The sequence below is a fragment of the Cohnella thailandensis genome (assembly GCF_014212135.1).
GTDB lineage: Bacteria > Bacillota > Bacilli > Paenibacillales > Paenibacillaceae > Cohnella > Cohnella thailandensis.
The window spans coordinates 1-55,775 of record NZ_JACJVQ010000030.1 but is presented as its reverse complement, the minus strand read 5'-3'; the positions used below and the strand labels follow the sequence as shown (position 1 = coordinate 55,775).

The following is a 55,775-nucleotide window of genomic DNA, read 5'->3' as shown; positions in this document are numbered from 1 at the left end:
GTGTCCAAGCCCGCCAGCCGCGCGTAAGAATATTTCACGTCGGCGGACGTCAGCGGCTGGCCGTTATGGAACTTGACGCCGCCGCGAATCTTGAACGTATAGCTCAGCCCGTCGTCCGAAACCGTATAAGATTCGGCGATCGCCGGAAGCAGCTCGCCCTTCTCGTTGGGCTTCAAGAGGCCTTCGAATACGTTGAACAGAACCTCGTACGTTCCCGCGGCGACCGCCTGGTGAGGATCGAGGAAGTCCAGATCCTGAAGGATCAGGACGGTGACGTTGCCCCCTTGCTTCTTGCCGCCGGACGGCTCGCCGGAAGCGGATGGACTCGCGGAAGCGGCCTCCGACGCAGGCGCGCCGGCGCTAGGGGAGCTTGCCGCTTCTCCTCCGTTCCCGTTTCCGTTGCCTCCGCCGCACGCGGATAGTACCGCCATCAATAGCGCTGCGGCTAACGCCGACCACCGCTTCGTCTTCGTTTGTTTTCTCATTGTACGATTCTCCCTTTCGCCCTATAAGATGGATATCCGGCCGATGCCGGCAAGATTCGCCCGGGCAGTTCGCCGACGGACGCAATGACGTTCGCGCCTTCGATTTCTTCGATTCCTTGCGTGCCGTACCGGTTGATCAGGCAACTGGCCATTCCCGCTCTCCGGCTGCCGACGACGTCGTCGTAATAGTTGTCTCCGACGTAGAGGCATTCCTCCGCCCGGACGCCCGCCCGCTCCAGCGCGATCCGGAAAATCTCCGGGTCGGGCTTGGAAACGCCGACCTCCGACGAGACGACGATCGGATCCAGCAGGTTCAGCAAGCCCGCGCTCTCCAGCACGGCTCTCGCGGAAGAGTCCCAATTGCTGATGAGCCCGACTCCGAAGGAGCGGTTCCTCAGCTCGCGCAGGATGCGCGCCGCTTCCGGGAACGCCTTCCACGTTCGCTCGGGCTTGCCTTGGCTTTCCCGCAGGAACCGGCATTGCTTATCCAGATCGAAGCTGAGGCCGAGCGAATGGTTTAACCAGCCTATGTACCAGGGATAGAACGTCTGAACCTCCCTGCCCAGAACTCCCGGATATTCCCGCATGAACAGCTTGTCGGCCAGATGGTAAGCCAGACGGATCCGCTCGATGCCAAGGTCGATGCCTTCTTCGGCGAGAAATCGCCGGTAGGCGGCTTCCCGCTCCTGATAAACGAGGGTATAGCCCAAATCGAACCAGATGAAGGAGACTTTCATCGCCCTGTCGCGCCCCCTTCTCCCGTGACCACCGGAAGCCGCAAGCGCGACGGACGGACGCGGTCGTGATAGACCGTCTGCGTCGCGGCGACGAAGTCCGCCTCCGTTGCCTTCCCCGGATCGATAAGCCGATTGGGGTTGCGGTCGTACGTCGGGAACAGAGAGCTTGCGAGGTCGAGCCGGATCGAGTGCCCCGCCCCGAACGCGATGGCGGTCGGACCGAGCGACAGCTCATAGCGGACGACTTGGCCGGCAGGCACGGGCACGCGCTTCGCCAAGCCGTCGCGGTAGCTTGCCCTTACGATTCCTTCCGCGACATTGTAGGCTCGGCCGTCGGGATAAACGTCCACCAGCTTGGCGACGAAGTCGGTGTCCTCCGCCGACGTTGCCGCGTACAGCTCCAGCGAGATCTCTCCGACGACCGCGAGTTCTTCCGCGAGCGGAGCCGTCGTGTACACGAGAACGTCGTTCCGCACCTCGACGGGCAGCTGATTGCGCGGACCCATCGGAGTCAGGTCGGGCACGGCTCCCGACCTCCCGCCCAGAGCGGGGACGGCAATTGAAGGATGATAGACGTACACGTCGGGACTCTCGTCCCCCGGTTTGTCCGGCGACAGCGTTCCGTCGCCGTTGATGGAGTTCGCCCTCGACTCGCTGCGAAGGTAATACGATCGTTCGGTCGTTCCCTTCGGCGGCCAATCCTCCGCGTCGTGCCAAGTGTTGCTTCCCATCCGGAAGTAACGGACCGGAGCGGGCGCGGGATAAGGCTCCCGGTTCTTCAGCCATTGATCGAACCAGCTCAGCTGAAGCTCGTCGATCCGGTTCGCCGCGTTCGGACCGAAGTCCAGCTCCCCGACATATCTCGACCAGGGCATGTGGTACCACGGCTCGACGACGAGACGCTGGCCTTCCCTCGCTTCGGCCGTCGCTCCCCGCTCGCGGACGCCGCGGAAGTTCTCGATCGTCCCGTCGACGAAGACGTCGTACCAGCCTCCGAGGTGAAGCGCCGGCACCTCGATCGCATCGTACCGGTCCCGAAGCGAATGCGCCTGCCAATAATCGGATCGGACCGGATGCTCCAACCATTCTTCGTAATAGGGCGCCAGCTCCCGGATCGGCCCCGGGGGCGATGCCAGCGGCAACTTCTTGTAAAACGATTGAATATTCGAATAATAATCCCCGAGCTCCGCGGCCCAATCGGTTCGCCCTCGCCGCAAGGCCGTGTCCTGCGCGGTAAACAGCACCCAGGACTGCAGAAGCGCGAGCGAGAACGCGCCGTTGCGGTACGACTTGCCTTGATACGAATCCGAACCGATCATGCCGGGCGAGATGCACGCGAGACTGGGCGGCCGAAGCGTTGCGGCCTGCCATTGTACCGCCCCGCAATACGAGAATCCGTACATGCCGACCCTTGGCACCGAATACGGCAGCTCCGCCGCCCACTCGATCGTGTCGTAGCCGTCCTCGGCCTCGTTCCCGTATGGAACGAACTCCCCTTCGGAGCTCCATCTCCCCCGGGTATCCTGAACGACGACGACGTAGCCGTGCCGGGCGTACCAGCTCGGATGCGCGTAATTCATCGTCTGCGCATCCTCTTTGTTGTACGGCGTTCGCAACAGCAGCACGGGGCGAGGCTTCCCGTCCGCCGGCCGGTACACGTCCGCATAAAGCAGAACGCCGTCCCGCATGCGCGCCGCCGCGTTTTTCTCCACGATGATTTCCGTCATGTTTCCGTTGCTCCCCCCGGTTTTCTTTTCCCTCTCCTATCCGTCGGCTCTTCCGATCGGCTGCCGGCTGCGGGACAGCGCCTGCTCCAGGTCTTCGATAAGATCCTGAGGATCTTCCAGACCGATGGAGAGACGGATCAAATCCGGCGTCAGTCCGCCCGCCGATTGCTGCTCCGGCGACAGCTGGGCATGAGTCGTGCTGGCCGGATGGATGACGAGCGATTTCGCGTCCGCTACGTTGGCGAGATGGGAGAACAGCTCGAGACCGTCGATGAACCGATTCGCGGCTTCGAAGCCTCCGCGCAGCCCGAAAGTGAAGATGGAACCCGGACCCTTGGGAAAATACTTCCGCGACAGCTCGTAATACGGATTGTCGGGAAGCCCGGGGTAATTGACCCACGCCACGTCCGGATGCTTCGATAAATAATCGACCACTTGAGCGGCGTTGGCTAGATGCTTCTCCAGCCGCAAGGACAGCGTCTCCAGCCCTTGCAGAAGAAGAAACGAGTTGAACGGGCTGATCGACGCGCCGATGTCCCGGAGGAACTGAACCCGGACTTTGGCGATGTAAGCCGCGTCTTTGAATTTCTCGACGTAGCGGATGCCGTTGTAGCTCGGGTCGGGTTCGGTGAAGCCGGGGAACTTGCCCCCCGTCCAGTCGAACCGACCGCCGTCGACGATAAGCCCTCCGATCGAGTTGCCGTGCCCTCCGATGTATTTGGTCGCGGAATGCACGACGATGTCGGCTCCGTGCTCGAAAGGGCGAATCAGGTAAGGCGTTCCGAACGTATTGTCCACGATAAGCGGAATGCCGTTCTCGTGGGCGATCTCGGCGATTCGCGAGATGTCCGGAATATTCAGCCCGGGATTGCCTATCGATTCGATAAACAGGGCTCGCGTTCGGCTCGTAATCGCCCGCCGGAACGCCTCCGGTTCGTCCGGATCGACGAACCTCGTGCGGATTCCCAGCTTGGGCAGGGTTACCGCGAACAGGTTATAGGTCCCTCCGTACAGCGTGCTGGCCGCGACGATCTCGTCTCCCGCTCCGGCAATATTGAAGACGGAATACGTGACGGCCGCCGATCCGGAAGCGACGGCGAGCGCGCCGGTCCCCCCCTCGAGCGCCGCGATCCGCTCCTCCAGCACGGCGTTCGTCGGATTCCCGATCCGGGTGTACGTATGGCCCTCTTCTTCGAAGTTAAGCAACGCTCGCGCGTGCTCCGTGCTCCGAAACGTGAAGGAGCTGCTCTGGTAAATCGGGACGGCCCTCGCTCCGGTGACCGGATCGGGTTGCTGGCCGGCGTGAACCTGCAACGTATCGAACTTCCAACTTTTCTCGCGCGGGTTGCCCATCTTCTCATTCCTTTCTTTTTTACCGCAACAAAAAAGGAGACAGCCGACGCGACGTTGCGCCGTAGATGTCTCCAGTCGATCTGGTCAACTCCACTATTTTGATCAGCTTAATAGGTATTAGCGGCTACCAACAAAGTTACCACCCTTCCGCGCCGAGTGTCAACCGCATGCCAAATAGAACTTTTCTATAAGAACGCTCCGATCCGGCCGGTTGCCCTTGCGCGCAAAAGGGTGCCTCGACAGTCAATGAATGACTTTCGAGGCACCCTTCGATCCGACGAAGTAACCTTATTTAATGAATGGCTTGGCTTTCTCGACAAGCTCTTCCTCCGTGTCGCCTTTCAAGTATCGTCCGTTTACGAAGACGAAGCCCGTCCGCTTGCACGGCCCGCAATAAGACTTGCATCCCACTTTAATCTCGGTTCCCGGCGCAGCCGCCTGCAGCTTGCTTGCGAGCGACTTGATCCGAATATGCCTGCACTTATCGCAAATGATAATGTCGTTCGTCGCCTTGCGGGGTCTGACTTGTTCCTCAGTGCTCGCCATGGTTGCCTTTGCTCGGATTCGTGATAACGAAGCCTTCCTGCGGGATGTACAGGTAGTCGATGATGATTCCGTCGAGGAAGTCTTCTCCTTCCTTCAGAAGGACATCGATGCCCTTGTCCGTGGAGACGACGACGTCGCCGTCCTTCTGCTTGTCCAGATCCATGCCGTAGTGGGCATGATCGCCGTGGGCGTGGGTCACGAATACGCGAAGCTTCAGCCCTTCGTTCTCCGGCTTCTCGATCTCCTTCAGCAGAATCTTCGCCGCGTTGCGCGTAATTTTGCACTTCATGTGAGGTCTCGCTCCTGTCTCTGCTCTATTTAGTAGACATCGCCGACGATCCGGCTTGTCTCTTGCTTGCTCTCGTTCTATTGTAATGACTTCCGTTCAGGAACTCAAGAATGGAATGCTCTCTTAATCGCCCGGAGGAATGAACGCCCGGCGTACCGTCGTCCGCGCCGCGATCGTCACGTTTTTATCCCGTATTTGTTCTCCATCCGACCCGCGTACCAGCCCGCGAGCGCGATCGTGACCGCGATATCGTCAATGGGCATAAAGGGCATCAGATCCGGCAGCACCCAATAGAGTACGACGGGCACGATGAACAACAGCTTGTCCCGAACGGGTACGCGAGGAGACCGGAGCACCCTCCACACCCGGCCGGGCAGACGGACGCCGAGTTTTATCCATGAAGCGCTATTGCGTCTTGCCATACTCGTTCCTCTCCCTTCCGCCAACGGATGACCCCAGTATAGCAGATGAAAGTACTCCTTCCCAAATAAGACGAAAAGCACGGGCGACGGGAACGATAATTTCGGTTGCGGTTAGCCGCATTCGCCATTATCGCTCCCGTCGCCAATCTACCCGGCTGCACACGGCCATCTTTCCGCTTTTTTCTCCTTATCCTATCCCGCCTGCCTCTATGTTTCCCCATTAGGAACGAATCAGCTTAAATCAAGTTGAAATTCAGCCGTACTCCTCGCTCATTCCCAGCTCCATCGCCGTCGTCAGGAGGCAGGCCGTCTCGGCGTACACGTCGTGGATGGTCTCCAGCGGCAGCGGATTGCGGCCCCAGCCAAGTTCGACCGTAAACCCGGGCCTGCGAAACCGCTGGATGAACCAGTCCTTGAAGCCGGCATCGCTGCCCTCGAGCCGAACGGGCCGGTAGCCCGACGCCTGTCCCAGCTTCTCGGACCAAGCTTTGGATTGCGGCGGCTCCAACCCCCGATAGTTCCAATAGATTTCTTCCCCTTGCGTATGAAAAGAAAGCACCGAATGAAAGTCGATCTCCTCCGTGAAGGAAGCAAGGGCGCGGGCCTCCGGCTCAGACAAGGGCGCCGTGCCGGAATAATCGCGGGGACCGGGGCCGTCCGCCGCCCGCCGCTTCTTCTCTTCCTCCCAATGGGCGGGGAATTGATCGTTCAAGTCCACGCCTCTAATATTGGCTTTCCAGCGGGCGAAACGATGGGAACCGCCGTTCCAGCGAAGCAGCTCCTTGTACATGGGATGTCCCGTTCGAAGCGCGTCCTGCGTCAGATCCACTCCGTCGGGATTGACCATCGGCACGATCCACAGGGTGCAGCCTTCGAAGCCATGGACCGCGTTCATCCCGCCGAAGGAGCCTCGCCATTTGCACGCCCTGGCGTACTCTTCGGCGAATCGCATCAAAGCCAGCGACGTGATCCACTCGTTCGCGTGCACGGCCCCGTTGGCCTGCAGCCGGAACGGCCCGTCTCCGATGCGGACGGCGTAAATCGGCTTGCCGAGAACGCTGTGGCCGATCGTCCGAACGACCAGGAACGGATACTCCCGGCGAAGCCTCTCCAGATCTCTGGCCAACTGGGTCGAGCCGTATTCCGCGTCGCAGCGGACGATCCGATCTCCCGCCGTCGGGAGCTCCAGCACGCACTCCCCGCCCGGTACCAATGCGAGATGAGCCGAATTGAGCTCGCGCAGCCTTCTCGCCGTGCACCCTGCCTTCTGCGCGATGCTCTCCCAAGTGTCTCCCTCCTGAACGACGTATCGGCGAGGAGGGCCGATCGGGATGTCCAGAAGCTCGCCCGGAAGAAGCGCCTCTCCTTCGATGGATTGCGGGTTCGCCGCGGCAAGCGCGGTCAAGCTTATGCCAAAGCGCGAAGCGATTCGGCGAGGCGTGTCCCCCTGCTGAACGACATAGGTGCGGGTATTCAAGAAGCCCACCGTCCCCTCTCCAAGATGTAATCGCCTATATGGTAATCACCCTATGTACGGGAGATAGCCAAAATGCCACCCCGCAGCCGATTGGCCGAGGGATGGCACCGTTAATTGAAGATAGATGGGAACGGAAAAAAACGCTCAGAAGCCGATCTGCGGAACCTGCCAGACGACAGGGGTCAAGCGGATTTGCTCCCCGAGCCATTGCTGGGCGATCTGCTGGAACTTCCTCGAATCCCCGCTGCAAAAAAATTGATGGATCGGAGTTTCGTCGTTGCCTGCAAGCCGGTTGTTCTCGTGCAGGATCGTGCTGATCTCCCTCGCCGTCTCCTCCGCCGAGCTGATCAGCGATACGCCCGGTCCCATGACCTCGGAGATCGTCTCCGACAGGAACGGGTAATGGGTGCAGCCGAGAATGAGGCAGTCGATCGGACTCGCCCGCAGGCCGAGCAGGGAGCTCCTTACCGTCTCGTGGGTCTCTGCGGAGCGAAAGTTACCGTCCTCCACCAGCGTAACGAACCGAGGGCAAGATTGGCTCCAGACTTCGATATGAGGCGACAGTCTGCGCAGCGCTTGCTCGTAAGCTCCGCTTTTGATCGTTCCCTCGGTGCCGATCACGCCGATCTTGCCCGTCTTCGTTCTTCCGATCGCCGCGCGGGCGCCGGGATTGATGACGCCGACGACCGGAATGCCGACCCGGCTCCGAATATCGTCCAAGGCAACCGCCGTTGCCGTGTTGCAGGCGATTACGATCATCTTCGGATGATACTGAATCTGATAATCGACGATTTCGCGCGTGAATCGGACGACCTCTTCCGCCGGCCTCGGCCCATACGGAGTGCGGGCGGTGTCGCCGAAGTAAAGAATTTTCTCTCGAGGCAACTGGCGCATGACTTCTCTGACGACAGTCAGTCCTCCCACGCCGGAGTCCAAGACTGCGATCGCTTGCTGCACGGGAACACCGCTTTCTCCAGATAGGTGATGTCGGAACATGATACAGTATGAGACCGTGCCGCAAAAGGTACCTGCATCGCAGCGCTTGCCCGGACAAGTTCGACTCTAGCCCGCAAGCCCATGAACACGCGCGGAAGCCGCCCTGCGGGAGCGGGCGGCTTCCAGTTCGGTTCTACCTTCTTGCTTACAGGGCGACGGTTTCTTCTTCCTCGTTCTGCGCTTCCTCCGGATCCGCCTTCTTCGCGAATTTGGAGCGAATGTCAACCGCCCAATCCGCCGATTTCTTGACGATCGACTGCGCGGAGGAACCGGCTTTCTTGCTCAGCTCCACCGTCTTCTCGCCGACCGTATGGGCCGTATCGGCAATATCCTTGCGAAGCTCCTTGCCTGCCTTAGGTGCGAACAGCAATGCGGTAACCGCGCCCGTTACGGCGCCCGCGAGCGCTCCCCACAGGAAGGACTTGACGACTTTCTTCTCTGCCATAGGTGATATCTCCTCTCCGGCTTCGGCCGATGCTCTCGGCCATCATCTTGCGCGAGGTCGGCACCGGTCATCGCCGCTGCTGATCCGCATTCTCTCCCGATTTACGACCGTGTCCGTTCGGCGCGCCGCCGAAATGTTGAGTCCAGGCGTTCCAGACGAAGACTCCGAGCTCCATCCAGTCGAGCGTCTCTCCCAGCCTCCGCGTCTGTCTCTCTTCCGTCGCGGCAAGCTGATCGGAGAGCTTCCGGGTCCAGCTTACCGCCGCTTCCGCGGCGGCTCCGGCTGCCGTACGGGCGGCTTCCCCGATCGCTCGCCCCCCTTGCGCGAGCGATTCCAGACCTTCGAGCCCCTCGCGGCATAAACGAGCGGCGTTCGCCGCTTCTTGGCCGAGCTGCCGCCATTCCGTCATGGCCGTCTCCGCCTCGCGCCCCAGCCGCGAGGCCTCTTCCTCCCAACGGCGCAGCGATCGCCGCAGCGCAACGCTAACGAACGCGATCGCAACCGCCGCCGTCAAACAAAGCACAGCCGCCGCATAGCCCAAGAACTCCCATCCCATGCAGCGCACCTCCCTTCTTTTATCCTGAACGCATTCGGGACATTCGCCCATGCGGTTAATCCAGTATAAGAAGAGTGGGCTTGACTTGACACCGCGGACAAACCGCCTTTTTTTGGCGGAAAATAAAAAAGAGACGTTCACCGGGCCGAATTCCCCATGAACGTCTCTCGCTTTAACCTTCCGAACGCCGAATCTTATACGTGCATCGGCTGCCGCCGTCCGCCAGACACTCCGTCCTCTCGACGTCCGCGCCCAGCAAATCTCCGAACAGCTGCTTCTCGCAATGGCAAGCCTCGCGGTAACGGTTCGCGACCTGCGCGATCGGACAATTGTATTCATGAAGCCGATAGCTTCCGTCCTCCGCCGTCTCCCATTCCGCCATGTAGCCGCCGGCGTTCTGAATGCCGGCCAGCTCCGCGACCTTTTCTCCCAGCTCCTTGCTCTCCATGAGTTCGCGGTATTTGACCTCCAGCTTGCGCTTTCTGCCTTGAAACAATTGGGCGATGACCGAATCTCCGGACGCCTGCTCCTCCAGTTCCCCGAGAAGCTCCAACGTCAGGTGGGGGTAATTCTTCGGAAACAGCTCGTCGGCCCGTTCCGTCAGCTTGTATCGGTAGGAAGGTCGTCCCATCGCTTGCCTGAGCAGCGTGGAAGTTACGAGCCCGTCCTTCTCCATCGTATGAATGTGGCGGCGAACCGCCATCTCGGTAATCCCGAGCGGCTTCGCCAGCTCCGCGATGCTGCTCCCGCCCTGCGTGCGGAGCAGGTGCATCAATTGTCGGCGCGTCGTCCCTTCTTCCGCTTGCGGCATGAGGCTTCCTCCTTTCACGGACATGAACGTTCCGCTTAGAACGCGTCAACCCCGATGTTCTCTTGGATGTTCTCTTTATTGTAACGGAAGATGAACGGGACGTAAATTTATTTATGATACCAGAAAGTATATAAAGTCCTCACCTATAACAAAAGCGCCGTCCGCGGAACGGGTCCGCAGAACGGCGCTTATCGGGCTTCGGCATTATTTCTCCCAAGGATCGAGCTCACGGCGCAGATATTCCCGAATGTCTTCCCCGAATCGGATCATCTGCCCGGCCAAGCTTCCGGCGAGCGGATGCAGCTCCCGGCGCGGCCACTCGTCGTACTCCTGAACGAGAGGCCGGCGAAGCTGAACGAGCTCGCGGAACGTCTTCTCCTGCTCGGCGGTGAGAACCCCTTCTCCTGCAATGACTTCGATAATGTCCTCGTAGCTGCTCGCATCCCTCATCATGAAGCCGTCGATCAGGAAATTCCCGACGTCCGTCACGATCTCCAAGGCGAGATGCAGCGCGCGCTCCTGCGCGAGACCCTCCAGCAGAGAGCCTGTCCAGGAGGCGGCCAGATGGTCCAATGCCTCGGCAAGCTCGGGGATGCAGCCGAGACGCCGCTCGATCCCTTCGCGATTTACGTAATACATAACTTAACCCCCGTCGTTACGACGCTTTCGCTTCGCTTTGCGTTTTAACCATGCTACCATGACGATCATGCTGATAATGACGAGGATGAGATAGGTCATCATCTCGTACAGATCGCCGGCGCCCGTGTCGGATGAATTCACGTCGAACCTCCCCTTCAGCTCTCGTAATCGACGCTAACGGAGGATTCCCGAACCTCGTTCATGTGTTCGATGACCTTTTTGTGCTCGGGATGAACTTGGTAGGCTTGAAGCCCGTCCATCGAATCGAACGTCGTCGTCAAGGCGATATCGTAGGATCTCTCGGAATGCAGCACGTCGATGCCCACTTCGATGGACTTGAGCTCGTCGATCTTGCCTTCCAGGTTGCGAAGCACCTGAGCCGTGCGCTCCACGCTTGCCGGACTGCGATCTTTGAGCTTGAACAGGACGATGTGAGTGATCATTCGTTATTCTCTCCTTCTTCATTGGACTGATGTGTACGGCGGACCGCGGCGAGCCGAATGAATCCTTCAAGCGGGAGCATACTACGGACATTGGGCCGAACCCACGCATGTCCCGTCAAAAAAGCATCGCCGCAGGAGGATTACGCATGAGCTATAAAGCAACCTTGGTGTGCTCGCTGTTCGCGGTAGCCTTGTGTTTATTCAACGCCACAGGCTACGATCCGCATAACCTCTTCTTATTCATGTTAAGCGTTCCGATCTGGTTCGTCGAGCTTTTTGGCGATATTCATCAGGTAAATGTTTTGTTCATGTACGTGCTTACCGTCGCCAGCTGGGCGATTATCGGCTATTGCTGCGACGTCGGGATCGCCCGCGTGCAGAGGAGACGCAGCGCCGCATAAGCCATGGGTTTGTTTACAACGGGAAAAAAGGAGCCGGGAGGCTCCTTTTTGTATCGTTTAATGCCGATTACTCGACGATGATCTTGGCCGTCATGGTCGAGTGGCCTTGTCCGCACATGATGGAACAATGCATTTCATAAGTACCGGGCTTATCGAACGTGTATTCAACCCTCGGGTTATCCTTGGTCAGGTTGATATTCAAATCGGCAATTTCGGCGCCGTGAGTGCCCAGGCTGTTCGAGAAGCTAAGAACGTAAGGCGTACCGGCCTTCACGTGATATTCGCCTTCGTTGAATTCGAAATTAGTCGCCGTAATCTTCAGCAATTCCGTTCCCTCAGCGAGGTGCTCTTCCTTCGGTTTCTCGGGCAGTCCGTCCGCGAGCAAATAAACGCCGAACAAGCAAGCGATGACAATCAATACTGGCATGATCCACTTGAACATTGATGCTCCCCCTGATTCATTCGAATGTCTAGCTCTTATTTTACCTAAAATACACAATTGAACTCAACTGTTCCTTATGGGAGAACGTCAACTTTTTTTCACATTTGACAATTTGATGAACAAGACGGCGAAGTCGGCCCTTATTTGGAGGGATCGTCGTCCTTCCTTTCAGCCCTGTTCCGCAGAATCCGAATGACTTCGCGGAGCCTGTCCGGCATCGGAAGCCCGAGACGCCCGTAATTCTCCATGACCGACAGCAGCTCGTTCACGATATAGAAATAAACGGCTCCCCCCATCGCCACGTCGGCCCCCAGCACCAGGTCGATCCGATGGGCCACGATGACGATCAGCAGCATGAGGCCTTTTTTGGCAAGTCCCCAGAAGCCGACTTCGCTGCTTAACCCTTTCCCGTCGCGCAGCGAAGCCGCAACGCCGCTAACGTAATCGACGGCCATAAGGACCAACAGGAAGCTGAGCGACTCCGTCCAGGTTCCGAAGCCGAATCCGATAATGGAGCCGAACGTTATGCTTAGAATGCCCAAATTAGGATGCATCCCCTCTCCTCCTCTTCGAAAATCATCATTTCCATACAATATATGAAAATGGGACAAGAACGCGCTTGATAGATGACGGCGAGCGTTGGCGGAACCTTTTTAAGCCGTTTTTCAGACTGCGTTCAAGCGGGCCTAAGGTTGCTCGTTTATTCTACTGGGCAAGGAGGAGATTCCATGGCGAATAAGAAAGGGATCAAATGGATCGTCGGCCTATCGGGAGCCGCGCTGTATTCCATTCTAATCGGGTATATATCCCACCAAGATGCGGGGACGGCCAGCGCATCGTCCGTTCCGACCGTAACGGATCCGGCCGGGCAATCCGACCAGGACAGCCTGATGCAGCAATGGGAGAGCGAGTCCGGCGGCAGGCACGGCCGCGGATCGTTCGGAGAGAGCACGGGAGGAACATACGAAGAAGGCGGCTCCATGGACAACTCGGCAGGCGGCGGCTTGCAATCGAGAGGTTCCTGACGCTGGCGAAGCTTTACCGGAAGCGAAAGGAGAGAAACCGACATGCATACTTTTACGGCGATGAGCACTGCCTTCCATACGATCGGCCTTTCGTCCGTCTCCGCGGGCAAAGCCGAATCCTGGTTCTCCTTTATCGAGAGGAACCTCAGCCGGTTCCTCCCGGAGAGCGAGCTGTCTTCGCTGAATCGAAGCGAAGGCCGTCCTTTCCTTGCTTCCGCCCTGCTCTACCAAGCGGTGAGCGTAGCGGACCGGTACTATCGCGAGACGGACGGCTTGTTCAATCCTTATCTGGGCAAAGCGCTTATCGCGCAAGGCTACTCCGAGAGCATCGAGAAGCTCCGTCTCGATTCGGATCGGCAAACGGCAGACGACTATTGCGTCGATATGCCGGAGGAGCCGGTCGCATTGGACCGGCGCATGATGGGCATTCGGCTGCATCCGGAGCTATCGCTCGACCTCGGCGGCATCGCGAAGGGCTGGAGCGCGGAGCAGCTGGCCGGCATGCTTCGGCGGGAAGGAGTCGGCACGGGAGCGATCGACGCCGGAGGAGACATGATCCTGTGGGGAAAGCCCGTCCAAGGCTGGGAGATCGGAATCGCCGATCCGCGCGACGGAGCGAAAAACGCGGCCTCCCTCGTTCTTAAGCGGCCTGCCGGCATTGCGACGAGCAGCACCCTGAAGCGGCGTTGGGGCACCAAAGAGGGCGTACGGCATCATCTGATCGACCCGCGCACGCAGCGCCCGGCTGATACCGATCTCGTGCAGGCAACCGTGCTGGCCCCTTCCTTGACGGAGGCGGAGGTTTATGCCAAATGCTTGCTGATTCTAGGCTCCGAAGCCGGCATTCCATGGCTGGAAGCCCGCAAACCCGGTTTAGGCTGCGTCGCCGTCAACGGCGAGGGGCATCTCTTCAAAGGCGGCTCGCTTAATGAGTATGCCGAGATCGGAGGCGGCTCCTATGCAGCAGCTATCTGAGTATTTCTCCGTCTGGGCGACGACGAGAGCCGCCGGAATCACGTCTTATCTTCTGCTCTTCGTCTCGACGGCGGCCGGTCTTCTGATGAGCGGCAAGCTAAGCGGCAAGAACCAAGCGGTCATCCTCGCCGTCCATCAATGGACAGGCTGGTTCGGCTTCCTCTTCGGAATGATGCACGGCATGGTGCTATTGTTCGACGAATACGTGGGATACTCGGCCGCGGAGCTGGCGATTCCGTTCGCTTCCGACGATCACCGCTGGCTGGCGGGACTCGGAACTTTATCGCTCTATATCTCCGCGATCCTGATCGCCAGCTCCGATCTGATGAAGCGGCTGGGGCGGAAGGTTTGGCGCGCGATCCATTTTCTGGCGTTCGCCGGTTATGGAATGGCCTTGCTGCACGGGACTCTAATCGGAACCGATTCGAAGGACCCCGCGATCTCCGGCATGTACGCCGTCACCGGGATGACGGTTGCCGTCTTGCTCGCCTACCGGATTTATGCATCCCGACTGAAATCCGGCCGCTCCGTAAAGGCAAAGGGTCAGCCCGACGGCCGAGAAGGCCGCATGCCGAAGGCTGCTCCGGCCGCGTCCGCCTCGCTGGAAGCCCCGATTGCTCCGGTTATCGAGTATCTTCCTCCCTCCGAGACGAATCGAATTCGTCTCCGGAAGTGAGTTTCGATTTGCGCGAACGGCTCGCGAGATGGGATACTAGGAGGTAAGAATGGCGATTGGAGCGTGCAAACAAATTGAAATTCCTTAGACCCCCTTTATCCGAATGTTTCGAGAGCCTTGTGTCTACCGCCAGAGGAGACGTCAAGGCTTCTCTTGTCGTGCGGAACGGAAATCTCGTGAACGTCGTCTCCGGCGAGCTGCTGCCGGACATGTCCATCGCCGTGCAAGGCTCGCGAATTGCCTATGTCGGCAAGGAAGTCTCCCATCTGATCGGTCCCAAGACGCGGATCGTCGATGCTAAGGGCAAGTATATGGCTCCTGGGCTGCTTGACGGGCATGCCCATATCGAGAGCACGCAGCTTACCGTCACGGAGTTCGCTCGAGCCGTGCTGCCGCTCGGCACGACCGGCGGCTTCTTCGATCCGCACGAGATGGCGAACGTGTTCGGCATCGAAGGGATCAAGCTGATGCGGGAGGAGGGCTTGGGCACTCCTCTTGCCGCCTATATGCAAGTGGCGTCCTGCGTGCCCGCCGCCGGCTCCGAATTCGAGACGACCGGCTCCTCCGTCGAGCCGGAGGACGTCGCGGAAGCGTTCCGCTGGGGCCCGGACATGATCGGCCTCGGCGAAGTGATGAACTTCCCCGGCGTCGTCTACGGGGACAAGAAAATGGCCGCGATCCTGAAGGAGACCCTGGCGGCCGGCCGTATCGCCGACGGCCACTTCACGTGGCCGTCGAATGACTGGCGCCTGCCGGTCTATGCGGCGAGCGGCATCACCGGCGACCACGAATGCGTCACTCCGGAGGACGTCATCGAGCGCATTCGCTTGGGCATGTACGCGAAGATGCGCCGCGGATCCGCATGGCACGACGTCGCGAACACGATTCGGGCGCATACCGAATCCGGCATCGACACCCGCCGCATGATGCTCGTCACCGACGACCGCAGCTCGGAGTCGATCCGGGACGAGGGCCACATGAACTTCGTCGTTCGGGACGCCATCCTTCAGGGCGTGAAGCCGATCACCGCTTTCCAGATGGCGACGATCAACACCGCGGAGCGCTTCGGCGTCTCCCGCGACGTCGGCTCGCTCACGCCGGGAAGCTTCGCCGACATTCTGCTGCTCGACGGGCGGTTGGCCGACGTGAACGTCGCAACGACGATAGCGGCCGGCGTCGTCGTCGCGGAGAACGGCAAGATGGTCGTGGAGCTTCCGGCCTACGAATATCCGGAGAAGGTGCGCAACTCGGTCCGGCTGAAGCCGGACATCGCCGCTTCCGCGTTCGAGATCGCCGCGCCGATCGAATCCGGCGAGGCGCTCGTCCGCGTCATTCAGGTCGTCGAGAATCACGTCGAGACGCCGGAACTGAAGCTTAAGGTTCCGGTCGAGAATTCCCGGATCGCGCTTGCCCCGAACAGCGGCCTCTGCAAAATCGCCGTGCTGGAGCGCCATAAAGAGACGGGCAACCGCTCGGTCGGACTCGTCGCGAATATCGGCTTCTCGAAGCCCGCCGCGATCGCCATGACCGTCGCGCACGACAGCCACAACGTGCTGATCATCGGCAATTCCGAAGAGCTGATGGCCGAAGCGGCGAACGAAGTCATCCGCATGCAGGGCGGCACCGCCGTCGTCACGGAGGAGGGGGCGACGTCCTTCCCGCTCCGGATCGCCGGACTCATGTCGGCCGAACCGTTCGAGGTCGCCGCCGAGCAGTCCGCGTCCATCAGCCGCGCGCTCGTCTCCGCCGGATGCACGCTCAACTATGCGTTTATGACTCTGTCCCTTCTCGCCCTCGTCGTCATCCCGACGCTCCGCATCTCCGACAAAGGCCTCGTTCGCATCTCGGAGGCCGGCATCGAGTTCGTTCCTTTGTTCTGCGAGGAATGAATCTTGCTGAAGAAGGCTAGTGGGCGGCTTCATGCCCGCGGTAAGGGGGACTTATCTAAGCAGGGCAAAACAGTGCCTTATCCCCTCCGCTCATTTGGTATAAAATGTAAAACCGTTCCTCTCTGACGAGGAACGGTTTTTTTAGAAGCTGAGAGAAATCTTGCAGGGCCATCTCGCTCGTTGTTGGGCTTCATCCGCAGATAAACGCCTACAGCCAGAAGTAGCGATTTATTCTCTAGTAAGCATCGATCTCAAATTTTACGCCGGCCAGCCCAACTACCGTATCGAGCCTGCTGTCGGCAGACATTCGATACCCGCCCTTCCCTCCGGGACATGAGCGGAAGGGATAAGGTACTGTCTGGGCCGAATTGGAGAATAGGCATGAAGTCCAATTATAGAGGCCGTGCATGAAACGCTCAAGGCCAAACGAGCTTGCCCACGTTCAGGCGTTCAAGTCCGGACGCGAACCCGTAACCAGATAAACGGTGCTCTCTCCGATGTTCGTCGCATGGTCGGCGATGCGCTCGTAGTAGCGGCCGACGAAGCTGAGAAGCGTCGCTTGCGGGATCGTCTTCGGGTTCTCGACCATTAGCGTCAGCAGCTCGCGGATGATCTGGCTGTACAGCGCGTCGACCAGGTCGTCGTCCTTGCTCATTTTGTAAGCCAAGTCCACGTTCTCGTCGGAATACGACTGAACGGACTCCGAGATCATCATGCGAACCGCGTCCGACATTCTCGGCAGATCGATCAGCGGCTTGATGAGCGTCTGGCCCTCGAGTCGAAGGACGACCTTGGCCACATCCACGGACAGATCGCCCATTCTCTCCAAATCCGAAGCGATCTTGAAGGCGGCGAGAATGCGCCGAAGGTCCTTCGCCACCGGCTGCTGGGTCGCGATCAGCTTGGAGCCGAGCTCCATCACCCGCTCCTCCAGCTGGTTCAATTCCAAATCTTCCTTCACGATTTTTCTCGCCTTGAGCGCGTTAAGGTTGACGAGCGCGTCCGTCGCGTCCACCAGCGCCTTCTCGACGCGTCCGCCCATCTCGCCGAGCAGCGCCTGCATCTCCTGCAGGCCGCGATCGAACTCTCTTCTTACCGTCATCACAAGTCCCCTCTCCGTTCGGCTTTCGCTTAACCGAACCTTCCGCTGATATAGTCTTCCGTCCGCTGGTCGGACGGATCGGAGAACAGCTTCTCGGTCTCCGAATACTCGACGACTTCCCCGTTCAGGAAGAACACGGTCTGATGAGAGACTCGGGCGGCTTGATGCATGTTGTGGGTCACCATGACGATCGTGTACTTATCCTTGAGCTCCTGCGCCAGCTCTTCGATCTTCAGCGTGGAGATCGGATCGAGAGCCGAGGTCGCTTCGTCCATAAGCAGCACGTCCGGCTCGACCGCCAGCGCGCGGGCGATGCACAGCCGCTGCTGCTGGCCGCCGGAGATGCTGAGCGCGGAGCGTTTCAGGTGATCCTTCACCTCGTCCCAGAGCGCCGCCGCCCGAAGGCTGGACTCGACGATCTCGTCCAGCTGCTTCTTGCCGCGGACGCCGTGAAGCCTCGGGCCGTACGCCACGTTATCGTAGATCGACTTCGGAAAAGGATTCGGCTGCTGGAACACCATGCCTACCTTCTTGCGCAGGGTCTCCACATGTACTTCGCCGGAGTAGATGTCCGTTCCTCCTACCGCGATCTTTCCTTCGATTCTCGTTCCCGGAATCATGTCGTTCATGCGGTTGAGCGTGCGCAGGAGCGTCGACTTGCCGCAGCCCGAAGGGCCGATAAACGCGGTAATCGCCCGCTGGGGAATTTCCATCGATACATTCTTAAGAGCTTGGAAGGTTCCGTAGAACAAATTCAGCTTATCTATCTCGATCAGAGCTTTCAAACAAGATTCCTCCCGTGGATACTAGCTTTTGGTCTTGCGGGAATTCAGCCACAGCGGCACGCGGAAAACGATATTGATCAGCAGCACGATGAAAATGAGCACCGAGGTCGCCTTCTGGGCGATCTCCTGCGCGTCCGGCACGATCGCCTCGGATTGCACGTACCAGAGATGGACCGCAAGCGTCTCGCCCGGCGAGAACAGATTGAAGTCCCACATCACTCCGGAGGTCGTCACGCCGGCGGTCAGGATGATGACCGCGCTCTCGCCGAACGCGCGTCCGGCGGTGAGACAGATGCCCGTGACGAGTCCGTTCAGGGCAACCGGAACGAGTACCTTGCGGATCGTCTGCAGATGCGTGGAGCCGAGGGCGAACGAAGCGTTCTTCATCTCGACCGGCACGGCGCGTATCGATTCTTCCGTGATGCGCGTAAGCATCGGAAGGTTCAGGAACGCCAAGCTGATCGCCCCGCCGAGAATCGTCAATCCGATCTGGAACATCTCGACGAAGAGGGCGATGCCGAACAGGCCGAAGATGATCGACGGAACCGAGGACAATCCTTCGACGCAGATCCGGACGAAGTCGATCAGCTTGTTGTTCGGCGCGAATTCCGCCAGATAGATTCCGGCGGCAAGGCCGATTGGAATCGAGATAATGAGGGAGATGGCAAGCAGATAGAACGAGTTGAACAAAGCGGGCCCGATGCCGCCTCCTTCTTCGATCTCGCTCGGAATGCTGTACAAGAAATCCCAGGTCAGCTTAGGAAGGCCGTTCTTAAGCAGCATAAACAAGAGACCGACGATAAAGAGGATGACGAGAATGCCGATCCCCCATACCAGGCCGGTGAAAATTCTGTCGTACAGTGCGGAGGAGCTGTTCCGCTTGCCGAAGGAATAAGGGGCTTCGGAACGGGTGGATTCGTTCATGATTCGCGGACTCCTCTCTTCTGAAGGAAACGAACGGCAACGATCATGATCAGCGAAATGACGAGCAGCAGGAAGCCCATCATATAGAGAGCGTAGTTCCAAGTGGATTCGAACTCGACGCTGGAGATCTGCATGACGATATTGCTGGTGAGGACGGCCGTCGGCGTGAACAGGCTGTCGGCGATTTGCGCCGTGTTGCCGATGACCATGACGACCGCCATCGTCTCGCCGATCGCGCGGGCCATGCCCAGAATGACCGCGTACACGATGCCGCGGCTCGAGGCGGGGAGAACGACGCGGAAGATCGTCTGGAAACGGTTCGAACCGAGCGCGTACGAGGCGTCGCGGTATTTCTTCGGAACGGCGGAGATCGCGTCGTCGCTGACGCGGCTGATGGTCGGAAGCACCATGATGGTCAGGACGATCGCGGCGGCAAGAAGCCCGTCGGCCAGATCCTTGCCGGTCATGTCGCGAAGCCAGGGAATCAGAACCGTGAGTCCGAGATACCCGTATACGACGGACGGAATGCCGACCAGCAGGTCAAGCACCGGACGAAGCAGGTTGCGCAGCCACTTCGGCGTCACTTCGGCCAGGAAGACGGCGATAAGCACCGAGAAGGGGACGGAGATCAGGAGCGTAAGGGCCGTAAGCGCAACGGTTCCGAATATAAACAGCAGCGCGCCGTATCGGCCGTTCTCCGGATCCCAATCGGCGGAGAAGAAGAACTCGGCAAAGCTGACCTCCTGGAAGGTCAGGACGCCGGTACGGAACATCAGGAATAAAATGCCGAACAGCACCAGACAGACAAAAGCGGCAGCCGCGATGCAGGCGATGCGGAAGGCGGAGTTCGCCCATCTCAATCTAGCTCTTCGGTCGAAGGACTTCCCCGAGCCGGTACGGATGCTGTTGCCCAGCTCCGCCGAAGCGGTCTGGACGGCTTGATTCATCTCGATCATGGAGAGATGATCTCCTCTCATAAGGAGAAGCCAGCTTTTCGCCGAGGCGCTCAAGCTGGCTGTCTCTTCGTTTATGGGATAATCAATTACTTAACGGATGCCAGAGGGATGAACTTCAGCTTCTTCAGCGAGCCGTTCTGGAACGTCTTGCTCTGAATGTACTCGATGAACGCCTTCGTCGCTCCGGTCGGCTTGCCCTTCGTCATGAAGTAGCCGATGCCCCATACCTTGTAAGTGCCGTTCAGAACGTTCTTCTCCGTCGGAGCGACGCCGTTGATGCTGAGAGCCTTCATCTTGCTCGTTACGTACGGAAGATCGATATAGCCGATGGAGTTCGGGGTCGTCTCGATCGTCGTCTTCATGTCGCCGCTGGAGCCGACTTCCTTGTAGTTGTCGCCCTTGCTCATGAATTCCGTGCCGCTTAGGGCCTTCATTTGGAAGTTGACGCGGGTGCCGGAACCGAACTTGCGGTTGACGACCACGATGTCTTCGTCATCGCCGCCGACATCCTTCCAGTTCGTGATCTTGCCGGAGAAGATGTCTTGCAGCTGCTTCGTCGTCAGGCTGCTTACCTTAACGTCCTTGTGAACGATAGCGGAGAACACGGTAACGGCAACCGGGTTGGCCACTTGGCCGTCGAACTTCTTGAAGCCCGGCACGTCTTGCGAAGCATCCCAGTCTACGGCGCCGATGTCGGCGATTCCTTTGCGGACCGCTTGCGGGCCCGTGATCGAGCCGGCCGCGGATGCGGAGATCTTGACCTTCGGGTTGAGCTTCTTGAATTCGCTGGCCGCTTGAAGCGTCAGAGGCAGCAGCGCGGAGGACCCGTTGATGACGATTTTGCCTTTCAGGGTGCTGGCCGCGGAAGCCGCGGAGGTCGCGCCCCCGATCAGGGATACCGCCAGCGCGACGGCGGTAAGGGATTTGATCCATTTTCTCATGGAAGAATGACTCCTCTCGATTCTATCGAATGAAAACGCGGCAAATGAAATCTCGGCGAATGGATGCCCTGCGAACGATTACTTGGTGACGGCCGTCCAGGAATTGCCGTTCTTGACGAGAATCGAGCCGTCGCGGACGACCGCGATGCCGGATTCCGATACGACGATGGAGGACACTTCCGCCGATACCGCGTACAGCTGGTTCGCGGCGCCCGAAGCCGTTACTTCGTAAATGCCGTTCTCGGTATCGCTGTTCGCCGCGAGCACGTAGAGCTTGCCGGCATATTGGACCGACTCCAGCACGTCATGCGCGCCGTACAGATTCTTGGTCGTGCCGTCCGCCGCCGCCGCGACGAGAACCGCGTTCGAGTTTTCGTTCGGTACGCTCACATATGCGGCGTTCTTGCCATCGGCGGAAGTGATGAAGATCTTGTCGTCCGTCCCCTTCGTCAGTTGGGTCGGCTTGCCGTCCTTCACCGTGGAATCGAAGGAGAAGATTTGGATTTGGTTCGCCGAAAAATCGATATCGACGTTGTCTTCGTCCACGTTCGTCGAGTCGGCCGTTACCTTGCCGAGCGTTGTTACCGCGTAAACGAACTGCGTTCCGTCCGCGGAGACGTTCAGGCTGGACTTGTAGTCGACCTTGTCTTCCAGGATCTTCGTGATTTCGCCGCTGGTAACGTCGATCTTGGCGATGACCGATCCCTTGTCGCCTTGCAGGAAGTATACCGTGCCGCTGTCCGGGGACCAGACCAGCTCGGGCTTGATGTTGTTGTCGTCGGAGAGCTTGGCGACGGCCTTGGTCGAGAGATTGATCAGATACAGCAGGCCCTCGTTATCGGAGAAAATCGCTTGCTGGCCGTTAGGCGCGACGACCAGATCCGACTTGTCGGTCGAAGTCATCAGAACCTCGCTCTTGCCGGTTGCGGTGTCGACCAGGTAGTCCGTGCGGCCTTCTTCTTGAATCGTGGAAACGAGCAGCGTGCTAGCGTTTACAAACCGAGGATTCTCCGCTCCTTCGAGCAATTGCACCGTCGACACGGAGATTTGGCCGGCGTTCAGGGCGACCGTGCCGCCAAGGCCGGCAATGAAAGGACGCAGCGCGATATAAGTCGAGCCGTTCACCAGCTGGATCGGCTGCTTCAGGCTCACGGCGGCGCCGTCCGCCGTCAGCTGCTTCGCGTTCAGCTTCACTTCGACCGTGTGGCCGTTCAGCGTTACCGTCAGCGCGCCGTTGTTTACCGCGATGTTAGCGCCGATCGCTTGGGCCAGATCGCGAACGGATACAAGCGTTTCGCCGTTCTTCGTTACGACTCGGAATGCCACTGCGTTGCCGTTCACCGTGAAGGTCGATTGCTGCGCTTGGACTGCCGCGACTGTCTTCGCGGCAGGCGCTGCGGACGCGGCGCTGACGATCGACGTCGCTACGACTGCGGCTGCTACGGATGCTGCTACTGCTTTTCTCATCACCATTGGCTCGGTCACCCTTCTTTGTCTCCCAAATTGGTCTATCGATTTGTTGCCCCAACCCTTGTCATGCGTTTACATTCGTCATTATAAGAAGGATTTGTAAAGTCAATTTCCGCCTATTATCATCCAATTGTTAAAATTTTCTTTTGTTTGCAATTGTTTATGAGAATGCAAAAAAAGATAGCAATAAAGGACCCTGGTCCTGAATCGCTATCCTCAGATATGCATGAATAGAATCTATTAATTTCCCGAGAAGCCGTTCAATTTGAGCCAGGAGGCGCAGGCCGCCGTCCACTCTCTCGTATGCTCCTGGTCATCGGCGAGTCCTAAGCCGTGGCGACCGTGCTGATAAACGTGAAGGTCGAACGGAACCTTGTGTCGGCTTAACGCGGCTGCGAAAGCCAGACTGTTCTCGACCGGAACCGCTCCGTCGTCCGCGGTGTGCCACAGGAACGTCGGAGGCGTCTCGGCGGTTACCCGCTCCTCGCTGCTGAGATAAACGACCCGTTCGGGGTCGGGATTCGTCCCCAGCAGGTTGGAGCGCGAGCCTTCATGCGTAAAAGGGGATTGCAGCGTGACGACCGGGTAACAGAGAATGGCGAGGTCCGGCCTGGCCGATACGGCGGCGTCCAGCTCGTCCTTCGCGACGTTCAGCTCTTCGTTGAAGAGCGTCGCGGCCGCGGAAGTCAGATGGCCTCCGGCGGAGAAGCCGAGAATGCCGATGCGGTTCGGATCGACGGAGAACCGTTCCGCGTTCGCCCTAACGGTTCGAATGGCGCGCTGCGCGTCAAGCAGGGCGCTCGGATATTGGTAAGGCGCCACACGATAGCGCAGCACGAAGGCGGAGATGCCGAGCGTATTCAACCATCTGGCGATAGGCTCCCCTTCGTGATCGGCCCGCATCCCGTAGCCTCCGCCCGGACAGACGATGACGGCCGCGCGCTCTTGGCCTTCCAGCAAATAGGGAAACAACGCGGGGCGATCCTCCGGAGCGGTTCCTTGCGCCAGCGGCGCTCCCTCCGGCCATAACAAAAGCTCTTCCAATGAAATCCCTTCCTCTCACCTGGTACGGTCGAATCTCAAGAAATCGTTATCCTTGCCATCATATCACGGACTCTACGAGACTGGTAGCGCATTCAAGCATCTCGTAACCGGGAATCTATCGATTCGCCAAAGCCGATTCCACCGCCGTTGCCAGTCGCCTTGCCGCTTCGCGAGGATACTCCGCCGACGAGATGGCGGAGATGACGGACACTCCGTCGGCTCCCGCCCGCACGACGCCGGCCGCGTTCTCCGCCGTAATGCCGCCGATGCCGACGATCGGCAGCCGGATGCCAAGCTCTCTCATCCGCCGGATCGCTTGAACCCCGGAAGCCGATTTCGCATCCTCTTTCGTGCGAGTCGCGAAGATCGGCCCGACTCCCAAGTAATCCGCGCCGGCTCGAATCGCGGCTTCCGCCTCCGCTTCATGATAGGCGGAGACGCCGAGCAGCTTGCTTCCGATCCTCGTCCGCACGGCGGAAGCGGCTTCGTCCTCCTGCCCGACATGGACGCCGTCGGCGTCCAGCTCCAGAGCGAGATCCACGTCGTCGTTCACGATGAACGGAATGCCTCGCTCCCTGCAGAGCAAGCGCAGCTTCCATGCCAGCTCCGTTCGCGCCTTTCCGCGGAGCCCCCCCGTCCCCTTCTCCCGGTATTGAAAGAGGGTCGCTCCCCCGCGGATCGCCTCCGCCAGAATCAGCTCGGGCGGGATGCCCGCGGGAACGTTGCTGCTTCCCATGATAAAGTAGACACGCAGCGCCTGACGGACGGCATCCTCCTTCCGCGTCGCGTTCATCTTGCCGCCCTCCTCCGGTCGCCGTATGCCCAATGGTTCGTCGGCCCGTGTCCTCGACCGATCTCCAGCGACTGTTCGATGGCGGCTTGGATAAACGCTTTGGCGACCTCGACGGCTCGCGGCACATCGCTCCCTTTCGCAAGCTCCGCCGTCAGGGCGGCCGCGAACGTGCAGCCGGTTCCGTGCGTATGCCGGGTAGACACCCTGACGCCTTCGAACTCGAGAAAGTCCTTTCCGTCGAACAGCAGATCGACGGAGCGCCCTTCCAGGGAATCGTCATGTCCTCCCTTAAGGACGACATAGCGCGCGCCGTGCTCCGCCAAGCGTCTTGCCGCTTCCCGCCGCGCAACCATCCCGCCGATCTTCGTGCCCGTCAGCGTCTCCGCCTCCGGTACGTTAGGCGTGACGACCAAGGCGAGCGGCAGAAGGTGCTTCTTCAAGGCTTGAACGGCCTGCTCCTGAAGCAGCGCGGCTCCCCCCTTGGCGATCATGACGGGATCCACGACGACCCGGGTCCACCGCAAGCGGCGAATCTCTTCCGCCACCCCTTCGATAATATCGGCTCCGAACAGCATTCCCGTCTTTAAAGCGTCCGCTCCCATATCGTCTCCGATGGCCGCGATCTGGGCCCGCACCGCTTCCGCCGGAAGCGGGTAGATGCCGCTAACGCCGAGCGTATTCTGCGCGGTCACGGCCGTGATCGCGGACATGCCGAACGCCCGAAGCTCCTGGAACGTCTTCAGATCGGCTTGAATGCCCGCGCCGCCTCCGCTATCGGAGCCTGCGATCGTCAATGCGGTCGGAGTTCTCATCCTTCGATCTCCTCCGCCTTGCCAAGCCGTTCGACGTCGCCGGCGGTGACGCTCCACAGCCGATCCAGGAACGCGATCTGGAAGCTGCCCGGGCCCTGCTCCCTTGTCCGGCTCGCCGCCAGCTCGGCCGCCACGCTATACGTCGCCAACGCCGCTACGGAAGCCTCGACCGGATCTTCGCAGACGGCCGCGAAGGCGCCGATGACCGACGTAAGCAGGCAGCCCGCTCCGGTCACCCGGGTCAGGAAAGCGTCGCCGCCATGCACGGCGACCGTCCTCGTTCCGTCCGAGACGATGTCGGTCGCTCCGGAGACGACGACTGCCGTTCCGAGCTTAAGGGCTGCCTCCTTCGCCAAGCCGACGACATCTCCGCCGGTCGCGCCCGCATCCACTCCGCGAATCGCCCAATCCCGTCCGATCAGGTTCGCCACCTCCGCGGCATTGCCGCGCACGATCGAAATCCTGATCGCGGAGAGAAGGCTTCTGGCCGTCTCCGTCCGGTATGCCGAAGCTCCCGCTCCGACAGGATCGAGCACGACGGGAACGCCGCGTTCGTTCGCCGCTCGCCCGGCGATCTTCATCGCTTCGACTTCGACCTCGTTCAACGTCCCGATGTTCAAGACAAGCGCGCCGGCGATCCCGGCGATGTCCGCGGCCTCCTGCTTGGCATACGCCATGACCGGAGAAGCTCCCAGAGCCAGCAGCCCGTTCGCGGTAAAGTTCGTGACGACGACGTTCGTGATGTTATGCACGAGCGGATTGCGGTCCCGCACCTCTTGAAGCTTGCTTGCCAATTGCCGAATGTTCATCGCTTTCGCCTTCCTTATCCCATAGTGAATTGAATATTCGAATCCAGGGACGGCAAGGATGAGAGCACGACTTCCCGAGCCAGATGGCAAAAAAGCGCCTTACCCCTCAAAAAGATCAGGGTAAGACGCTTAAAAGCGCGCGCAAAAAATACGCATTCTTCCTACGATGGCATTACCCAACAGGTTTAAACGGTCTACGACGGATCAGCCGTACTCTCAGCCTGCTTCTGCAAGCTCCCGCGAATATTCAATTGTTGTTAGTGTAATACAGCGCAAGCCGTTGCACAACCAAAATCTTGGCTTACACGTAGCCGATCGTCTTCACGCCGTTCAGGCTTGCAGCTTCGATCGCGAAGCCTTCCGGAAGCTTGCCTTTGAGAACGACCTCTCTCGTCTCGCCCGCGACAAGATCGAAGTAGTTGTCGGACAGCGTTCCGACAACGTTCAGCAGACCCGCATCCTTCGCGAACGCGTCGGTGGAGATCGAAATCAGCGTATCGCCGTTCTCGAGAGGCTTAGTCGTCACGGTAAGCGCAGCCGGCTTCAGCTTGAGCTGGTGAGGCTTGCCGAGCGTGTACGCTTGACGGGCCAGGCGTTCCCCGCCGCTCGACAGCAGGTTGACGAACACGATCGTCGTCGCCGCGTCGAAGCCGCCGACGTTCAGCTTATCCAGCTCGGTCGATCGATGCCCGTACGCCTTGACGCCGCGCTCTTCGGTCTTGACGACCTTGTCCGTCGCCAGATCGTAGAATTCGATCGTCACTTGGCCTTCGAAATCGCCGTTGTCGTGGATCAGGTGCAGCGTCGCTTCCGCTTGCCCCGGAGTGATTTTCGCCACGACGTTCGGGGCTTGGAACGTTCTCTTCATGTAGTAGTACGAAGGCTTCTTCACTTTGCCGTAGTCGACGAGCGCCCAGCTGATCGACGGCCACAGGTCGCTCCACTGCCAGATGAGCGCGCCGGACGTGTCCGGCATGCGGGATACCCAGTGCTCGACGCCGAAGCGAAGCGCGTTCGCCTGCAGAAGCTGGTTCACGTAGACGAACTGCTCCTTCGTCGCAGGCAGGCGATAATCGCCGACGGTGTAGTAGAACAGGCGTTGAATGCCGTTCGGGGCTTTCTGCATCGCGTCGAACTTCGGATCGCGCAGGTCGGCTTCCGCGTCGACGGCGTCCATTACCTTCATCGAAGGATAGGACTGCATGCCGAACTCGGACAGGAAGCGCCCGTTCACTTCGCGATACTCCTCGTATGGATGGGTTTGGCCCCAGACATACCAGGAGTGCAGGTCGCCATAGTCGCCTTCATAGCGCGAGTCGTCGAAAGTGAGCATGTACGGGCTCGTCGGCCAATAAGGGCGCAGCGTGTCCTTGCGGCATACTTCCTTCAGCACGTCGAAGTACAGCTTCTCGCCGAAGCCGTGCTTGCGCTTCTTGCGGCTCCGCTCGATGAAGAACATGTTCTCGTTATTGCCGCACCAGAGCACGATGCTTGGGTGAGACCCGAATTCGTCGAGGACGAAGTCCGCTTCCTTGCGCACGAGCTCCGAGAACGCGTCGTCGTCCGGGTAATCGCCGCACGCGAACATGAAATCCTGCCAGACCATGATGCCCAAACGGTCGCACTCGGCGAAGAAGTCGTGGTTCTCGTACGTGCCGCCGCCCCAGACGCGGATCATGTTCATGTTCGCCGCCGCGATATCTTCGATCTCCTGGCGGTATTCCTCGGCGGTGTCTAGGTTCGGCCACAGCTTCAGCGGAATCCAGTTCACGCCTTTGCACAGAATGGAGATGCCGTTCACTTCGATGAGGAACTTGCGCCCTTGCTCGTCGTAAGGCATCTTGATCTTCACTTCGCGAAGGCCGACGGAGCAATCCAGAGCGTACGAAGCATCCTTCGCCGCGACTTCGACGACCAGGCGGTACAGATGTGCCTCGCCGTGACCGAGAGGATACCAGCGCTTCGGGTTCGCGATCTCCAGGGAAGTCTCGTATACCCGCTCTCCCGGCGCCGCGCTGACGGTTTCTTTTTTGACCGCTACCGCTTGCTCTCCGTCGTAAATCGTATACGTCACTTCCGCTTCGAAGGCGGTGCCGCGAACGTTAACGATCTTGTGGTGCGCGTTTACGATCGCCTTGTCTTGGGAAATGCTCGTAAGGCGGTAACCGAGGTGCTCTCCGCGCAGTTGCTCGTAGCCTTCGACTTTAACGGCCTTGTGAATGCCGACCGTCGCGACGCGGGCGCCCCAGTCCCAGCCATAGCCGTATTGGGCCTTGCGTCCGAACAAACGGGGAGAAATGCCGTTCCACAGGAACAGATCCTCGCCGAACGCCTTCTCCTTCTCCTTCAGCGTCTCGGTAGGGGAAGAAATGCGGACGACCAGCTCGTTCCGAGCCTTCGCGATGCCCTTCACGTTGAAGCGATAGGACATGAACATATTCTCGGTGCTGCCGATTGCCTTGCCGTTCAGCTCGATCTCCGCGAACGTATCGACGCCTTCGAACACCATCTCGAGCGCCTCGGAGGCGAGCAGCTCTTCGCTAAGCTCGAACGAGCGGCGGTACGTCCAAGCGTCGTGCTCCACCCATTCGATTTTCGGTTCGAACAGGGTGTCGTATTCGTTAGGCAGAACGCCCTGCTCCATCAGATCCTTCTGGATGAAGCCCGGTACTTGCGCCGGATATCCTTCTCCCGTGCGTACGTTCGTCGCTTGCCATGTTCCGTTCAACAGAAATGTTTTCATCAAAAAGTGCACCCGCTTTTCTGCCGTGTTGTGGTTTAACTTAGCTAACATACAATCTAGGAACAATCATTTGTTTGTATAAAAATTAGTACGAAAGCTATAGTTAGGCTAACGATACGATACTACGAAACGGGCCAAATTGCAAAGGATTTCAAAGGCAAAACGCAAAAAGGGCGCCTGTCCGTCAGACGCCCTTCCTCTATCTCTTTTCTATTCTTTAATCGACTGTCCGCCATCGATAATAAGCTCTTCGCCGGTAATGAATCTGGATTCGTCGGAGGCCAGAAATAACGCGGCGAAAGCCACGTCTTCGGGATTCCCTAAGTACTGCAAAGGAATTTGCGAGATCAGCTGCTTCTTGACCTCTTCGTTCTCCGTATAATTAGAAATCATTGGAGTTTGAATAAAACCCGGATGGACGGAATTGACGCGGATATGGTCCGGACCGAGATCCCGGGCCGCCCCTTTGGTCAACGTTCGGGTAGCCCCCTTAGAGGCGCCGTAAGCCCCGATTCCCCCTAAGCCGTTAATGCCGGCCAAGGAGGAGATGTTCACGATCGAGCCTTGCCCCGTTTTTCTCATTTCCGGAACGACATGCTTGATTCCAAGAAGATTGCCGAGTGCGTTGACATTCATAACTTTGTTCCATTCTTCTACGTCGATATCCGCTAATGCCAGGATTTTGCCCGTTATGCCTGCGTTATTGATCAGAATATCGATCTTTCCGTATTTCTCGACCGCCTGGCGAACGACTTGAATCCAGTCGCTCTCCTCCGCGACATTATGCTTCACGGCGATCGCGACGTCGCCGAATTCGGTACGGATCTCATTCACCACGGATTGAAGCAATTCCTCTTGCATATCGGTGGCAACGACTTGAGCCCCTTCCTTGGCGAATAGCTTCGCTTCCACCGCGCCTTGACCGCTTGCCGCTCCCGTAATGATGGCAACCTTGCCGGCTAGTCGACTCATTTTTATTCTCCTGTTCGATTTTGATATAATGGCTTCGATAACCTTAGATTAACGCGCGGTCCAGCCGCCATCGGCTTTGATGACGTCCCCGTTGACGAAGCTGGAATCGTCGGACGCCAGGAACAGAGCGACTCGCGCGATTTCCATAGGATCCGCCAATTTCCCCGGGCCCGCGTCGGCCAGGGCTGCGGAGCCCAGCGGATGGGGAGCCGTAATGGTGGATTGAATGTTGGTATTGACGCCTCCCGGAGCGATCGCGTTGCAGCGAATGTTGCCGCCTTCCCGTCCATAAGTGGAAGCGATATTCTTCGTCAGCCCGACCAGCCCGTGCTTCGACGCGATATATGCGGCTCCTCCGCGGGTACCGAACAATCCGCCGACGGAAGCGTTGTTGACGATGACGCCGCCACTTGCTTGGTCCTTCATGATGTTGATCGCAGCGCGGCAAGCCAGGAACGGACCGGTGAGGTTGATCCCGATCAGGCGCTCCCACAGCTCGTCCGTTACGTCGCCGACCGAGTGAAATTATCCATGACCCCGGCGTTGTTCACGAGAACGTCCAGAGAGCCGTATGCCTCCCTGGCGGTTTGAATCATCTTTTCGACATCGTCTTTCTTGGAGACATTGACGACGACGCCCGTCGCCTCGCCGCCATTTGCTTTGATTTCGGCGACGACGGCATCGACTCCCGCCTGATTGATGTCGGCCGCGACGACTTTGGCGCCTTCTTGCGCGTACAGGGTCGCGATGGCTTTCCCCATGCCGGAACCGGCACCCGTGACGACGGCTGTTTTCCCTTGAAGTTTCATGAATAGGACTCCTTTAGCAATGAAATCTATCGCACACTTTTATTATAAATTCGCGGCCGAACGCTTCAATTTACAAGAAACCGGGCCCTGTAAAGATCTTTACACTTGGTTCAAAAATGTCCAATTTCTTTGCGAAATCATACATTACGGCGAGTTATGCGCGGGGAGCGACGGGGAATGAATAACGGCGTCATTCGCACCAAAAAAGCGCTAAGGAGCGCACTGATCGATCTATTGAAGGAGAAGGAATTCAGGGCAATCACCATTAGCGAAATCGCCTCCCGGGCCGAATATTCCCGGGCTACCTTCTATGCGCATTATCAATATAAAGAAGATTTATTGGATGAACTCGTTCAAGAAGTCATCGAAGGCTTCCTGTCGGCGTTTAAAGAACCTTACGAGAACAATAGGGAGAGCTACGATTTGGGGCAGCTGACTCCCTCGGCCATCAAGATTTTTCAATACATCGGGGAAAACGAGGACGCTTTCGGCTTGCTGCTGAAAGGCTCCAATCCGGGGTTTCAGGAAAAGCTGTTCGAGGCGATCCGTTCGATTTTTACGCAGGAGTACGAACTGCTTTTCCCTCGGATTCCGGCTCATATCGACCGCGAGATCTATATCAACCAGAACGTCTATACGATGCTCGGACTGATCTCATATTGGGTGAATTCGGATTATCGGTATTCGGCCAAGTATATGACCGACCAGATGCTTGCGATAGCGAAATTATCGAATCCGAGATAAAGCAAGAGACGGATGAAGCCGCGAAATTCGCAGCCTCTCCGTCTCTTTTCCTTTATTGCTGCGCCTTCCGGAAGCCCGCTTCCTCCGCCTCCCGCTCCGTGCAGAACATCTGCTCGGCTTTTGTTCTCTCGTACTGGGCTCCTCCGGGGACATGGTAGATCTTATCTCCCTTGGAGTTGATATTGCCTTTGATCTCCGGGTTCGCGCAGGATGCCGGCGCCGCGGATTCGGCATCCCCTTCCTCTTGCTCTTCATCCCTGCTCTCCGCCTTCGATTCGTCCATCGCGATCGTTGGGGCAATCGTCTCGAAGCGGTCTTCGTCCGTCCACATCGCATCGAATTGTTCTTCGAAGGAACGGGCGATATCGGCATTGCGGAAAATCACGAAGATCTCGTCGTTCGTCGTGCTTGCGGATTTCGAATAGTTGAAGGAACCCGTCGTGGCGGCCGCCCCGTCCACGATCGTCATTTTGAGATGCATGAGTCCGCTATGGCTGTTGATCTTCATCGGGATGCCCGCGCTTCCGAGCAGCTTGAGCGCTTCCTTCTGAGACTTGCCTCCCGATTGGATCTTATCCGTGATCAGCCGGACGCCGACGCCGCGCGCCTTCGCGTCCTTGATCGCTTGCACGATGTCCGGGTACGTCAGGCTGTAGATGGCGATATCGAGCGTCTCCTTCGCTTCGCCGATAAGAGAAACCAGCTGCTGCTCCGGGTGCTGGTCGGCTTGGGTGAACGCCCATTCCACCTGATTCCCGCTCAGCGCGGCGGCGTCCGCCTCCGGCTTGCCCGTCATCTCCCCGGCGGCGCAGCCGCTTAATAGCAACCCAACGGCCAGCGCCAAGCCTCCGATTTTCCACTTGCGCATTCTTTCGATTCTCCTTAGATGGTTTTCATGGATTAACCTAACTTATCCCATCTTCCTCGTCCTCGTCAATCGGTTTATCGACGCTTCGGAACAAGAGAAAAGACCGGATGGCGCCGCCATCCGGTCTCTCTCTTGTCTCGCTAACGCTCTCTCTTAGTCCAGAGCGAAATCGCTCAGTCCCGCCGGAAGCGGAGCCGGGCGCTCGCAGGAGCTCTTCATCGCGTAATGCGTTCCGCTCCCGGAGGCGGCGTGGAAGCCTTCCATGGCTTCCAGCACATGATAGGCGAGCGCTCCGTTCGCCCGGTGCGGCCGGCCGTCCCGGATCGCCTTGGCCATGTCCGCCGCTCCGATGCCGCGGGCGTTCTCCGCGCTCCCGTGCGTAAGCGGGATGTCGGTCCACTCCCGCTCGCCGGCCTTGCGCAGCCGGATCGTGCCGCCGAAGTTATTCGGGTCCGGCACGAGCAGAGAGCCTTCGCTGCCGTAAACTTCGATCCAGGGGAGCGTCGAGCCTCCCTTGACATCGAAGCTGGTCAGAATCGTGCCGATCGGTCCGGAAGCGAAATCAAGGATGCCCGCCACATGGGTCGGCACTTCGACTTCGACTTTCTCCCCGGCTTTCGGCTTGCTCGTAATCGTTCTCTCCGGGAAGGAGATTCTCGCGGATCCGGTCACCCGGGAAATCGGCCCCAGCATCGAGACGAGAGCGGTCAAATAATAAGGCCCCATATCGAACATCGGCCCGCCGCCCGTGCGGTAATAGAACGCAGGATCGGGATGCCAGCTCTCGTGGCCGCCGCTCATCATGAACGCCGTCGCCCCGATCGGGGTGCCGATCTTCCCTTCGTCGATCAGCTTGATGCAAGACTGGATGCCGCCTCCGAGGAACGTATCCGGAGCGCCTCCTACCCTTAGCCCCTTCCGCTCGGCGGTCTCGAGAATCCGTCGCGCTTCCTCGCTTGTAACGGACAGCGGCTTCTCCACGTAGACGTGCTTGCCCGCTTCCAACGCTTGAATGCAGACGGACGCGTGCGCCTGCGGAATGGTCAGGTTGATGACCAATTGGATGTCGTCCGACGCCAGAAGCTCCTCCACCGAGCAGCCCCGGATTCCGTATTCGGCCGCCCTTGCCTTGGCGCGTTCCACGTCCAGATCCGCGCAAGCGACGATCTCCATGGAGTCGAAGCGGCTCCCGTTCTTCAGATAAATTCCGCTTATGTTGCCCGTACCGATAATGCCGGCCTTAATTTTCCCCATGTGCCTCTCTCCTCGCCCGCGATTAAAGTTGGCTGTCCGCCATGCCCGTGTAAGCTCCCGAGCTCTGAGACCCGGAAGCCGCCGCCTTGCCGTCTGCGCACCAGAGGAACCCTCGGCGCATCAGCTCGGTCACGACCGGCATCTCGATAATGTTCGCCTGATGGCCGAGCGAATTGTAATAAACCCGTCCGACGCCCCACCGCTTCGTCCAGACGACCGGCATATCGACGGCCTTGTTCAGCGAATGGGGGCCAGGCGCCGTCGGGAACCGAGTCGTCGCGAGAACTTCGACGGCCGGATCGACATGAAGGTAGTACTGCTCGCTCTTCACCGCGAAATCATCGATGCCTTCGGTCAGGGGGCTGGAGCCCGCCTTGATGTTCACGGTGTATTCCACGCCGTCGTTGCCCGGATGAGCGACCCATTGTCCGCCGGTCATGAACTGCCAATCCACGTTCTCGCGGAACGAATCGCACATTCCCCCGTGGCAGCCGGCAAGACCGACGCCCGCTTGAACGGCGGCCGATACGTTGTTCACCCAAGCCTGCTCGATCTTCCCCATCGTCCAGACCGGCACGATCAGATCGAGTCCCATCAGCTTCTCCGCGTCCGCGAAGGCCTCCAGCGTATCCGATACCTCGACCTCGAAATTTTCCTTCTCCAGTGTCTTTCGAAATAACTCCGCTACTTCCTTCGGCTGATGGCCATCCCATCCGCCCCAGACGATAAGCGCTCGTCTCATGTCTCTAGCTCTCCTTCGCAGTTAAACTTGATTGCCGAATGACAAGCGAGGTCGGCAGAATTTCGATTCGGCCGGCCTCGGCCTCCGATCCCCCGGCCTTCGCCGCCGGCGACAGCTCCCGCATCAATCGTTCCGCCGCCAGCTTCCCCATCTCGTAAAAAGGCACGCGAACGGTCGATAAAGGCGGATCGACGAACGCCGCCGCGTCGGAATCGTCATACCCGATCACCGGCAGGCGACCGGGAACGGGAACCCCCGCTTCCTTGAGCCCTTGGATCAATCCGATCGCCATCCGATCGTTCGAGCAGGCGACGGCATCCAGCCGGTCCAAGACTCGAAGGATCGCTTCCGCCGCCTCGAAGCCGCTCTTCCGGCTGTAATTCCCTTCGAAGAGCAGGCGCTCGTCGAACGGGATGTCTCTCTCCCGGAGCGCCCGGCGGTAGCCTTCCAGCCGATCCCGGCTGTTCGAATAGTGGGGCGAGCCGTTCAGGAAGCCGATGCTCCGATGCCCGCGATCCAGAAGATGCTTCGCCGCCAGATAGCTTCCTTGCACGTGATCCGCGAGCACGGACGGGATTCCCGGATTCTCGTATTTCTGATCGATAACGTAGAAGGGCATATCCGAGTCCGCCATTGCGGAGATCGACCGCTCTTCCTCGGGCAAGGAGGTCGCTCCCAGCACCAGGCAGGCATCGATCCTCGACGTGCGAAAAAGCGACAGGTAATCGAATTCCGCTCCGGGCTCCCGGTACAGCAGCAAAAGTCCCATGCCCGCTTCCTGTACCGCCTCGCCGATGCCGCTAAGAATTTCCGAGAAATAGAAGGTCGAGAACAGCCTTACCTTCGGAACGTGCGGCAGAACGACTCCGATATTCCCGCTTCTCCCCTTCGCGAAGCTGGAGGCAATCGCATTCAGCTGGTAGCCAAGCCGGTCGGCCGCTTCCAGTACTTTGCGGCGCGTCTCTTCTTTAATAGGACCGACGTTGTTCAGCACCCGGGATACGGTCGCTTCGGAGACGCCGGCCAGATCGGCCACTTCTTTGCGCGATGCCATTGGGAAACCGTCTCACCTCGTCTTCATTCCAAGCTTATGGACAAGCTCTTAATCCGGATTTCAGTTAGTGTACGCGCGTACATTATCTCATTTCCTTTTCCTGCGGTCAATAGAATTTAACGGTCTATTGGAGATCGTTGTCCAAATAATCGAGCTGAGCGGGCGTCAAGCGCAGGGCGGCCGCTTGCATGCTCTCGCGAAGCTGCTCCAGCGTGTTGCAGCCGATTATCGGCACGGTGGGAAAAGGCTGGCTCGTCAAATAAGCAAGCGCCAATTGACCGATGGGCACGTTCAGTTCCCTGGCGAGCTTCCGCGCTCTGGCGAACCTCTCCACGTTGGTCTGCGACCGATACTGGGGAGCGATCCTGTCGTCGTCCCAAGCATGCGTCCCCTTGTCCCACTTGCTGAAGACGCCTTGCGCTTGGGACGAATACGGAACGGCCGTCAGCTCCGCGGCGCGGTGAAGCTCCATCGTCTCCCGGTCCATCGGAACGAGCGTCGGATCCTGAAGACCGGCGCGATCGGCGACGGGCAGGCTCCACATCATCTGATTGCCGACGAACCCTTGAAGCCCGTGTTGAGCGGCATATTGCTGCGCTTCGCGAATTCGGGCCGCCGTCCAGTTCGAACAGCCAAAATACCGGATCGAACCCTCGCGTACGAAGCCGTTCATTCTCTCGACGATCTCCCCGACGCCCCGGCTCTCGTCGTCGCGATGAAGCCAGTACATATCGATGACATCGACCTGCAGGCGGCGAAGGCTTCCCTCGAGGTCTTCCCGCAGATCGCCGTCGGACATTCTCGAGACCGTCATCGATTCGAACAGGGGGTGAGCTCCTTTGGTCGTGACGAGCAAGCGGTCCCGATTGCCCCTCTGCTTCATCCAATCGCCGATCGTCGTCTCGCTGATGCTCCTCTCCGCGTCGGGCAGCCAGTTCGCATACACCTGCGCGGTATCCACCATATTGCCGCCAAGCTCCTCGTATTCGTCCATCAGGCGAAACGACTCCTGCTTCGAGATCGTGCTGCCCAAGTTCGCTCCCCCGAGCCCGATCGGGCTGCTGCTCAGATCGGTGCCGGTCCAATGCACTCTTGTCATCGGTATCCTCCTTATCGCTTTGCGATAAAATCGTTATGATTGCATTATATCTCCATTCGGCTTGCTAACGCGAATAAACTCCGAAGCCAAAGGCTCCGGAGCTTACTTGCAGCGATTTATTATTCCGCAGGCGTTGCTTCGGCCGATGCGGAAGGCGATTCAGTCGCGACATCGTCGGTACTCGCGGCGTCCTCGGTGCTAGCGGCATCCTCGGTGCTAGCGGCATCCGCGTCGTTCGCGAATTCCACGGCATTCACCGGCGCGTCGGACGGATCGGCCTCCGGCAATTGCTTCACGAAGCTGTCCGACATCTGCAGCAGCTTCAGCGCGTTAAGGTACTCCCATTCGTCCGATCCGGTCGTCGACTCGCTGTTGTCTTCGATCGAGTAATGAATGCCGTCCTTGTATTCGATACCCGGAATAAACAGCTGCGTGTCGTTGATGAACGATCCTGTCGGCAGGAAGTGTCTCATCGGCAGCACGTTCGAAGTCTGATTCAGCAAATCCTGTCCGAAGTGGATTTGATTGTCCATCGAGACGCCGAGCAGGTTCGCCACCGTCGGCATGATGTCCACTTGAGCTCCCGTCGTCTTGATCTCGCTCGGATAGGTGACTCCCGGAGCGTGCATGATAAGAGGGATGTTCAGCACTTCGGTATAGTCGTAGTCCTTGCCGAGAATATTCTTGAGATAATCCTTCTCTTTATCGTCGATCAAGAACTTGCTGATTCCTTGATGGTCGCCGTACAGGAGAACGACGCTGTCATCCCACAGGCCGCTCGATTTCAGATCGTCGATGAACTGACCCAGAGCATAGTCGGCGTAGTTCTGGGATCGGATGTAGTCGCCGACCAGCGTGCCTTCCAATTCGTCCGGCAGATCCATCTTGTACATGCTCTCGGGCAGGTGGAACGGATGGTGGGCCGTCATGGACAGAATGTGCGAGTAGAACGGCTGCTCGCTCTTGTCCATCTCCTTCAGGACGTCGATCGTCTTGGAATACAGAACCTCGTCGTTGGCGCCGAAAGCCACGTGTTCGTCTTGATTGTCGCCGTAGAAGGTTTTGTCGTAGTACTTCTGGAAGCCGATCGCCTTATACAGCTCCGTGCGGTTCCAGAAGCTGACGTCGTTCGTATGGAACGTAGCCGTCGAATATCCGTTCGCTTCAAGCAGCTTCGGCAAGCTAGGCAGCGCCTTCTTGACGTAGTTCTGGATAGCGGGCTCGTTCTTCGGAACGTAAAGCGAAGTGTTGACCGTATATTCCGCGTCGGAGGTCGTTCCCGCTCCCGCGCTCGTGAAGAATTGCGTGAAGTGGAAATTATCCGCCGCCAGTTTATTCATGTTAGGCGTAATCTCTTGGCCGTCGATCTTAAGGCCGATCAGGAAGTTCTGGAACGATTCCATCTGGATGATGATCAGGTTCTTGCCCTTGTCGGCGCCGTAGAACTGCGGGTTGGCCGGCTTGGAGATGCCCTTGAGTCGGTCAATCGCTTCCTGGGTGATCTCTTCCTTCGGAATGATCTCCTCTTCCTTCGTCGTGTCGTTGACGATCGTGTACACTTCGTAATTAAGAATGCCCATCTCTTCGGCTTTCTTCGTCTCGTTCATGCTGGCATGGTTCGGCCAGATGTTGAAGATGCAGAGCGCGACGGACAGAATGAAGGCACCGAGCAGGACCCGGCGGTTCGTGCGCTGCATGCCCATCGCCTTCATCTTCGCGATGCTCTTCGGACGGAACATGAAGAAGGCGGCAAAGATGATAATATCGATGAAGATCAGCAGGTAATAAGGATCCATCAACGAATAAGTGCTTTCCCCGACCTTCGTTACTTTATCCGCTTGGCCAAGGGCGTGATAGGTGGCGATGACTCCGTAATACTTGTAATACATAAGCACCGCGAAGTAGAGCAGCGTAATCAGGAAGTTCGCGATCATGTAATACAGGACCTTTCTCTTCGTCGCGAACCACTCGATGAAGCAGAAGACGATCCAGAAGACCGGAATCTCCGTGAGCAGCGTCGTCCAAGAAGGACCGTTGTCGAACACGACGAACCACGCCAGCGCACCCTTAAGAAACAGAATGACGGTGAAAAATATAAACAGCTTGCTCTTTAATTCTTTAAATAACGCCATTTTCGCATCTCCTTTCTTGCGCGCGCATCAAAAACAGGCTGATTGGAATAATGGCAGCCTGAGTTTTTTACGACTTTTCTTAGTTGAATTTACATAGGCGAACATTTGATAGACACCATTATGCTACGGTTAAATTCATTTGTCAAAAAGAAACTTATGCCGCGCCTCGGAATTTATCGACTCTTTATAGAGTCTTTAGGGAAATAGCTCAAAAATACCAATTCCAACGGCCGAGAAGCTTCATCCACGTCGGGACCAGCAGCATCCGAACGAGAGTGGCGTCAAGCAGGACGGCCGCCGTCAAACCGACTCCCAGCTGCCTTACGCCGGCCACGTCGCCCCAGGCGAATGGCAAACAAACCGCCGTCATGATGGCAGCGGCGGAGGTGATCATCGGCCCGGTCGCGGCGAGTCCTTCAAGGACGGCCCGGTCGTTATCGCCGGTGCGTCGATAATTCTCCGCGATGCGCGTCAGCAGAAATACGCCGTAATCCATGCTGATCCCGAAGGCGAGGCCGAAGACGAACACCGGAACGACGACCGCGATTCCCTCTTGAGGCATGCCTAACAAGCCCCCTTGGAACGCCAAGGTAACGATCCCGAACGCGGCCGCGATGGCGAGAGCGTTCATGAGGACCGCTTTAAAAGGGATAACATAAGACCGAAACGCCAGCAGCAGCAGAAAATAATTCGTGAGAAGCAGCGTTGGGATCGCCTTTTTTATTCCCCGCGCTATCTCGCTTAGAATCTCTTGCCGCTCGACGGGTTTGCCCGCCAAATAGATATTCAATTCATAGGGGGCCTGCCGCAGTTCCCGCACCCAAGCGGCGGCTTCCCCGGATTCCGCCCGCGCCCCGATCCATACGTTCAGCCACGCCCGATTCCCCTCTCCGTTCAGGGAAGGAGCGCCGGCGAACAACACGCGGGGATCTTGTTCCACCGCGCGATACAGGCGTTTCCATTCCGAGAGCTCCTTCTCATCTAATGCAGCATGCCGGCTTTGTGCGACGATTTTGATGAAAGTGGCCCCGGGAGGGAGAAAAAAATCGTGGATTCGCCCAGCCGCGACCCTGGATTCGTTGTTCGCCGGCAGCGAGGTTTCATCCGGAATGACGACGTCCATCCGAAGGACGGGAACCACGCAGAGCAGGAGCAGAACCGTTCCGGACAGGGCCAGCCGGAGCGGCCTCTTGAGCGTCGCAGCTCCCCATGCGCGCCAGAAGCGGCGCAGCGGGCTTGTGCCGCCGCCTCTACCGATAACGGATGCATCCATCCGAACCAGCAGAGCCGGAACGAGGGTCAAAGAAGCCGCGGCGGCAACGATCAGCACGATCATGGCGCTCAGAGCGACGCTGTTGAACACGGGAAGCCGAATCCAAAGCGTGCTGCCGAGCCCGGCCAAGACGCAAAGCGTCGAGAGGACGATGGAGCGCCCCGCGGTCTTCATCGTCCTCTCGAGAGCTTCGCGAGCCGAATGGCGTCGGCATTCCTCCCGGTACCGGCTGACGAGCAGCAGAGCGAAGTCGATGCACAGGGCAAGTCCCACCATCGGAACGACGCTTTGAACGAAGACGGAAAGTTCGAAGCGCGTTCCGATTCCGCGAAGAACGGCCATCGCCAACACGACGGACGCCATGCCGGCCGCGATCGGGAGCAAGGCGGGAAGCACGCCTCGAAGTGAAAAGCACAAGATCGCGAAAGCGATCGGCAGCCCGATTCGCTCCGCTTGCCGAATATCCAGACGGCTGGACTCGTTCACGTCTAGTTGAACGGCCGCTTGCCCGGTAATCGCGATCCGATAGACTCCGGACTCGTTCAAGCCCGCTGCCCAGTCCCGCAGCTGAATCACCGCGGGACCCTGCTCGTCCTCCTCTTGCCGAAAAGAGAACAAAACCGCCCGGTAGCGGGAGCGCGCCTCCTCCGCCCAGGGCTCTAGCTTCTCTATTCGAACGAGGCCGGCCATCGCGGGGAGTTCGGCAAGGGCGGCCTCGACGCCGGCTTCGAACCGTTCTTCGTTGGCCGGGACGAGGCTCTCGAAGAGCGCCGCCAGCGGTTCGCCGGAGACGCCCTCGTCTTCTCTCCACAGCTTCTCCGCCTGCTCCTCCGAACCGCGGACCGTCAAGCCGGGTCCGGCCAGCACCTCATGCAGTCGCCCCGCATGCCCTCCGGCGAGCAGGAGCGCAAGCAGCCAGCCGAGAACGATGAGAGTCGAATAACGATAAATCCATTCGGACGGTCGCTTCATGTCGGCTTGGCGGGCAGAGCAAGGCGAGTGGCGCGGAACGCCGCATGGGCAAGCTTGGGAGACGCCGCTCCCAGTCTCAGGAGAAGCCGCGCCGCGGGAGGACGAAGGAACCCGGCCTGAAGCCGTCTTCCCCACCTTGCGGGTTTCTCCAGCTCCTCTTTTACCAGACGGACGTATTCGCTTTGCCAATCCTCCATGGAGATCTCGCCGCGAAGGTAAGCGTCCGCAAGCGGAGCGCAGCCTTCCGCCGATCGAAGAGACATCGCCATGCCGTCGCCGCAGAGAGGCGGAATGACAAGCGCGGCGTCGCCCAAGAGCGGATAATCTCGCCAGGCGGCGGCCTTGTCCGACGTCCGGATCGGGGCGGCCGAACGCTCCGTCTCCGCCAAAGGCAGCGCCCCCTCGAATCGGCGGGCGAACGCCGGATTGCCTTCCGCCGCCAGCTTAAGCCAGCCAAGCGGACCCTTCGGCGCCTTCTGCGCAACGGAGAACTCGACAAGGGCAGCCGCGTTCGTCAGGCCGTTTCCTATCGGGGCAAGACCGACGTAGCCGCCTTTGAAGAAGTAAAGCTCCACCGCTTGCCGGTTCTCCAGCCCTCTCGCATGAACCTTCCACCCTACGCCGCGAAAAGCCCGTTGCGCCCGGTCGGACGTTTTTCCCGCCAACGCCGGAGAGACGTTTCTTCCCCACGCCCCGAATACCGTCCTGGCTTCGAGTTCCGCTTCCTCGTTTGCTTGAGTTCTTACCCGAACGCGATAGCCGCCCGGCTGCGCGCGAACCGAGAGCGCCGTCGCGCCTCCAAGCCAGGTCGCTCCCGCCTTCGTCGCTTCCGTTCGGAGAGCCTCGTCGAGAAGCTGCCGGCTTACCCCGACGGAAGGCGCGGGCAGCTTCAACTCGAGAGCGGCTCCGCCCGACGAATGCAGGCTTACCTTGCGAATCGGCTCGGAAACCAAGCGATCGACCGTCTTCTCCAGACCCAAGCCGCGCAAGCTGTGCCGAGCCTCCGGCGACAGGAATTCGCCGCAGGCTTTGTGGGCGGAGCCTGTCCGCCGGTCCAGAAGAAGGACGTTCCAGCCTCGCTTCGCCAGCGAGTAAGCCAGGCTTGCCCCCGCGATGCCCGCCCCGAGCACGACGGCATCGTACATTCCCGATTTCATGGCTTTCGCCCCTTTATTCGCGAATCCAAACGGAATATCGATAGAGCGGTCGCCAGGAATACCGGAGCGTCCCGGTCCCCAAGCTTCGGCTCAGGCGCGTCCAATCGGAGGAACGGAACCCTTTCGCCACGGACAAAGGGCCGTCGTTCCGAATGTATCGATTGCGGGAGAGGAGCCGGGTCGCCGCGAAGACCGCGAGCCAAGGCACCACGCTGCGGTGGATATCGGAGATCACGACGCCGCAGCGGGAGATCCGGAGCAGCGCCCGGACAAGGCCCGTTAATTCCTCGTCCGAATAATGATGCGCCACCTGGCTCGCCGTGACGACGTCCGCCCGAATCCCCCGCAAGGCGAAAAGATCCGCCCTCAGAACCTCGATCCGCGGCTCGTCCCGGTACAGCCTCCTCGCTTCCGCGCAGGCTTCTTCCGTCCGGTCGACCAACCGAATCGACAGCTCGATCCCTCTCCGCTCCGCCCAACGCAGAAGCGCCCGGTTTATGTCTCCCGAGCCCGCGCCGACGTCCATCACCGTCCAAACTGACGGTTTTCCCGCTTCCTTCCATAGCTTGTCGACCCCGTAGAGGGCCGGCCCGGACGCCCCGAACAGCCGGTTCAACCGGCGAAGATGGCGGTGAGCTTCCCTCAGCTCCTCTCCGCCTTGGTTGAAGTCGTCCATGAGTTCCGGTCTGGCGGAACGGTTGCGGAGCCCGCTCATTCTTTCTCCCGCCCATCGGCACCGGCCAGGACCAGGCGCCCCGCATCCTCAATGCAGCGGCGGGCGCCGGGAAGATGGCGAATCCGCAGCATTTCCGCGCTTACCCCGGGTCCGAAGGCCAGAGCAACCCCATCCCGAGGCTCCCTCTCGCCTTGAGCCAGCAGCCGCTCTCTTAGATGTTGAAGCACGAACAGCAACGTCGCCGAAGACAGGTTGCCGTAATTCCGCAGCACCGCGCGGCTCGCCGAAGTATCGTCCGGCGTCAGCCCGAGAGAGCTCTCCAACGCATCCACGATTCCTCTCCCCCCGGGATGAATCGCCCACAGCTTAATCTCCTCGAGCGGACCGAGCCATTCGCTTACCTCACGGGGAACATGCTCGCCGATCAGCTTGGGAATCCGGGTGGACAAGCGGATATCGAAGCCGAACGAGCCGATTCTCCAGGAGATCTCCTCTTCGGAATCGGGAAGAAGGAACGTCCGCTCGTCCCCGAGCTCGTACCATCCGCCATCCCGCCTGGACACGACGCAAGCGGAAGCCCCATCCCCGAAGAAAGCCGACGCGTACAGAGCTTCTCGCGAGGCCGATGGCTGCAGGTGCAGCGTGCACAGTTCTACGCAAACGATCAGGACTACCCCCTCGCTATCCGCCTCGAGGAGGGAGCGCGACAATCGAAGGGCCGTAAGTCCTGCCGCGCAGCCAAGGAAAGTGAGCGGGTACCGATTTACTCGCGACTTAAGCTTCAATTCCTTGGCCAGATGAACGTCGAGCCCCGGCAGGAACATCCCCGTGCAGCTCACCGTAACCAGGTGCGTCACTTCCCCCGGACTCATGCCGGATTCGAGGAGAGCCCTCCCGGCGGCGTCGGCGGCCAGCCGTACCGATTCCTTCTCGTATATCCTCATTCTCTCGGATGTGGACGGCACGCTAATCCGATCGCCGCTCTCCACATAGCGGCACAGCTCTGCCTCTTCGAGTAGATTCGGCTCGCAGGTATATCGGGTGTCGACCCCGGATTGCTTAAATATCCGTCTCGCCCACCTGGCGGTATCCCCCATCCCCGCGAACGCGCGGGCCAAACGCTCCGACACTTCGGACTGCTCCAGACGGTGAGGCGGAATTGCGGTTCCGATTCCGTGAATGGCGGCTCGGCCGACGGCATGAGTCATACGGTTCACCTTCCTATGAACGGCTCTTTGTACTTGTCCGATTCTTCCCACCAATATATGAGCCCTGCGTCGCGATTATTCTTCCGGCCAGGAATTCGGGAACAACTTGTCGAATGGGTAAGGATGTAGACGCACATCAAAGGGAGGTTCCGAACCGTTGAAGTTTCTTCGAGCGTTTTTGCCCGCCTTGTCGGCTGTCTTGCTGCTCACGGCCTGCAACGACAAATCCGAAACCCAAAATGAAGCCGTATACCTAGGCAAAGGGGAGGAGTGGCTCGCCACTTACTCTCTATTTAAGGTGAATCATTCCTGGTTCGATTCCTTATATATTCAGAACATTGGCGAAGACAGGGGATCGAAGATCGGGCCGATCGAGTATCGGCTCATCGGCGGGGAAGGCTTCGAGATGGCGAGTCAGTATCCGCTGGAACTCCAAGGAGTGAGGAGTCTTCACGTTTCCTCCGAGATGAACGCCGATTTCTTCACCATCCATCCCAACGACGAAGGTGTCTTTGAACTCTCGATCACGAAAACCGACGGGCAGACCGAAACGTTAGCCTTAAGCGCGATCACGCCATGAACAAATCCCCAATACACCTCCCGGTATAACAAAAATAAAGACGGAGGCGGGTCCCTCTAAAGGATCCGCCTCCGTCTCTATAGGGTCTTGCCGTCAGGAACGTTGATCCGCCGGATAAACGAGTCCCATCTGCCGTCTCGCTTCGTCCATCACTTCCATGGAAGACAGCGAATTCGCGTGCGAGTTTATTTTCGACTCCAGCTCTCCCGCTTCGATGAGCCGGAGGAACTCCTGAAGCTCGTACATCATGTTATCCGCATGCTGGGGCACGGACACCTCTTCCGTTCTTCCGTCCCGGTACCGGATTTCCACCTTCTCCGGCGTGCTGATTTTATCGATCAGCAGGCTTCCTTCTTCCCCTTGGATCTCGCTTGGCACGTAGGAATTGGAGATCTTGGAATACTGGAGGACTCCTTCCATTCCCTCGTATTTAAGCAGCAAGCTTCCTTCGCCGTCGACGCCCGACTCGAGAAGAACGCCGTTCGCCTTCACCTCGGACGGCTTGCCGAAGAGGACAATCGCCGGATAAACGCAATAAATGCCCAGATCCATCAGAGCTCCGTTCGAGTACGCCGGGTTGAACGCGTTCAGCACCGTTCCGGCGCGATAAGCGTCGTAACGCGAGGAGTACTGGCCGTAGTTCGCGAAGTATCGTCTGACTTTGCCGATCTTAGGCAGATTGTCGATAATCGCTTGAAAGTTCGGAAGCAGCGTCGTCTTCATCGCTTCCATGAGAAGGACGCCGTTCCGCTTGGCGGATTCGGCCATTCTCCGAATCTCCGCCGCGTTCGAGGCAAGAGGCTTCTCGCACAGAACGTGAATCCCGCGATTCATGCAGAGAGTCGCGTGTTCCTCGTGATGGCTGTTCGGAGTCGCGATATAGACCGCGTCGATCGCCCCGCTCGCCGCCATCGCCTCCATATCCGTGAACGCATGGGAAGCCCCGTGCTTCGCCGCGAATTCCTTCGCCTTCTCTTCCGTGCGGGAATACACGGCCGTCAGCGCGAACCCTTCGACCTGCTTGGCCGCTTGCAGGAACGCATCCGTAATCCAATTGGTGCCGATAACGCCGAATCTGACCATATGATCGACCTCTTTAATCTGTTATTGGGATGATAGCTAAGTCTTTGCAGGGTGTCTTAGCATCTGCGTACTATCATAACACCAGGGAGAAGGGCGAGCCAAATTGTCTTGTTCAAGGGGTTTCACCTTGGCCTACCCTTCAAAATACTGCTTCCGGTAATTCCGAGGAGACATCCCGACTACCTTATGGAAGCAAGAGCTGAAATAAGGCGCCAGGTTGAATCCCACCTCTTCCGCAATGCGGGCTACGGTCATATCCGTTTGAAGCAGAAGCAGCTTGCTCTGTTCGATCCGGTAGCGGAGAAGGTATTCCGTCGGCGAGCAGCCGTATTCCTGCTGCATGCAGCGGGCGATATATACCGGATGGAAGCTGAGGCCGTCTCCCAGCTCCTTGGCCGAGATCTCTTGCCGATAATGCTTGCGCAGGTAAGCCGCCGCCTGCTCCGCGCACGCTCTTCCCGGCGAGGAACGATGCGGCGCCGTCGATTCGGCGAGCAGCCCGATCAGCTCCTGGAACAGAACCTGCTGCTCGAACCGCGCCGAGCTGAGATGCGTGATCGGGGCCAGATCGATCAGCCGATACTGAACCTCTTCCACTTTCCCGGGATGGGCCGCCTTGACGAACTGAGGCAGGACTAGCGGGAACGACGGCGCCGTGAACGCATCGAGGCCATCCGGCGCCGATTGAAATTCCGATCCCCCCGCCGATTCGGAAGCCTCCAACGGCCTCCAGCTTCCCGTCGTCTGAAAATGCAGCCAGAAGTAACCCGTTCTAACTTCGCAACCGGCGCTACCATAATGATAACGATCCGGTCGAAGAATAAAGCCGTGGCCGGCCTTTACCTCGTATGTCCGTTCCTCTTCTCCGATGTACAAGCAGCCCTCGACCACGAACAGCAAATCGAACACCCCGATGTTTTTGCGGCTGACATGCCTCTCCGCCGGTTCGGAAATCGTGTATCCGCTTGCAATGTAGTGAGGAAGCGGAGGAGCCGTTAATTGCAGCAGACTCAAGGCCACCCCTCCATCATTCAGGTTTGGATTTTATAACTTTCCGTTTGAAAAGTGACACACGCGATTCGTCTTTCCATCTATAATCGCATTGTTTCCACTTATTTTATCACATCGCCGGCTAACATCGTGGGGGTTTAAATCATGAAATCATTGGACCGCAAATTTTCCTTATGGACACTCGCTTGGCCCGTCTTTATCGAGGTGCTTCTCCAGACCATGCTCGGAACGGTGGACACCGTCATGGTCAGCCGGATCTCCGACGATGCCGTCGCCGTCGTCGGTTTCTCCAACCAATTGTTCAATGCCCTTACCACCCTCTTTACGACCATCGCGGCAGGAGCCGGAATTCTGATCGCTCAGAGGCTCGGCTCGCAGCGGCCGGAGGATGCCCGTACCCTCGCGGTCATGTCGGTCACGGTCAGCACGGCGATCGGCCTGCTTATCAGCTTCGTTCTGTTCTTCGAGTCGCGATCCATTGCCATGCTTCTCGGTTTATCCGAAGAGCTGTGGCCTCTGTCGGATACCTACATTTCTTACGTCGGAGGCGGGATGTTCCTGGCCGCCATGACGGCCGCGCTCGGCACCGCGATCCGCAACACCGGCAACACTCGCGGGCCTATGTATACCGGAATCTTCATCAACCTGGTGCATATCGTCCTGAATTACGGGCTGATTTTCGGCAAAATAGGGTTTCCCGAGTGGGGGCTGACCGGAGTAACGGTGTCCGATAACGCGTGCCGTCTGCTGTCCGTCTTTATTCTGCTTTATATGTTCCGCCACTCCTTCGAGCGGACGATTCGCCTGCCCGATTACCTTAGGTTCGATCTCAAGCTGTTTAAGGAGATTCTCCGAATCGGATGGCCGATGGGCGTCAACATGAGCTGCTGGGTATTCTCCCAGCTTGCGATCTATTCGTTCCTGGCGATGCTTGGCGCCAAGGAGCTCGCGGCCCGAACGTATATGAACACGTTGGAATCGTTCTGCTTCATGCTCGGGTACGCGTTCGCTCTGGCCGTTCAGATCCGGATCGCCTACCTGTACGGGGAGTCCCGAACGAAGGAGGCTTACGCGGCCGCGTACCGGGCGCTCGCATTCGGGCTTCTGCTCGTCTTGGCGAACGCGTTGCTTCTATATTTAATAGGAAGACAAATGCTCGGACTGTTCACGTCGGATCCGGAGATCGTCGCGATGGGAGTCTCCCTTCTCGGACTGAATCTGGTGCTGCAGCCTGGGAAAATGCTCAATATGGCGTTGGGGAACGCGCTGAACGCGGTAGGAGATACCCGGTTTACGATGTACATCTCTCTCGGCTCTCTCGGAATCATCGCCACCTTCTGCTCCTATTGGCTTGGCGTCGGGCTCGGCTGGGGGCTCATCGGAATCTACTGGTGCATGATCGCGGACGAATACGTCCGAGGCGCTTTGTCCTTATGGCGGTGGAGGGGCAAAAAATATTTAAACCGGGCCGAATCGAACCGCGTTCCGGCCGGCTCCGGACACTCCATGCCTTCCGTTTCCGTATAAATGGCGCTTGAGCGCGATCCCGTGTATAATAGACTGCGGCAAACATACGTTCTCTTCGGGAGAAAACGCAACGTTGTCAGTCAACGGGAGGTGTTCGATGAAAGGCTCTACTCATCTTGCCATCGGGACGGCGATCGGAGCGGTCGCATCCGCTTATTATCCGTTCCACCTTCAGAATGCCGTCTGTTATGTGGCGGTAGCGGCGGTATCCGCATTAAGCCCGGATCTCGACGGGACCAGTCTTCTCAGCAGCAAGCTCGGGAAGCTCTCGCACTGGGTTCGGGAGTCGGCGTTGTGGACCGGGGTGCTGTCGTCCCTCGTTCTTGCTTATTTCTTTTTCGCCGAACGCGTCTTCTACCCGAAGTACGCGATCCTGACCGGATCGCTTGTCCTGCTCGGTCTCATTATGAAGGAAGGGGCGCTGCGCAACGCGATGGTCAGCCTATGCGGGATCGGCCTTCTATATGCCGGATGGTCGAACGGATGGAACTGGCTCATGGGACTCGGCGTATTCGTCGCTTGGGCTCCGTGGCTGAATCATCGCGGCTTGACCCACACGGTATGGGCCGTCGCGGCTTGGGGTTGGATCGCCGCCGGACTGGAGAGCCATTTGGCTATCGAAGGGATCACTGTCGTCGCCATTGCCGGCTATTTGTCCCACTTAGCGGCGGATACGCTCACCCCCAGCGGCGTGAAGTGGCTTTACCCGATCTTACGCAAATCGTTCCGATTGCCGTTCCGTTTGTAAGATAAGCTGTCATTATGGGGCCTTCATACGGTAAAATAGAAGAAAAACCCCGAGGTGTCGCATGAAATCCAATCCTTTGCAGCTAGCCGTGTTAGGTTTAATGGTATTGATCTTCGGAATTATCGATATGATCATGATTAATTTGACGGTCGGCATCGTTCTGACCGTCGCGGGAGTCGTTGTCGCGTCGGCCGGTTGGAATCAGCATCGGAAGAACAAAAGAAGCAGCAATCGATAATGGAATCGTGAAGGCCCGCCGAAAAGCGGGCTTTTTTTTATTTTTTCTCAATTTACGGAATTATTTAATAACTTTCGAAAGGATTATATCTCCTTCTGTCGAACCCTATTTCTGACCATGTAGCTCATGTGACAGGAGGATCGAGATGAGATGGAGCCGTAACAAGATTACGTTCGTTCTCATTCCGGACGCAAGCAGCCCGGTTCGGCGAATAGCCGTTCCGTCCTATATGTTGGCGATAGGCGCAACTCTAATACCCATCCTGATCATTCTGCTCGTTCTGGCCTGCCTCATGCTTTATCGTCATTACGATGCCAATGCCGATCAGTTGGATTACCTGGAACGGAAGATGAACGATACGTCCTCCCGGTACGAAGAGATTGTTGCCGACAAGAATACGAGCATCGATTATCTGCAGACCAAAATCGTCGTTCTAACCGAACAAGCCTCCGCCATCCAGCGGCAGCTCGACGACATGGACGCGCTGGAAGCGCAAGTGAGGGAGCTGATGGGATCTTCTTCCGATGAGGAACGGGAGGATGAGGTTCGCGCGAGCCGGCTGGACGATTCCGCGCGTTCCGTTGCCGCCATTCGAGAGAAGGCTCTCGCGGACGTTGGCATGGGAGGCGAAGACATCCCCGCGACGGACGAGGAATTCCAGCGGTATTTGGACTCTTCCGGAGCGAAAATCTCTTCCCTTGCCCCTGCTCTAGATGCTCTAGAGCAGCGACTTCAAAACATCAAAGAAGATGTTCACGAGGTTCAAGAGAAGCTTGACGCCACCCCAAGCGTATGGCCGACGGACAGCCAAGAGATTACCTCCAGGTTCGGCGTCCGGCTTGACCCCTTCACCCGCCGCGCCAGATTCCATTCGGGAATCGATTTCTCGGGCAACGTGGGAGATCCCGTCTATGCGTCGGCCGACGGCATCGTCACCTGGTCCCGGAAGGATTCGGCCGAGGGCAACAACATCAAGATCGATCACGGCAACGGCTTGGTAACCCGTTACCTTCATCTCAGCAAGCTCATCGCCGAAGCCGGCGATCGGGTGGAGAAGGGGGAGCTGATCGGCGAGCTTGGCAATACGGGCCGCAGCACGGGTCCCCACCTGCATTATGAGGTCATCCAATACGGCACGGCGGTCAACCCTTTGCCATACCTGCCTTCTAATCCCAATAAAGGAAGCGAGGAATTCTTATGATCGGCAAGAAGTCGAAGCTTGATCCGAGCAAGACCGACACTTTAATCGGCGAAGGTACCGTCTTTGACGGGAAAATCTCCTCTCAGGCCAGCATTCGCCTGGAGGGAGAAGTCAACGGAGATATCGATTGCGAGGGAGACGTCATTATCGGTGAGAAAGGCTTGGCCCGCTCGAACGTCACCGCCCGCGATATCGTACTGGCGGGCAGGATCGCCGGCAACGTAACGGCCAAGGGCAAGCTGATCATCAAGTCGTCCGGGGTTCTTCAGGGAGATTTGCAGGCCGCGGAGCTGTCCGTCGAGCCCGGAGGCGTCCTCCACGGAACGAGCCGAATGGAGATCAAAGGCGTTGCCGAGCCGGCTCCGGCAGCCGCTATCCCCCAATCCTCCGCCGTCTAAACGGCGAAACGAACGAATTCCGGATCCGCCGGCGCCCCGTCGGGGCGCCGTTTCGCGTACCTCAAGACGGCCTCGATCACCGGCTTGACGTAGACGAAGTCCTTATCTTCCCCGGTTGCCAGAACCTTAGCCACCCCGTAGAAAGCTTGACGATAGGCCGCGGGAACCGAATCCGCCACGATGCCTCGCCACTCCTCCCCATGCTGAACGAGCCACCCGAACTGGTTTTTTCGATAGGCCGTAATTCGCACGTTCAAGTAACGGTAATTCCGGATGCCCAGCCAGCTCCGGCTTCGTCCGCTCCGATACGCGCTGCGTTTGTCCTTCGCGACGATCCCTTCCAGCGTGCTCCTTCCCAAAGCTTCGAACAGGGCTGCGCTGTCGCCGTCTAGATAAGGCATAAGGCTGTAATGTAGATTCCCCGCCAATGCTTCGTTCAGCAGCCGTTTTCTTCGCTCCAGCGGCCATTCGCGTATGTCCTCCCCTTTGTAGCGCAAAATATCGAAGACGAAGTAATGGACCGGGCACTTGATCGAAGCTTCCCGGATGTCCATCCTTTTCCTCATTCGATACCGCTTCGCGAGAAGATCGGGATTCATTTTCCCGGTGTCCGGGTCGATTGCCGCGATGACGCCGTCGAGCACGACATCCTCCCCGTCCGCGACGGGGACGAAATGCAGCTCGGGATATTGGGAAGTCAGATCGAAGCCATGGCCGGAAAAAAGGCGGACGTGCCCGTGCTCCATCGAGAGAAGGAGGCGCTGGCCGTCCAATTTGGGTTCGTATATGTAGTTTTCGTCCAGGATCGGCTCCTCGAGTCCGCCCATCCGCATAGGAGCTAGATACATAGGTCCCCCGTCCTTCCGTGAGCTTTCTGATCCTCTCATTGTAGCACCCCCCGGCGGCGAATGGACCCGGTAACTTTATGAATAAGAGGGAAGATCGCTTCGCATAATATTGCCAGAAGGTGGAGGTGATTCAAGTGGCAGACAATCGCAATCAGCTCATCGTTCCTCAAGCCCGGGCGGCGCTAGAGCAATTGAAATTCGAAGTGGCTCAAGAGCTCGGGATCGCAATTCCGCAAGACGGCTATTACGGCAATATGCTGACTCGCGACACCGGTAGAATCGGCGGACAAATCACTCGCAGACTCGTCCAGATTGCAGAACAGCAGCTTGCTGGCCGCCCTTAGTCCATAGAACAGGCGAATCGCCCGTTAAGGAAGCCTCTTCCTTGACGGGCTACTCTCCGTTAGCCGACCATGAAGACGTTTCCCAATCGGACAAAAATTCGGTAAAATAAAGGAAGGTTGCCAAGAACGGATCAAACGGCGCCTCCATTCCCGAACGTCTGAGAAAGGATATGTCTAATATGATCATTCAACCCAAAACGAGAGGCTTCATCTGCACGACCGCGCATCCCGAAGGCTGCGCAAGGCAAGTTCAGCGCCAAGTGGACTATGTCAAGTCGCAGCCGGCCATCTCCGGTCCCCGCAACGTGCTCGTCGTAGGCGCTTCGACCGGTTACGGCCTTGCCTCCAGAATCGTTTCCTCCTTCGCGGCCGGAGCGAATACGATCGGCGTCTACTTCGACAAAGCCGCGGAAGGCTCCCGCACCGCTACCGCCGGCTGGTACAACTCGGCGGCGTTCGAGCAAGCGGCCCAAGCGGCGGGCGTCAAATCGTACAGCATTGTCGGAGACGCTTTCTCCGACGCGATCAAGCAGCAAACGATCGAGCTCATTCGCTCCGAGCTCGGACAAGTCGACCTCGTCGTGTACAGCGTCGCTTCCCCCCGCCGCACGCATCCCGCGACGGGCGAGACTTTCACCTCCGTCATCAAGCCGATCGGCCCGTCTTATTCGAACAAGACCGTTAACTTCCATACGGCGGAAGTGTCGATCGCGACGATCGAGCCGGCCACGGAAGACGAGGTTCGTCAGACGATCGCCGTCATGGGCGGCGAAGACTGGCAGATGTGGATCGATGCTCTCAGCGAAGCCGGCGTGCTGAGCGACGGAGCCACCACCGTCGCTTACTCCTATATTGGACCTGAAATCACCCACGCGGTTTATCGCGAAGGAACGATCGGCCGCGCGAAGGACGACCTGGAAGCGACGGCAATCCGCCTGAGAGAACAGCTAAGCGCCAAGGGAGGCCGCGCTTTCGTCTCCGTCAACAAAGCTCTCGTTACCCAATCCAGCTCGGCCATCCCGGTCGTTCCGCTCTATATCTCCGCCTTGTACAAGGTCATGAAGGAGAAGGGCATCCATGAAGGCTGCATCGAGCAGATGTATCGCCTGTTCTCCACTCGCCTATACGGCGTAGGCGAGACGGCGACCGATTCCCGGGGCCGCATTCGCGTCGACGACCTGGAGATGCAGGAGGACGTCCAAGCGGAGGTTGCCGCTATCTGGGAGAAGCTGTCCACGGACAACATCAACGAGCTGACCGACATCGCCGGCTACCGCCGCGAGTTCTTCCAGCTGTTCGGCTTCGAGACCGACGACATCGACTATAATGCCGAAGTCAATCCCGAGGTCGATATTCCCAACCTTCGCTAAAAGCGGCAAAATCCCGGGAGACTCTGATCTCCCGGGATTTCTGTCTGGTATGGAGCTTTCCGTGGTTGGTTAATCCGTTCCGAACGTAACGCCCAGCTCCTTGAGTCTCCGGCGGTAGGCGATCGCGACCCGGTCGCATTTGAGATGCAGTTCGGCTTGCAGATCGAGCGGGAGCAGCTCCGGCTTCTGGTTCTCGACGATCAGCTTGTCCTGGACGAGCAGCGTATTCTGGAAGTCGACGAACACATGGTCGGGAATATCCTTGCCGTAATTGCGGAGCTGCAGCATGAAAGCCGTGCAAGTCGTCTCCGATTCCGGCAGAACGAACAGGAACAAGTGGAACAGCTCGTCGGATCCGTCGGCCGTCTTGATAAGCCGAACTCCAAGCGGAGTGAAGATCTCGTAAGTGTACCGGCTGATAACTCCGTGTCCTCGTCCGTCCGGATCGGGTTGATAGACCTCGATCTCGGTCGAACGAAACACCCCGTTTTCCTCTACCATGCTGTAGTCGTTGATCTCCGGGAATTCCCGGTCGCCGAGCAATCCGTCATGGACGAACATCAGATGGGAGACGTCGAGGAAGTTCTCGACCACGCGCGGCCCGGAGGCTTGAACCGGATAAGGACCCATGCGCAGCGCGATCAGCTCCGGATCGACGAATTCCTCGTAGAGAGGGATCGGCCTTCTTGGCTCGCCTAGACAGACCCACACGAAGCCCAGGCTCTCGCAGCAGGAGAAGGTCGGCGTCTTCGCTTTGGTCGGAATCGCCTGTCCCTTGGGCATGGCGGGAATGCAGACGCAAGCTCCGCTTTCGTCGTACTCCCATCCGTGATACGCGCAAACGATTCGATCCCCTTGGACTCGGCCCAGAGACAACGGCACTCCTCGGTGAATGCACAGATCGCGCATCGCTGCGACTCCTTTGGAGCTGCGGTACAGGACCAGCTTCTCCCCTAGTACGCTTACCCCTTTCGGCTTCTCCCCGATCTCTTCGGAGAGCGCGACCGGATGCCATTCGTTCCAGAGCGCCGGATCTTGAATGGATTTCTGCATGCCTTTCGCCTCCGTTATCCGTTAGCTCGGAATGGTGCCCTTAACGCCCTTCACGAACCAATTCATGTTGAGAATTTCGTCATCCGATAACGATTGTCCGGACGGCTTCACTTCCTTGCCCCTTTGATCGACCAGAGGCCCGCCGAAGACGTCGATTTTGCCGTCGATCATCTCTTGCTTCAGTTGGCCGACCAGATCCTTCACGTCCTGCGGCACGCTCTTGCCGAGCGGAGCCATATCGACAAGCCCTTCCTTCAAGTTCCCCCAGTAGCTCTCGGACTTCCAGGTTCCGTCGATGATGCTTTGAACGTTGCGGTCATAATAAGAGAACCAGTTGTAAACGGTATTGGAGATGTAATAGTCCGGCGCATACTTGTTCATGTCGGAGTCGTTGCCGATCGAGTAAACGCCGCGCTCCGCCGCCGCTTGAATGCCTGCCGGGGAGTCTTGGTAGTTCGCCAGCACGTCCACGCCCGAATCCAGCAGGCTCACCGCCGCTTGGCGTTCGATCGTCGGATCGTACCAGGTGTTGGACCAGACGACGTCGACTTGGACGTCCGGGTTCACGCTTTGAGCGCCGAGCGTGAAGGCGTTGATCGTATAAATGACTTCGGGAATCGGGTAAGCCCCTACGTAGCCGAGATGATTGTTCTTCGTCATCTTGCCTGCCGCCACGCCGACGAGGTAGGCCGTCTCGTACGCGCGTCCGGCGTAGGTGGACAGGTTCTCCGCCGTCTTGTAGCCGGAAGCGTGCAGGAACTTCACCTTCGGGTATTTGCTTGCCACGTTGACCATCGAATCCATGTAGCCGAAGCTCGTTCCGATGATGAGATCGTGATCCTGAGCAAGCTCTTCGAACACGCGCTCCGCATCGGCGCCTTCCGGAACGTTCTCGACGACCGTCGCCGTGAAGCCGTACTTCTTCTCGAGCTCGATGCGCGCCAGATCGTGCTGATAGGTCCAACCGCCGTCTCCCGGCTCGCCGATATAGACGAACGCGACGCGCGGCAGCTCCTTCTCGGCGCCGGCGGACGGCGAAGCTGCCGAAGATGCCGGTGCCGACGAAGATGGCGCTGCGGATTCCGAAGCGTTGGAATTGTTGTTGCCGTTTGAACATGCGGTGACGATTAGCACTAGCGCAAGTACGAGGAACAAGAATCCTTTTTTCATAGCTGGTCTCCCCTTATCGTCTCTGTTTGGTCTTGAAATCAGGCTAATACTAGCGGCAATCGGCACTCACGTCAACAATATTGACGCAGCATTGGCTTGATTCACAGAGACACTCGTTCCCATTGTGGAAGATGCCAAGGGGCAATAAAATTCATGTCATCTATATTGACACAGATTAGACTATGCATTGACTATTTTGGGGATCGAAATTTATGTATGCAAAAAAGCACCCATCGCTGGGTGCTTTCTCTGCTTGTCGGCTTGGCAACTTCCTACTCTCCCAGGACCCTGCGGTCCAAGTACCATCGGCGCTGGAGGGCTTAACGGTCGTGTTCGAGATGGGTACGCGTGGAACCCCTCCGCCATCATCACCAAACCTAGCGCGACGAAGTCGTCGCTTCGCTAGGGTGCAGGCAGCATTGCGAAGCAATGCGTTGCAGCCGTAGCGTTATTCAAAGCTTGCGCCTTGATAACCGGATACGAAACGAATTAGCGTTCATTAGAATCTTTCTTGCCATGCTGGCTGATTAG

General features: G+C 58.5%; 58 protein-coding genes, 1 rRNA gene, 1 pseudogene and 1 riboswitch (1 of these 61 running past the window's edge). Of the genes and pseudogenes, 14 read left to right on the top strand and 46 right to left on the bottom strand.

The annotated features are described in order from the left end of the window. The 15 genes from H7B67_RS29300 to H7B67_RS29230 form a co-directional block, all read right to left on the bottom strand. Window positions 1-485: the 5' end (the start) of an ABC transporter substrate-binding protein gene (locus tag H7B67_RS29300; RefSeq protein WP_245364130.1), read on the bottom strand. The gene continues 1,129 nt to the left of window position 1, outside the view; the window shows 485 of its 1,614 coding nt (coding positions 1-485); it begins with the start codon at window positions 483-485; its stop codon lies beyond the left edge, outside the window. Next, entirely contained in the window at window positions 482-1,222 is a 741-nt protein-coding gene (locus tag H7B67_RS29295) for an HAD family hydrolase (RefSeq protein ID WP_185123449.1), read from the bottom strand. The genes H7B67_RS29300 and H7B67_RS29295 overlap by 4 nt, the downstream gene beginning before the upstream one ends. Further along, window positions 1,219-2,949 (bottom strand): CocE/NonD family hydrolase, encoded by a 1,731-nt coding sequence (locus H7B67_RS29290; protein WP_185123448.1) that lies wholly within the window; start codon window positions 2,947-2,949, stop codon window positions 1,219-1,221. The genes H7B67_RS29295 and H7B67_RS29290 overlap by 4 nt, the downstream gene beginning before the upstream one ends. Before the next feature lie 36 nt (window positions 2,950-2,985). Then, window positions 2,986-4,302 (bottom strand): O-acetylhomoserine aminocarboxypropyltransferase/cysteine synthase family protein, encoded by a 1,317-nt coding sequence (locus tag H7B67_RS29285; protein ID WP_185123447.1) that lies wholly within the window; start codon window positions 4,300-4,302, stop codon window positions 2,986-2,988. 288 nt (window positions 4,303-4,590) lie between these two features. After that, window positions 4,591-4,848, bottom strand: coding sequence for a DUF1450 domain-containing protein (locus H7B67_RS29280; protein WP_185123446.1), 258 nt, complete (start codon window positions 4,846-4,848; stop codon window positions 4,591-4,593). Further along, window positions 4,835-5,137: a HesB/IscA family protein gene (locus H7B67_RS29275; RefSeq protein ID WP_185123445.1), complete on the bottom strand. Its 303-nt coding sequence runs from the start codon at window positions 5,135-5,137 to the stop codon at window positions 4,835-4,837. Before H7B67_RS29275 ends, H7B67_RS29280 begins: the two co-directional genes overlap by 14 nt. A gap of 176 nt (window positions 5,138-5,313) precedes the next feature. Beyond that, window positions 5,314-5,559, bottom strand: coding sequence for a hypothetical protein (locus H7B67_RS29270; protein ID WP_245364129.1), 246 nt, complete (start codon window positions 5,557-5,559; stop codon window positions 5,314-5,316). Between the two features lie 253 nt (window positions 5,560-5,812). After that, window positions 5,813-7,045: a M14 family zinc carboxypeptidase gene (locus H7B67_RS29265; protein WP_342592649.1), complete on the bottom strand. Its 1,233-nt coding sequence runs from the start codon at window positions 7,043-7,045 to the stop codon at window positions 5,813-5,815. A 135-nt stretch (window positions 7,046-7,180) separates the two neighbouring features. Then, complete coding sequence (gene racE / locus H7B67_RS29260; RefSeq protein WP_185123444.1) at window positions 7,181-7,993, bottom strand: glutamate racemase; 813 nt, start codon at window positions 7,991-7,993, stop codon at window positions 7,181-7,183. A gap of 184 nt (window positions 7,994-8,177) precedes the next feature. Beyond that, entirely contained in the window at window positions 8,178-8,477 is a 300-nt protein-coding gene (locus H7B67_RS29255) for a YtxH domain-containing protein (RefSeq protein WP_185123443.1), read from the bottom strand. Between the two features lie 67 nt (window positions 8,478-8,544). Continuing rightward, complete coding sequence (locus H7B67_RS29250) at window positions 8,545-9,033, bottom strand: hypothetical protein (protein ID WP_185123442.1); 489 nt, start codon at window positions 9,031-9,033, stop codon at window positions 8,545-8,547. A gap of 172 nt (window positions 9,034-9,205) precedes the next feature. Further along, window positions 9,206-9,844: a helix-turn-helix transcriptional regulator gene (locus tag H7B67_RS29245; RefSeq protein WP_185123441.1), complete on the bottom strand. Its 639-nt coding sequence runs from the start codon at window positions 9,842-9,844 to the stop codon at window positions 9,206-9,208. A gap of 204 nt (window positions 9,845-10,048) precedes the next feature. Next, window positions 10,049-10,483, bottom strand: coding sequence for a DUF86 domain-containing protein (locus H7B67_RS29240; RefSeq protein WP_185123440.1), 435 nt, complete (start codon window positions 10,481-10,483; stop codon window positions 10,049-10,051). A 3-nt stretch (window positions 10,484-10,486) separates the two neighbouring features. Then, entirely contained in the window at window positions 10,487-10,624 is a 138-nt protein-coding gene (locus H7B67_RS29235) for a hypothetical protein (RefSeq protein ID WP_185123462.1), read from the bottom strand. A 14-nt stretch (window positions 10,625-10,638) separates the two neighbouring features. After that, window positions 10,639-10,926: a Dabb family protein gene (locus H7B67_RS29230; RefSeq protein ID WP_185123439.1), complete on the bottom strand. Its 288-nt coding sequence runs from the start codon at window positions 10,924-10,926 to the stop codon at window positions 10,639-10,641. 146 nt (window positions 10,927-11,072) lie between these two features. Between H7B67_RS29230 and H7B67_RS29225 the strand changes: the two genes are divergently transcribed. Continuing rightward, window positions 11,073-11,327 (top strand): hypothetical protein, encoded by a 255-nt coding sequence (locus tag H7B67_RS29225; RefSeq protein WP_185123438.1) that lies wholly within the window; start codon window positions 11,073-11,075, stop codon window positions 11,325-11,327. A gap of 67 nt (window positions 11,328-11,394) precedes the next feature. Here the strand turns inward: H7B67_RS29225 and H7B67_RS29220 are convergent, their stop codons facing one another. Then, window positions 11,395-11,769: a cupredoxin domain-containing protein gene (locus tag H7B67_RS29220; RefSeq protein WP_185123437.1), complete on the bottom strand. Its 375-nt coding sequence runs from the start codon at window positions 11,767-11,769 to the stop codon at window positions 11,395-11,397. Between the two features lie 140 nt (window positions 11,770-11,909). Next, window positions 11,910-12,323 carry a phage holin family protein gene (locus H7B67_RS29215; RefSeq protein ID WP_185123436.1) on the bottom strand — a complete coding sequence of 138 codons (414 nt, stop codon included), beginning with the start codon at window positions 12,321-12,323 and terminating at the stop codon, window positions 11,910-11,912. A gap of 174 nt (window positions 12,324-12,497) precedes the next feature. On the opposite strand from H7B67_RS29215, the gene H7B67_RS29210 reads away from it, so the two are divergent. The 4 genes from H7B67_RS29210 (at window position 12,498) to H7B67_RS29195 (ending at window position 16,334) form a co-directional block, all read left to right on the top strand. After that, window positions 12,498-12,794, top strand: coding sequence for a hypothetical protein (locus tag H7B67_RS29210; RefSeq protein ID WP_185123435.1), 297 nt, complete (start codon window positions 12,498-12,500; stop codon window positions 12,792-12,794). Between the two features lie 42 nt (window positions 12,795-12,836). Then, window positions 12,837-13,769, top strand: a complete 933-nt coding sequence (locus H7B67_RS29205) for an FAD:protein FMN transferase (RefSeq protein WP_185123434.1) — start codon at window positions 12,837-12,839, stop codon at window positions 13,767-13,769. Further along, entirely contained in the window at window positions 13,753-14,445 is a 693-nt protein-coding gene (locus H7B67_RS29200; RefSeq protein WP_185123433.1) for a ferric reductase-like transmembrane domain-containing protein, read from the top strand. The genes H7B67_RS29205 and H7B67_RS29200 overlap by 17 nt, the downstream gene beginning before the upstream one ends. 119 nt (window positions 14,446-14,564) lie before the next feature. Next, entirely contained in the window at window positions 14,565-16,334 is a 1,770-nt protein-coding gene (locus tag H7B67_RS29195) for an adenine deaminase (RefSeq protein ID WP_342592648.1), read from the top strand. A 442-nt stretch (window positions 16,335-16,776) separates the two neighbouring features. Here the strand turns inward: H7B67_RS29195 and phoU are convergent, their stop codons facing one another. The 13 genes and pseudogenes from phoU to H7B67_RS29130 form a co-directional block, all read right to left on the bottom strand. Continuing rightward, complete coding sequence (phoU, locus tag H7B67_RS29190) at window positions 16,777-17,436, bottom strand: phosphate signaling complex protein PhoU (protein ID WP_185123432.1); 660 nt, start codon at window positions 17,434-17,436, stop codon at window positions 16,777-16,779. A 29-nt stretch (window positions 17,437-17,465) separates the two neighbouring features. Continuing rightward, on the bottom strand, window positions 17,466-18,221 hold the full coding sequence (gene pstB, locus H7B67_RS29185) for a phosphate ABC transporter ATP-binding protein PstB (protein WP_126957712.1): 756 nt from the start codon (window positions 18,219-18,221) through the stop codon (window positions 17,466-17,468). Window positions 18,222-18,242: 21 nt separating this feature from the next. After that, on the bottom strand, window positions 18,243-19,145 hold the full coding sequence (gene pstA, locus H7B67_RS29180) for a phosphate ABC transporter permease PstA (protein ID WP_185123431.1): 903 nt from the start codon (window positions 19,143-19,145) through the stop codon (window positions 18,243-18,245). Next, on the bottom strand, window positions 19,142-20,092 hold the full coding sequence (pstC, locus tag H7B67_RS29175) for a phosphate ABC transporter permease subunit PstC (RefSeq protein ID WP_425353928.1): 951 nt from the start codon (window positions 20,090-20,092) through the stop codon (window positions 19,142-19,144). The genes pstA and pstC overlap by 4 nt, the downstream gene beginning before the upstream one ends. 95 nt (window positions 20,093-20,187) lie before the next feature. Next, on the bottom strand, window positions 20,188-21,042 hold the full coding sequence (locus H7B67_RS29170; protein WP_185123429.1) for a phosphate ABC transporter substrate-binding protein: 855 nt from the start codon (window positions 21,040-21,042) through the stop codon (window positions 20,188-20,190). A gap of 78 nt (window positions 21,043-21,120) precedes the next feature. Further along, on the bottom strand, window positions 21,121-22,527 hold the full coding sequence (locus H7B67_RS29165) for a stalk domain-containing protein (RefSeq protein WP_342592647.1): 1,407 nt from the start codon (window positions 22,525-22,527) through the stop codon (window positions 21,121-21,123). Window positions 22,528-22,752: 225 nt separating this feature from the next. After that, window positions 22,753-23,556, bottom strand: a complete 804-nt coding sequence (locus H7B67_RS29160; protein ID WP_185123428.1) for an alpha/beta hydrolase — start codon at window positions 23,554-23,556, stop codon at window positions 22,753-22,755. 115 nt (window positions 23,557-23,671) lie between these two features. Continuing rightward, complete coding sequence (thiE, locus tag H7B67_RS29155; protein ID WP_185123427.1) at window positions 23,672-24,349, bottom strand: thiamine phosphate synthase; 678 nt, start codon at window positions 24,347-24,349, stop codon at window positions 23,672-23,674. Then, window positions 24,346-25,161, bottom strand: a complete 816-nt coding sequence (gene thiD / locus H7B67_RS29150; RefSeq protein WP_185123426.1) for a bifunctional hydroxymethylpyrimidine kinase/phosphomethylpyrimidine kinase — start codon at window positions 25,159-25,161, stop codon at window positions 24,346-24,348. Before thiD ends, thiE begins: the two co-directional genes overlap by 4 nt. Beyond that, the gene (gene thiM, locus H7B67_RS29145; protein ID WP_185123425.1) at window positions 25,158-25,970 is read right to left on the bottom strand and encodes a hydroxyethylthiazole kinase; all 813 of its coding nucleotides are present in this window, start codon (window positions 25,968-25,970) and stop codon (window positions 25,158-25,160) included. Before thiM ends, thiD begins: the two co-directional genes overlap by 4 nt. Before the next feature lie 141 nt (window positions 25,971-26,111). Next, window positions 26,112-26,221: riboswitch (TPP riboswitch) on the bottom strand. A gap of 50 nt (window positions 26,222-26,271) precedes the next feature. After that, on the bottom strand, window positions 26,272-28,713 hold the full coding sequence (locus tag H7B67_RS29140; RefSeq protein ID WP_185123424.1) for a glycoside hydrolase family 2 protein: 2,442 nt from the start codon (window positions 28,711-28,713) through the stop codon (window positions 26,272-26,274). A gap of 210 nt (window positions 28,714-28,923) precedes the next feature. Continuing rightward, window positions 28,924-29,685, bottom strand: a complete 762-nt coding sequence (locus tag H7B67_RS29135) for an SDR family NAD(P)-dependent oxidoreductase (protein ID WP_185123423.1) — start codon at window positions 29,683-29,685, stop codon at window positions 28,924-28,926. A 48-nt stretch (window positions 29,686-29,733) separates the two neighbouring features. Beyond that, window positions 29,734-30,494 (bottom strand): annotated as a pseudogene (locus H7B67_RS29130) (SDR family oxidoreductase). Between the two features lie 177 nt (window positions 30,495-30,671). On the opposite strand from H7B67_RS29130, the gene H7B67_RS29125 reads away from it, so the two are divergent. After that, window positions 30,672-31,238, top strand: coding sequence for a TetR/AcrR family transcriptional regulator (locus H7B67_RS29125; RefSeq protein WP_185123422.1), 567 nt, complete (start codon window positions 30,672-30,674; stop codon window positions 31,236-31,238). 52 nt (window positions 31,239-31,290) lie between these two features. On the opposite strand, the gene H7B67_RS29120 is transcribed toward H7B67_RS29125, so the two are convergent. The 10 genes from H7B67_RS29120 to H7B67_RS29075 all read right to left on the bottom strand — a co-directional run bounded on the left by H7B67_RS29120 (window position 31,291) and on the right by H7B67_RS29075 (window position 43,673). Then, window positions 31,291-32,106 carry a phospholipase D-like domain-containing protein gene (locus tag H7B67_RS29120; protein ID WP_185123421.1) on the bottom strand — a complete coding sequence of 272 codons (816 nt, stop codon included), beginning with the start codon at window positions 32,104-32,106 and terminating at the stop codon, window positions 31,291-31,293. A 153-nt stretch (window positions 32,107-32,259) separates the two neighbouring features. Beyond that, complete coding sequence (locus tag H7B67_RS29115; protein ID WP_185123420.1) at window positions 32,260-33,360, bottom strand: Gfo/Idh/MocA family protein; 1,101 nt, start codon at window positions 33,358-33,360, stop codon at window positions 32,260-32,262. Between the two features lie 22 nt (window positions 33,361-33,382). After that, entirely contained in the window at window positions 33,383-34,102 is a 720-nt protein-coding gene (locus H7B67_RS29110) for a ThuA domain-containing protein (protein WP_185123419.1), read from the bottom strand. A gap of 4 nt (window positions 34,103-34,106) precedes the next feature. Further along, window positions 34,107-35,156 (bottom strand): LacI family DNA-binding transcriptional regulator, encoded by a 1,050-nt coding sequence (locus H7B67_RS29105; protein ID WP_185123418.1) that lies wholly within the window; start codon window positions 35,154-35,156, stop codon window positions 34,107-34,109. 124 nt (window positions 35,157-35,280) lie between these two features. Then, complete coding sequence (locus H7B67_RS29100; RefSeq protein ID WP_185123417.1) at window positions 35,281-36,255, bottom strand: aldo/keto reductase; 975 nt, start codon at window positions 36,253-36,255, stop codon at window positions 35,281-35,283. Between the two features lie 119 nt (window positions 36,256-36,374). Further along, the gene (locus H7B67_RS29095; RefSeq protein WP_185123416.1) at window positions 36,375-38,387 is read right to left on the bottom strand and encodes an LTA synthase family protein; all 2,013 of its coding nucleotides are present in this window, start codon (window positions 38,385-38,387) and stop codon (window positions 36,375-36,377) included. A gap of 208 nt (window positions 38,388-38,595) precedes the next feature. Continuing rightward, window positions 38,596-40,632 carry an MMPL family transporter gene (locus H7B67_RS29090; protein WP_185123415.1) on the bottom strand — a complete coding sequence of 679 codons (2,037 nt, stop codon included), beginning with the start codon at window positions 40,630-40,632 and terminating at the stop codon, window positions 38,596-38,598. Further along, a complete protein-coding gene (locus tag H7B67_RS29085) occupies window positions 40,629-41,789 on the bottom strand; it encodes an FAD-dependent oxidoreductase (protein ID WP_185123414.1) in 1,161 nt (386 codons plus the stop codon). The genes H7B67_RS29090 and H7B67_RS29085 overlap by 4 nt, the downstream gene beginning before the upstream one ends. Window positions 41,790-41,802: 13 nt before the next feature. Beyond that, a complete protein-coding gene (locus tag H7B67_RS29080) occupies window positions 41,803-42,504 on the bottom strand; it encodes a methyltransferase domain-containing protein (RefSeq protein ID WP_185123413.1) in 702 nt (233 codons plus the stop codon). Then, window positions 42,501-43,673 (bottom strand): type III polyketide synthase, encoded by a 1,173-nt coding sequence (locus tag H7B67_RS29075; protein WP_185123412.1) that lies wholly within the window; start codon window positions 43,671-43,673, stop codon window positions 42,501-42,503. The genes H7B67_RS29080 and H7B67_RS29075 overlap by 4 nt, the downstream gene beginning before the upstream one ends. 157 nt (window positions 43,674-43,830) lie before the next feature. Here H7B67_RS29075 and H7B67_RS29070 point away from each other — a divergent pair, with 157 nt between their 5' ends. After that, entirely contained in the window at window positions 43,831-44,253 is a 423-nt protein-coding gene (locus H7B67_RS29070; RefSeq protein WP_185123411.1) for a hypothetical protein, read from the top strand. Between the two features lie 93 nt (window positions 44,254-44,346). Here the strand turns inward: H7B67_RS29070 and H7B67_RS29065 are convergent, their stop codons facing one another. Then, a complete protein-coding gene (locus H7B67_RS29065) occupies window positions 44,347-45,336 on the bottom strand; it encodes a Gfo/Idh/MocA family protein (protein ID WP_185123410.1) in 990 nt (329 codons plus the stop codon). A gap of 132 nt (window positions 45,337-45,468) precedes the next feature. Next, a complete protein-coding gene (locus H7B67_RS29060; RefSeq protein WP_342592646.1) occupies window positions 45,469-46,356 on the bottom strand; it encodes a helix-turn-helix transcriptional regulator in 888 nt (295 codons plus the stop codon). Window positions 46,357-46,491: 135 nt separating this feature from the next. Here H7B67_RS29060 and H7B67_RS29055 point away from each other — a divergent pair, with 135 nt between their 5' ends. The 5 genes from H7B67_RS29055 (at window position 46,492) to H7B67_RS29035 (ending at window position 50,459) form a co-directional block, all read left to right on the top strand. Further along, a complete protein-coding gene (locus H7B67_RS29055) occupies window positions 46,492-47,874 on the top strand; it encodes an MATE family efflux transporter (protein ID WP_185123408.1) in 1,383 nt (460 codons plus the stop codon). A 97-nt stretch (window positions 47,875-47,971) separates the two neighbouring features. Continuing rightward, window positions 47,972-48,622 (top strand): metal-dependent hydrolase, encoded by a 651-nt coding sequence (locus H7B67_RS29050; RefSeq protein ID WP_185123407.1) that lies wholly within the window; start codon window positions 47,972-47,974, stop codon window positions 48,620-48,622. A gap of 61 nt (window positions 48,623-48,683) precedes the next feature. Continuing rightward, complete coding sequence (locus tag H7B67_RS29045) at window positions 48,684-48,860, top strand: TRADD-N-associated membrane domain-containing protein (protein ID WP_185123406.1); 177 nt, start codon at window positions 48,684-48,686, stop codon at window positions 48,858-48,860. Window positions 48,861-49,005: 145 nt separating this feature from the next. Then, complete coding sequence (locus tag H7B67_RS29040) at window positions 49,006-50,061, top strand: M23 family metallopeptidase (RefSeq protein ID WP_185123405.1); 1,056 nt, start codon at window positions 49,006-49,008, stop codon at window positions 50,059-50,061. Further along, complete coding sequence (locus H7B67_RS29035) at window positions 50,058-50,459, top strand: bactofilin family protein (protein ID WP_185123404.1); 402 nt, start codon at window positions 50,058-50,060, stop codon at window positions 50,457-50,459. Before H7B67_RS29040 ends, H7B67_RS29035 begins: the two co-directional genes overlap by 4 nt. Here the strand turns inward: H7B67_RS29035 and H7B67_RS29030 are convergent. Continuing rightward, window positions 50,456-51,307, bottom strand: coding sequence for an ATP-dependent DNA ligase (locus tag H7B67_RS29030; RefSeq protein ID WP_185123403.1), 852 nt, complete (start codon window positions 51,305-51,307; stop codon window positions 50,456-50,458). The genes H7B67_RS29035 and H7B67_RS29030 overlap by 4 nt on opposite strands. 134 nt (window positions 51,308-51,441) lie before the next feature. Here H7B67_RS29030 and H7B67_RS29025 point away from each other — a divergent pair, with 134 nt between their 5' ends. After that, the gene (locus H7B67_RS29025) at window positions 51,442-51,651 is read left to right on the top strand and encodes an alpha/beta-type small acid-soluble spore protein (protein WP_185123402.1); all 210 of its coding nucleotides are present in this window, start codon (window positions 51,442-51,444) and stop codon (window positions 51,649-51,651) included. Window positions 51,652-51,830: 179 nt separating this feature from the next. Further along, on the top strand, window positions 51,831-53,021 hold the full coding sequence (gene fabV / locus H7B67_RS29020) for an enoyl-ACP reductase FabV (protein WP_185123401.1): 1,191 nt from the start codon (window positions 51,831-51,833) through the stop codon (window positions 53,019-53,021). Between the two features lie 69 nt (window positions 53,022-53,090). On the opposite strand, the gene H7B67_RS29015 is transcribed toward fabV, so the two are convergent. The 3 genes from H7B67_RS29015 to rrf all read right to left on the bottom strand — a co-directional run bounded on the left by H7B67_RS29015 (window position 53,091) and on the right by rrf (window position 55,620). Next, complete coding sequence (locus H7B67_RS29015) at window positions 53,091-54,074, bottom strand: aromatic ring-hydroxylating dioxygenase subunit alpha (RefSeq protein ID WP_185123400.1); 984 nt, start codon at window positions 54,072-54,074, stop codon at window positions 53,091-53,093. A gap of 21 nt (window positions 54,075-54,095) precedes the next feature. After that, entirely contained in the window at window positions 54,096-55,244 is a 1,149-nt protein-coding gene (locus H7B67_RS29010) for a BMP family ABC transporter substrate-binding protein (protein WP_185123399.1), read from the bottom strand. A gap of 259 nt (window positions 55,245-55,503) precedes the next feature. Then, window positions 55,504-55,620, bottom strand: a 5S ribosomal RNA gene (gene rrf, locus H7B67_RS29005). Window positions 55,621-55,775 lie beyond the last annotated feature (155 nt).

Excerpts from the sequence above, each read along its gene's own strand:
- H7B67_RS29295 (WP_185123449.1), bottom strand. The coding sequence starts at position 1,222 with ATGAAAGTCTCCTTCATCTGGTTCGATTTGGGCTATACCCTCGTTTAT.
- H7B67_RS29290 (WP_185123448.1), bottom strand. The coding sequence starts at position 2,949 with ATGACGGAAATCATCGTGGAGAAAAACGCGGCGGCGCGCATGCGGGAC.
- H7B67_RS29285 (WP_185123447.1), bottom strand. The coding sequence starts at position 4,302 with ATGGGCAACCCGCGCGAGAAAAGTTGGAAGTTCGATACGTTGCAGGTT.
- H7B67_RS29280 (WP_185123446.1), bottom strand. The coding sequence starts at position 4,848 with ATGGCGAGCACTGAGGAACAAGTCAGACCCCGCAAGGCGACGAACGAC.
- H7B67_RS29275 (WP_185123445.1), bottom strand. The coding sequence starts at position 5,137 with ATGAAGTGCAAAATTACGCGCAACGCGGCGAAGATTCTGCTGAAGGAG.
- H7B67_RS29270 (WP_245364129.1), bottom strand. The coding sequence starts at position 5,559 with ATGGCAAGACGCAATAGCGCTTCATGGATAAAACTCGGCGTCCGTCTG.
- H7B67_RS29255 (WP_185123443.1), bottom strand. The coding sequence starts at position 8,477 with ATGGCAGAGAAGAAAGTCGTCAAGTCCTTCCTGTGGGGAGCGCTCGCG.
- H7B67_RS29250 (WP_185123442.1), bottom strand. The coding sequence starts at position 9,033 with ATGGGATGGGAGTTCTTGGGCTATGCGGCGGCTGTGCTTTGTTTGACG.
- H7B67_RS29245 (WP_185123441.1), bottom strand. The coding sequence starts at position 9,844 with ATGCCGCAAGCGGAAGAAGGGACGACGCGCCGACAATTGATGCACCTG.
- H7B67_RS29240 (WP_185123440.1), bottom strand. The coding sequence starts at position 10,483 with ATGTATTACGTAAATCGCGAAGGGATCGAGCGGCGTCTCGGCTGCATC.
- H7B67_RS29230 (WP_185123439.1), bottom strand. The coding sequence starts at position 10,926 with ATGATCACTCACATCGTCCTGTTCAAGCTCAAAGATCGCAGTCCGGCA.
- H7B67_RS29225 (WP_185123438.1), top strand. The coding sequence starts at position 11,073 with ATGAGCTATAAAGCAACCTTGGTGTGCTCGCTGTTCGCGGTAGCCTTG.
- H7B67_RS29220 (WP_185123437.1), bottom strand. The coding sequence starts at position 11,769 with ATGTTCAAGTGGATCATGCCAGTATTGATTGTCATCGCTTGCTTGTTC.
- H7B67_RS29215 (WP_185123436.1), bottom strand. The coding sequence starts at position 12,323 with ATGCATCCTAATTTGGGCATTCTAAGCATAACGTTCGGCTCCATTATC.
- H7B67_RS29210 (WP_185123435.1), top strand. The coding sequence starts at position 12,498 with ATGGCGAATAAGAAAGGGATCAAATGGATCGTCGGCCTATCGGGAGCC.
- H7B67_RS29205 (WP_185123434.1), top strand. The coding sequence starts at position 12,837 with ATGCATACTTTTACGGCGATGAGCACTGCCTTCCATACGATCGGCCTT.
- H7B67_RS29200 (WP_185123433.1), top strand. The coding sequence starts at position 13,753 with ATGCAGCAGCTATCTGAGTATTTCTCCGTCTGGGCGACGACGAGAGCC.
- phoU (WP_185123432.1), bottom strand. The coding sequence starts at position 17,436 with ATGACGGTAAGAAGAGAGTTCGATCGCGGCCTGCAGGAGATGCAGGCG.
- pstA (WP_185123431.1), bottom strand. The coding sequence starts at position 19,145 with ATGAACGAATCCACCCGTTCCGAAGCCCCTTATTCCTTCGGCAAGCGG.
- pstC (WP_425353928.1), bottom strand. The coding sequence starts at position 20,092 with ATGAATCAAGCCGTCCAGACCGCTTCGGCGGAGCTGGGCAACAGCATC.
- H7B67_RS29170 (WP_185123429.1), bottom strand. The coding sequence starts at position 21,042 with ATGAGAAAATGGATCAAATCCCTTACCGCCGTCGCGCTGGCGGTATCC.
- thiE (WP_185123427.1), bottom strand. The coding sequence starts at position 24,349 with ATGAACGCGACGCGGAAGGAGGATGCCGTCCGTCAGGCGCTGCGTGTC.
- thiD (WP_185123426.1), bottom strand. The coding sequence starts at position 25,161 with ATGAGAACTCCGACCGCATTGACGATCGCAGGCTCCGATAGCGGAGGC.
- thiM (WP_185123425.1), bottom strand. The coding sequence starts at position 25,970 with ATGAACATTCGGCAATTGGCAAGCAAGCTTCAAGAGGTGCGGGACCGC.
- H7B67_RS29140 (WP_185123424.1), bottom strand. The coding sequence starts at position 28,713 with ATGAAAACATTTCTGTTGAACGGAACATGGCAAGCGACGAACGTACGC.
- H7B67_RS29135 (WP_185123423.1), bottom strand. The coding sequence starts at position 29,685 with ATGAGTCGACTAGCCGGCAAGGTTGCCATCATTACGGGAGCGGCAAGC.
- H7B67_RS29125 (WP_185123422.1), top strand. The coding sequence starts at position 30,672 with ATGAATAACGGCGTCATTCGCACCAAAAAAGCGCTAAGGAGCGCACTG.
- H7B67_RS29120 (WP_185123421.1), bottom strand. The coding sequence starts at position 32,106 with ATGCGCAAGTGGAAAATCGGAGGCTTGGCGCTGGCCGTTGGGTTGCTA.
- H7B67_RS29115 (WP_185123420.1), bottom strand. The coding sequence starts at position 33,360 with ATGGGGAAAATTAAGGCCGGCATTATCGGTACGGGCAACATAAGCGGA.
- H7B67_RS29110 (WP_185123419.1), bottom strand. The coding sequence starts at position 34,102 with ATGAGACGAGCGCTTATCGTCTGGGGCGGATGGGATGGCCATCAGCCG.
- H7B67_RS29105 (WP_185123418.1), bottom strand. The coding sequence starts at position 35,156 with ATGGCATCGCGCAAAGAAGTGGCCGATCTGGCCGGCGTCTCCGAAGCG.
- H7B67_RS29100 (WP_185123417.1), bottom strand. The coding sequence starts at position 36,255 with ATGACAAGAGTGCATTGGACCGGCACCGATCTGAGCAGCAGCCCGATC.
- H7B67_RS29095 (WP_185123416.1), bottom strand. The coding sequence starts at position 38,387 with ATGGCGTTATTTAAAGAATTAAAGAGCAAGCTGTTTATATTTTTCACC.
- H7B67_RS29090 (WP_185123415.1), bottom strand. The coding sequence starts at position 40,632 with ATGAAGCGACCGTCCGAATGGATTTATCGTTATTCGACTCTCATCGTT.
- H7B67_RS29085 (WP_185123414.1), bottom strand. The coding sequence starts at position 41,789 with ATGAAATCGGGAATGTACGATGCCGTCGTGCTCGGGGCGGGCATCGCG.
- H7B67_RS29080 (WP_185123413.1), bottom strand. The coding sequence starts at position 42,504 with ATGAGCGGGCTCCGCAACCGTTCCGCCAGACCGGAACTCATGGACGAC.
- H7B67_RS29075 (WP_185123412.1), bottom strand. The coding sequence starts at position 43,673 with ATGACTCATGCCGTCGGCCGAGCCGCCATTCACGGAATCGGAACCGCA.
- H7B67_RS29065 (WP_185123410.1), bottom strand. The coding sequence starts at position 45,336 with ATGGTCAGATTCGGCGTTATCGGCACCAATTGGATTACGGATGCGTTC.
- H7B67_RS29055 (WP_185123408.1), top strand. The coding sequence starts at position 46,492 with ATGAAATCATTGGACCGCAAATTTTCCTTATGGACACTCGCTTGGCCC.
- H7B67_RS29050 (WP_185123407.1), top strand. The coding sequence starts at position 47,972 with ATGAAAGGCTCTACTCATCTTGCCATCGGGACGGCGATCGGAGCGGTC.
- H7B67_RS29045 (WP_185123406.1), top strand. The coding sequence starts at position 48,684 with ATGAAATCCAATCCTTTGCAGCTAGCCGTGTTAGGTTTAATGGTATTG.
- H7B67_RS29040 (WP_185123405.1), top strand. The coding sequence starts at position 49,006 with ATGAGATGGAGCCGTAACAAGATTACGTTCGTTCTCATTCCGGACGCA.
- H7B67_RS29035 (WP_185123404.1), top strand. The coding sequence starts at position 50,058 with ATGATCGGCAAGAAGTCGAAGCTTGATCCGAGCAAGACCGACACTTTA.
- H7B67_RS29030 (WP_185123403.1), bottom strand. The coding sequence starts at position 51,307 with ATGTATCTAGCTCCTATGCGGATGGGCGGACTCGAGGAGCCGATCCTG.
- fabV (WP_185123401.1), top strand. The coding sequence starts at position 51,831 with ATGATCATTCAACCCAAAACGAGAGGCTTCATCTGCACGACCGCGCAT.
- H7B67_RS29015 (WP_185123400.1), bottom strand. The coding sequence starts at position 54,074 with ATGCAGAAATCCATTCAAGATCCGGCGCTCTGGAACGAATGGCATCCG.
- H7B67_RS29010 (WP_185123399.1), bottom strand. The coding sequence starts at position 55,244 with ATGAAAAAAGGATTCTTGTTCCTCGTACTTGCGCTAGTGCTAATCGTC.